We start from the raw sequence: 57,397 nt of genomic DNA, 5'->3' as shown, positions 1-57,397 counted from the left end.
CGTCGTGGTCGTGCTGCATCCGAAGAGCGGCCACAACGCCGTCTACGAGGAGACGGCCGCGCTGCTCGACTGGGGCTTCGCACAAGGGAGTTCGGCGCGGCCGGTGGGCACGCTGGTGGAGGCGTTGAGTGAGGGCGGGACGAAGGCGACGTCCTCGGGGAAGGCCCCGGCGGCCGGGGCGCAGGGTGAGCCGGCGGGCGGCGGCGCGGGCGGCTGGGGGGTGCTCGGCGGGGCCGCGGGAGTGGTCGCCCTGGTCATGGGCGGCGCGTACGCGCTCCGCAGACGTCGCACACGTGAAGCAGCTGAAGTGCCTGAGGCGCCGGCCCCGGAGAGTGCTCGGGACTGATGGTGCGGCAGCCGTCCCGCGACGCCGGTGCTTTCCTCGCGGTCCCTTGCGAGGTCCACCCCCACCCGTGTCGCGGGACGGCTGCCCTTCCCCCCTCGGTATGGCCTGTGGCCGTTCGCCGACCGTTCCTTGCGGAACTGTCGTGCCTCAAGTGTGAAGTTCTCGTGTAGAAGAGTTGAGCATAAGTCCGCTACCGGCGGCAATGGTGCGGACGACGAAACTCCGCTTGTGCAGGTTGAGAACCCGCTGGCGTCAGCCGCGCCCCACGTACGGCATCGTCGTCGCCGGCACCGTCGCGAACTGGATGTTCGCCTCCAGCGGCAGCCCCGCCATGTGCCGCACCGTGCACGCCACATCGGCGACGTCCATCACCGCCCCGAGCCCAGCTGGGATCGGGGCGGCGGCGGTCCCGGTCTCACCCCGTGAGTTTCTCCGGGTCCATGACCTCGCCCGGCGGCGGGGGCGTGACGGTCACAGGCGCGTTGAACGCCGAGAAATCGATTGTGCCGGGCTCCTCGCCGCCTTCGTGCGTCATCCTCAGCGCGTAGGGCTCTCCCTTCGCGGCTACGAGGAGGGTCAGGGTCGCGGCGCCGTCCTTCCCTGTGAGCGTCACGGCGGGCGTGCCGTTGACCTCGGTGTCCGCCCCCCTGGTGAGCTGGCTGTCCTCCTCGTCCTTCTCGAACATCGTGGCGACGTCGCAGAAGGGGAACTTGTCGTCCGCCTTTGCGTCCTCCGCCGACATCTTGAACCAGCGCCCCTTGAGCATCTCGGTGATGGCGGCGGTCTCCTCGGGCGACGTGCCGTCCTCGCTTCCCATCTGCTGCCAGAACTTCTCGTCACCCTTCATGTAGCTGACGCCACTGACCTCACGGACGTCGGCGGACGCTCCCCCGGTGGTGAAGGTCCCCTGACAGTCGCCCGTGCTGGCAACCGAGAAATCGACAATCATACGCTCACCGTCGGTGGTTATGTCACCCTTGACCTTGAACGAATCCAGCTTCACCATCGCCACGCGGGCCTTTTCGGAGATCTGGGCCGGCGTCAGCCCCTCGAAGGGATCCGCCGGCTTCGTGGGTGACGGCGTGGCGGAGACGGCGTCGCCTGCCTCCTTGGCGGCAGGCTTCTTGTCATCTCCGCATGCGGTGAGCGTCACCACCGCCGTCACACACAGAGCTGCCGTAACCACCAGAGTGCGATTTCGCATCCTTATTTCCCCTCAACAAGTCCGTTCACCGATCCGACTCGGGGTCTGCACAAAGGGATGCGACGACCATCCCGTGACCTCGCTCACATCTGCCCCGTCTGGCTTCGCCTCGACGGGGCCGCGTGAACATCTGAAGTCGCCCTGTGAAAACTGGGGTTGACGCCGCGCGTCCAAGACGGCCGGCGTTCACAACGCTTGGCGCACGGCCGTCATGGTGCTCGGTCACGCCCGCTGGAGTGGTGTGTCGACGGCCGTGTGGTGATCTCGGTTGGGTGCGGATCTTTTGAGGGTGTCCGGCACGAGTGTGACCTGCGGGTTCGTAATCCAGCATGGCTGCGCCGTGTCAGTTGCGCCCGGCCGTACGGCGCCGACGCGGACCAACGGGTGCCGTGAAGGAGACACACGGGCAGGTCGGCAGCGATGGGCTCCGCGGCGGCGGTGGAGTCGATTTAGAAGGCGCGCTACCGACTTCGTGCCGGTGTGGAAGGCACCATTTTCCGAGGAGTAGGGCGGTGTGGCCTGCGCAGATCCCGTTACCGCGGCCTTGCCAAGGCCAGTCTCCAGCACCAGCTCACCGGAGCAGCGATCAACCTCGCGCGCATCGACGCCCACCTCACAGGCGCACCGCTCGCCCGCACCCGGACCAGCCACTTCGCAGCACTCCGCCCCGCCGATCCAGTGATCGACGGGGCGAAGTCGGCCCCGGATTGACCAACAGCGTCCCCTCGAAGGAGGCGGCCGGGGCCCGGGCGTGCGAGATTGCTCAGCCGAAGGCCTTGACCGTGTTCCAGTTGGTCGACAGGACGACCCTGACGGCGGCGTTGGTGTTGGTGCGGGAGGGGTTGTAGATACGGGTGGCGCCGTCGGAGGCGAAGCGGGCCCAGATGTCGGGGATGCCGTCCTTGCTGACGTCGGGGATGCCGATGGCGGTGGGCACGGCGGCCTCGGTCCAGGAGGTGCCGTAGGGCTCGTCCTTGCCGGTGAGGGAGGCGGCGGCCGTCTTCAGTGATTCCAGGTCGACGCTGCCGGCGACGGCGCCCGGCTTGCCCTGCCGGTCGTACATGTTGCCGTTGTCGAGGTTGCGCCACAGCAGGTCGGGGGTGCTGTCGCCGTTGATGTCGGTGACGTTGACGATGTCCCGGCGGGCCCAGGCGTCGACGTTCATGAGGGTGGCGGTGTGGACGCTGGCGCCGGTGTAGCCGGAGAGCGTCCACAGCTGGGGGCCGGCCCGCATGACGAGGTCGGGGAGCTTGTCGCCGGTGATGTCGCCGACGGCCTTGAGCTGGGTCCAGGTGGAGGGCGCGGGCGCGTTCGAGGGCAGGCGGATCTCCATGCGCTGGGTGACGTCGAAGCTGCCGTAGCCGTCGCCGGGGTAGAGCCAGAAGCGGCCGTCGGGGCTGACGGCGAACAGGTCGGTGGAGCCGTCGCCGGGATAGGTGTCCTGGTAGTGGGCGATCAGCGCGGCCTTGCCGGTGGCCGGGTCGTACCAGTGGCCCTGCGGGTCGGCCTGCTTGGCGGCGTCGTAGGAGGCGGCGAGGCAGTTGTAGAGGTCGCCGCTCTCCCCGCCGACGCAGGTGCGCAGGTCGCCTTCGGCGTTGATGATCAGCAGGTCGGGGGTGTTGTCGCCGCCGGTGTCCATGGGGCCGTCGGCCGTGTCGCGCGGAGGCACGTAGAAGGTGTAGTCGCTGCGTTTGCTGGGGTTGCCGAGGGAGTCGTAGGCGTAGACCTGCAGCGTGTTGGGGCCGGAGTGGGCCGGGCTGAACGCGGGCAGGGTGGCGGTGCCGGCGGTGGCGGTGAGGTCGACGGGGTTGTTGCCCTCGATGGACCAGCGGAACTTCGCGGCGCCCTCGGACGTGAAGGTGACCGCGCCGGTCTTGCCGAACTTGACCGTGGCCCAGGTCTGGGCGTCGGGGGTGGCCTCGGGGAAGGTGTCGCTGTCGACGGTGGGCGGCGGCGGGCCGGAGCCGTCGACCGTGACCGTGCACCGGTTGCCGCTGGTGGGGTAGTAGGCGGACACCGCGGTGGGTGAGTTGCTGTCCTCGGCGCGGACCTCCCAGTAGTAGACGGCCTTGTCGACCAGCGTGGCGGCGGCGATGGTCAGGGTGGCCTTGCCGCTGGTCAGGCTGGTGACGAGGGTGCCGGCCGGAGCCGTGGCATCGGACTTCCAGAACCGGAAGCGCAGGCCCTTGAGGTTGCCGTCGGGGTCCGTGGACTTCGCGGACAGGACGATGTTGGTCTTGCCGACGGTGGCGCCGGCGGCCGTGGTGTTGCAGGTCCCGCCGGGTGCGCTGGAGACGCTGGAGGGGGTGGCGGGCGGCCGGTTGTAGGCGACTTCGAGGGTGGCGCTGGTCGCCTGGAACTTGCGCCAGGTCTGCGTGTCGGACTCGCTGGTGGCCCGCATGCCGAGGGTGAGGCTCGACGAGCCGGCGTCGGCCGCCTTCTGGGCGGCGGTCTTGACGTTGAACGCCTCGTATTCGTTCGGGCAGGAGGACGAGGACCAGCCGTGCGCGAAGGACTTGCGCTGGATCTCGCTGGACCAGGCGGGCTGCTTGTTCCAGGTGGTGCCGGAGGAGATCGCTCCGGTCGACCAGAGCTGGAACTCGCGGGTGGTGCACGACCAGGAGTGGTTGTTGAGGACCTTGAAGGTCGCGGAGGTGATGGCGGCGCCCTTGAGGCTGGTGCTGTACGCCATCCGCCAGAAGGAGCGGGCGGTGCCGCCGGTGTCGTCCTCGTGGCCGACGCGCGCGTCGGAGGTGCCGGAGGAGAAGTTGGTGCCGTTCCAGAAGCTGGTGTTCGGGTACGGCTTGTACGCCACGGTCCACCCGGTCCAGGCGGTGGTGAGCGGCGGGTCGACGAACACCGGGTACGTCACGTCGGCGTCGGTGAACAGGCCGGTCTGCGCGGCGTGCAGGTCGAGGCGGGCGGCGCCGGTGCCGTCACCGGCCAGCCGCATCGGCATCGGGGCGCTGTGCGCGCCCGGCTCGATGCCGGACAGCCCCGAGAGCTTCAGCACGTCGGCGGACGTGGCGACGGAGGTGCGCGGTGCGCCCTTGCCCGCGTCCAGCTCGGGGTCGCGGCCGGCCGAGTCCCAGGCGAACGGGGTCGGGATGGAGCCGATCTCCTTGCCCGAGTGGTCCTGCACCAGGACGCGTCCGCTGCTCTTGTCATGGCGGAACACGGCCGTGGACGAGCGCAGCCCGTAGGCCACGGTGGCCAGCGCCTTGCTCTGCGCGGCCTCCTTGTTCTTCACGATCAGCAGCTGGGCGAAGCCGCCCTCCTCACGCGCGACCAGCAGCAGGTCGACGCCCGGCAGCACCTCCGGGTACAGGGCGCGCGAGCCGTCGAGCACCGGCTCCGGCAGTGTGCCGGGCCAGGTGTAGGCGACGGTGTGCCCGGCGATGTCGACCTCGGCCAGCACCGTCTCCTGCGCCTGCGGGCCGTCGGCCAGCGGCAGCCGGGCGAAGGAGCGGCCGGCCCGGTCGGCGGTCCCGCCGGGGGTGCCGCCGGCGAAGCGCACCGGCTGGGCCGGGTTGACCGGCTGGACGCCGAGGCCGCGGGCGGCGTTCTTCACCCGGCGCAGCCGGTTGTCGATCGGCGCCCACGTGCCGTTCGCGGTCTTGGCCCGCGTCGCGGTGGCGGTGATCCGCGTCCGCATCTGGCCGTCGGGCTGCGCCCAGGTCTGGGAGGTGGCGGTGGTGGCGGTGTCGACGAGGACCGGCTTGCGGGTGCGTCGGGCCTCGGTCTGGGCGGCCGCCTCGTCGCGCGGGCCGGTCGTGGCCTGCCGTGCGTCGGCGGCCTTGCCTGCTTGTGGCGGTGAGGGTTCGTCAGGCTGCCACCAGGGCAGCAGCGCGGCGGTCAGGGCGGCCAGGACGAGGCCGAGGGTGAGAGCCAGCCTGGTGCGCGTGCGCACGAAGGGGCTGAGAAAACGAGGCAGCACGGACACGGCGGCGGTCTACTCCCGTGTGGACCAGGCGGATGGGCATGGGCGCACACACGCTCACACGAACCGCACAGAACGTCCATGTATGAAGATTTTATGAATCTGTGACCATGGAATGGCACCTGCGTGACCAGCAGTTGACCGTGTGTCATCTGCGGCTTTTGATCACCCGAAGCGCGGACATAGATAAGCTTTTTCATCGCCTTGTCGACTTACTCGCGAGTATGACGATGTGACAGATATCGTCCCGTGGCCGGGATCACATCGGCCGCGAGCGCCCGCATTTATTGATCTTGAAACGCGCGGCGGTCATGACAGAGGGTTCGGTCTCCATCTGTTGTTTTTCGCTTTGGTGGGGTCGACGCGTATGCGTGCTCAAAGTCCACCGTCATGGCTGAGGCGGGCACGCCCGGCCATGACGGAGTCACGACGACGGCGTCGCCGGCAAAGCCGTGTGGCGACCGTCCTTCTGTTGTCCTCGGCCTTGTTGGTGACCAGCCTCGGCGCGGAGGCGTGGGCGATACCCGGCCCCGGCATGACGCGCGAGGAGGTGAAGCTCCCGGATCTGCCCGAGGACACCTCGCTGGCGGCGGACGAGGAGGCCGAGAAGCACCTCACCACCGCGCCCGAGGTCCCGGTGGACCCGTATGCGCCGGAGGCCGTGACGCCGTGGGCGGGGGACACGGGGATCGCCGCCCTGAAGCCGGACACCGCGCCGGGTACCACGGTTCCGGTCGACGACCTGCCGATCGCCCTGGGGGTGCCCGAGGGCGGCGACCCCGCCGCGATCGACGGTGAGTGGAAGGTCGACCTGGCCGCGCCGAGCGCCTCGCAGGACGCCAACGTCTCCGGCCTGATCATGAAGATCACGCCGCCGGCCGACGCCGATCCGGCCGCGCAGGTCGTGATCGACGTCGACACCACCGGCTTCGCCGACCTCTACGGCCCGCAGGCCGCCGAGCGCTTCGGCCTGGTCCTGCTCCCCGACTGCGTCATGGACGCACCCGACAGCGGTCTCTGCGCCGCCGACAGCGGCACGACGACCATGTCGGGCAAGACCGCCGAGCAGCCCGAGCGGCTCAGCAGCTCGGTCGAGGTCGTCCCCGCCAAGAAGGCGCCCACCAGGACCACCGCCGCGAAGAAGTCCGCCACCCGCAAGATCCTCACCGGCTCCGTCCCGGTCTCGGACCTGCTGGGCGACGGCGGCTCGACCGCGTCCGGCGCATCCGTGCGCACCGCATCCGCCGGCAGCGGTGACGTCCTGCCCGTCGTGGACGCCTCCGGCCCGAAGGTCGTCGGCGCGATGGACACCGGGGCCTCCGCCTCCGGTGACTTCACCGCCTCCCCGCTGCTGTCCTCCGGCGCGTGGTCGGCAGGCTCCTCGTCCGGCGCGTTCACGTACTCCTACGACGTGCAGGTGCCCGAGACCGCCGGCGGTCTGATGCCGAAGGTGTCCCTCGGCTACTCCTCGCAGTCCGTGGACGGCCGCACCTCCGCCACGAACAACCAGGCGTCCTGGATCGGCGACGGATGGGACTACAACCCGGGTTCCATCACCCGGACGTACGCCAACTGCCGTGAGGACTCCAAGAAGGAGGGCTCCAACAACAAGACGCACCGCACCGCGGACCTGTGCTGGGGCTCGGACAACGCCACCCTCTCGCTGGGCGGCATGACCACCGAACTGGTCTGGGACAAGGACCAGAACGGGGGCGACGGCGCCTGGCTCACCGCCAACGGCGACGGCTCGAAGATCGAGCGGGTCCAGGACGGCACGTCCGGCAACGGCGCCTACAAGAGCGAGTACTGGACCGTCACCACCCGCGACGGCACCAAGTACCACTTCGGCAAGTACAAGCTGCCGGGCTGGAGCGCCGGACAGCCGGTCACCAACTCGGTTCTCACGGTGCCGGTGTACGGCAACCACGACGGTGAGGACTGCTACCAGGCCGGCGACTGGAAGGGCTCCGCCTGCACCCAGGGCTGGCGCTGGAACCTCGACTACGTCGAGGACGTCCACGGCAACGCCATGTCGCTGTGGTGGAAGAAGGACCAGAACTACTACGCCCGCAACTTCGACTTCAAGAAGCCGGTCGTCTACGACCGCGACGGCTGGCTCGAGCGCATCGACTACGGCCAGCGCGCAGGCACCCTCTTCACCGCGGTCGCCCCGGGCAGCGTCAAGTTCAAGGTCGAGGAGCGCTGCCTCCCCGAGAGCACCACGCTGACCTGCGCGGACACCAACTTCGAGGACAAGGACCCGGGCAAGTACCGCATCTGGTACGACACCCCGGCCGACCTGAACTGCAAGGCCGTCACCGCCACCTACACCAGGAAGTGCTGGAACGCCGGCCCCTCGTTCTGGAGCCGTAAGCGGCTGACCGAGATCACCACCGAGGCGCAGCGGCTCACCTCCACCACGGCCCGCCAGCTGGTGGACAAGCACACCCTCACGCAGAACTTCCCGGTGCTGAAGACCGGCCCCAACACCGCCCTGTGGCTGGAGTCCGTCCAGCGCACCGGCTACGACGCAGCCGGCAAGAGCGCCGCCCTCAACGCGGTGCGCTTCGAGTCCAACGCCGAGGACATGCCCAACCGGGTGATGCGCCCGAACGACCCGCGCCCCGGGTTCTCCCGGCTGCGCATCGGCCGCGTCATCAACGAGTACGGCGGCGAGACCGTCGTCTCCTACAAGCCGACCGCCGGCGACTGCGCCACCGGCACGGGACTGCCGGGCAAGGCGGACAAAGCCGCGCTGAAGGCCAACACCCGGCTGTGCTACCCGACCTTCTGGTCCCCGGACCCCGAGGTCGAGGACATCGACTGGTTCCACAAGTACGTCGTGGACACCATCGAGGAACTCCCCAACGTCGACGGCGCGTTCGCGACCAAGACGGCCTACGAGTACAAGAACCCGGGCTGGAAGCTCGCCGACGGGGAGTTCACCAAGAAGTCCACGCGGACCTACTCGCAGTTCGCCGGGGCCGAGCAGACCACGGTGATCACGGGCGCGGACAACGCCGACATCGGCTCCAAGCGCTCCAAGTCGGTCACCCGCTTCTTCCGCGGCATGGGCGACACCGTGTCGGTGAAGGACATCACCGGCACCGAGATCGCCAAGGACCGGGAGGCGTTCGCCGGCCGTATCGCCGAGGAGCTCGACTACGACGAGGCCGGCGACGCCGACACCGACTGGGTCTCGCGCAGCGTCACCGTCCCGGCCGCCACCGAACTGGGACACCGCAACCGTGACGACGGCCTGGACCCGCTCTACGCCTGGCGGGTGACCGAGCCCACGGAGATCGCCTACACCAGGTCCTCGGGCACCAACAGCGACGACCCCCGCACCGAGCGGGTCGTCCGGACCAACACCGCCTACGAGTCGGCCTACGGTCTGCCCATCCAGGTGGAGTCGCTCGGCGACACCGGCAAGACCGGCGACGAGTCCTGCACCAAGTCGGAGTACATCCACCAGACCGCCAAGAACCTCATCGGTCTGTCCAAGCAGGTCCTGGTCTCCCCGACCACCTGCGCCGCCGCCGACTTCACCGACCTCAGCACGCTCACCGGCGGCGCCCGCACCGCCTACGACGGCGGCGCCTACGGGGCCGCGCTCGCTGGCGCCACCCAGGGCGAGGCCACCGAGTCCTGGTCGATCAACGGCGCCGGCACCGCCTGGCAGACCGGCGGTACCACGGAGTTCGACGACCTCGGCCGTGTGACCCGCATGACCGACATGGACTACAAGACCTCCGGCACCATCGCCTACAAGCCGGCGCTCGGACAGGTCTTCCAGGTCGTCGAGACCAACGCCCTCGGACACTCCGAGACGCGCGACGTCGAACCGGGCCGTGGCACGACCCTGAAGACGACCGACGCCAACAACCACGTCACCCAGGCCGAGTTCGACCCACTGGGCCGGCTGTCGAAGGCCTGGGCGGCGGACCGCACACCGTCGGACACGGCCGTCCCGGACTTCCGCGCCGTGTACACCATCCCGGCGTACACGGAGGGCGAGGACCGCAAGCCCTCGTACGTCACCACCTACACCCGCGGCTACAACAACCGCGTCGAGACCTCCGTCACCCTCTACGACGGCCTCGGCCGTGAGCGGCAGACGCAGGAGGAGGCGGACGGCGGCGGCTACCTGATCACCGACACGCTGTACAACAGCTCCGGCGAGATCTGGCAGACCAATAACGCCTACCCGACGGACGAGGCCAAGCCCGGCGAGCTGTTCAGCCCGGTCAGCGACACCGTCGTCCCGAACATCACGCGCTACACCTACGACGGTTCCGGCCGCGTGCTGGAGGAGATGCCGGTCCTCAAGGTCGAGGACCCGCTGACCCACGAGTCGAAGTCGGAGCCGGTCCCGGCGCGGGCCACCCGCTACGAGTACGGCCTGGACTGGTCCAAGGTCGACAACCCGCAGGGCACCTCCGACTACCGCGTCTACACCGACGCCCTCGGCCGCACCAAGCGGGTGGACACGTTCAACGCGGACGCGCCCGGCGGCCTCACGTCGATGAAGTACGACTACGACACCCGCGGCCAGCTGGTGAAGGCGACCAACTCCGCCGACACCGCGCACCCGTGGACATGGACGTACGACAAACGCGGCCGTCAGGAGACCGCCACCGACCCGGACACGGGCGTCACGAAGAACACGTACGACACGCGCGACCGCGTCCTCACCACCGAGAACGCTCGCGGCGTCGTCGTGTGGAACGGCTACGACCAGCTGTCGCGGCCGATCGAGCAGCGCCTGAAAGACGCCGACGGCAGCCTCCTGTCCACCCTCACCTACGACCAGGCCCCCGGCGGCAAGGGCATGCCCTACACCGCCACCCGCTACACCGACACCGAGGCCTACATCCAGAAGGTCGACGGCTACGACAAGGACTACCAGCCCACCTCGACCACGCTGACCCTGCCGCAGTCCCTCAAGGACACCTGGGGTCTGGAGACGTCGTACAAGTACTCCTACAAGTACAGCGACAACGGCGTGCTGGAGGAGTCGACCCTCCCGAAGATCGGCAAGCTCGCCGAGGAGAAGCTCGTCGTCCGCTACAACAAGGACGGCAAGCCGCTCTCGATCTCCGGCAAGGACTGGTACGGCTCGGAGACGGTCTACGACCCCTACGGGCAGGTGCTGCGCTCCACGCTCGGCGCTCAGCCCTACCGGGTGTGGACGCAGAACACGTTCGACGAGTCCAGCGGTGAGCTCAAGCAGCAGTCGGTCTTCCGAGAGAAGACCGGGGACACCTCACTGGTCGGCCAGAACCCGAACAACCCGTGGCTGGTCTCCAGCCGGTCGTACAGCTACGACCCGTCCGGCAACGTCACCTCCATCCAGGAGGGCTCCACCGGCATCGAGGAACGGCAGTGCTTCACCTATGACCCGCTGGGTCAGCTGAAGTCGGCCTGGACCTCCAAGGACCAGAGTGCCTGCACCGCGCCGAAGAACAGCGACGGCACACTCAACGTGGCCGTCGGCAAGGACAACTCCGGCTACTGGCAGGAGTACGAGTACGACCTGCTCGGCAACCGCAAGAAGCTGACCGAGAAGGACCTCACCGGCGACACGGCCAAGGACGCCACCACCAGCTACGCCTACGGCAAGGCCGACAACACCCAGCCGCACACGCTGACCAAGGTGTCCAAGACCTACACCACGCCGGCCGGCGCGCAGGTCAAGGCGGAGGCGGAGCGGCTGTACGAGCTCACCGGCGAGACCAAGACCGTCACCTCCGTCGAGAACGGCGACAAGCAGTCGCTGTCCTGGACCTACGACGGCAAGGTCGACCGGATCACCGGTCAGGGCACCGGCGGCAAGACCCCGTACGTGGGCCTCGCCGACAAGTGCCTGGACCTCAAGGGCGGCCTCGCGGTCGCCGCGACGGCGATCCAGCTGTATCCCTGCAACGCCTCCCCGGCGCAGAACTGGCGCTTCACCCCTACTCCGGGCACGACGCAGACCGACCCCAACCGGGGCACGCTCAACGTCTACGACAACTGGTGCGTGCAGCCGGCCGCCAACACGGTCGGGTCCGCGGTCCAGCTGCAGAAGTGCAACGGCTCGGCGGGCCAGGAGCTGAAGCGGACCACCTCCGGCCAGCTCATCCACCTGGCCTCCACGTTCTGCCTGGCGGTGCAGGGCGCCAACTCGGCGAACTCCACCCCGATCGTGCTCGCCGCCTGCGATGCCACGAAGGCCGAGCAGCAGTGGGCGCCGCAGAACGACACCCGTCACATCTACGGTCCGGACGGCTCGCGGCTGCTGACGATCAAGGGCAAGCAGGCCACGCTGTACCTGGGCGAGGCCGAGGTCACCGTCCAAAAGGGCGGCGTCCTGGTCAACACCCAGCGCACGTACGCCGCCCCCGGCGGCGCGGTCATGCGCTACGCCTACGGCACCGGCAACGAGACGCTGGTCGCGCTCACCGCCGACCATCAGGGCAGCACTTATGCCGAGGTCGCGCTAAGCGGTGACATGCCGGTGCGGATCCGCAAGCAGGACCCGTTCGGCAACCAGCGCAGCGCCGACAAGGCCGGCGCCAACATGCAGACGCACGCCGGGTTCCTCGGCGCCACCGAGGACGACGCCTCCGGCTACCAGCCGCTGGGCGCCCGCCTCTACGACCCGGTGGTCGGACGCTTCCTGTCCGCCGACCCGGTGGTGGACCTGAACGACGTCCTGCAGTCCAACGGCTACGCCTACGCGCACAACAACCCGGTGACGATGTCCGACCCGACGGGCCTGGCCATCTCGCTGACCGCCTCGGAGCGGGCGGCGGCGCTGAGCGGCGCAGGTCTGTCTCCGTCCCAGGTGGCGCAGGCGCAGGCGATGATGGGCAAGTCCATGACCTCGGTGATCCTGGCCGTGGCGTGGGAGACGCTGAAGGACTTCATCGGCATCAACGATGCGATGGCGTGTTTCGGCGGTGACATGTGGTCCTGCGTCGGCATCGCGGTCGACGCGATCCCGTGGACGAAGCTGGGCAAGATTCCCTCCGTCATCAAGGCCGTGAAGCGCACGATCAAGGCGATCGAGTCGTTCAAGGCGGCGAAGAAGGCGGCCCAGCTCGTCCTGAAGGCCGCGAAGGCGGCCGAGGCCGCGGCGCTGAGGGCGAAGAAGGCCGCGATCGAGCGGGCCAAGAAGCTGGCGGCGCAGCGAGCGAAGAAGAAGGCGGCCGAGGCCGCGAAACGAACAGCTGACAGGGCGGCGGCCGCCGCGAAGAAGACCGGCAACCGCGTCCAGAAGCAGGCCCAGGCCAAGGCGGCCCCGAAGGTGTCGTCGCATGGCGGCGGGGGCGGCAAGAGCGGCGGAGGCAAGCCCGGCGGCAAGGAGGGCGGCTCCTCCAAGAGCAACGGCGGAACCAGCGGCAGCGGCGGCTCGGGCAAGGCCGAGGGCGGTTCCGGCGGAGGCGAGAGCGGCGGGACGTGCAACAGCTTCGTCCCCGGCACGAAGGTGCTGATGGCCGACGGCACGACCAAGCCGATCGAGAAGGTGAAGACCGGCGACAAGGTCGTCGCGACCGACCCGAAGACCGGTGAGACCCGGATCGAGACGGTCACGGCCGAGATCAAGGGCCACGGCCGGAAGCACCTCGTCAAGGTCACGATCGACGTAGACGGCACGAAGGGCACCAAGACGGCCCAGGTCACCGCGACCGACGGCCACCCCTTCTGGGTCCCCGAGCTGCGTACCTGGATCAAGGCCACCGACCTGAAGGCCGGCGAGTGGCTGCAGACCAGCGCGGGCACGTACGTCCAGGTCGCAGCGCTCGAGCGGTGGACGAGCCCCCGGGCGACCGTCCACAACCTGACCGTCGGTGACACCCACACGTACTATGTGGTGGCGGGGGCCACGCCGGTACTCGTCCACAACTGCAATGAAGTCTTTTATCGGGCGATGAGCGAGAAAGAATTCAACCAGCTGGGAACCAACGGCGATATCACCGTCCGAGGTACCGAGAATTTCGTTACGCAGGACCGTGAGTATCTCGAAGGTCTGCGGTATCAGACCCACCGCAGGGGAGGCAGAAATGCCGAGAAGTATACAGTTCTGGTTCGCTACGAGATGTCCCCGGGTACCCGCGACGCATTGATCGCGGCCGGTAAAAGTCCGGATGAAATCGGTCAGGATGTAAATGCCGTGCACCTGAAGTCGGAGCGTGGCTTCGACACGTACGGCCTCAGACCCGGATCGGTCGGAGTGTTCAATTCGGGAATCGTCGGATTCGGAAGAGTGGAGGACTGGTGACGTTCCACGGAGAAGAAAGATCTCAGGCTGATCTGGTTGAAGCACTCGCCGACGGCACGGGGCGGGAAGCCAGGTCCATCGCGGCCGGGCATCCCGAGGTCACTCAGCTCATCGCATCCTGGATTCGGGAAGCCGCACACGCGGGAAACTGGACAAGGGTCGACAAGTTCGCCAACCTGGCCGCCCCCTTGCGGGCGCCGGGCCTGGGCGGGGCTCTTCAGGAGATCCTTGATTCGAATGCCGCGGGGTTCAACAAAGAGGATCTCGTGGAGATCCTCGGGGAGATCCGGGAAACGGACGCGGTCACTTGCCTGTTCAGGGTGGCGGAAGGTTCGGTGGACGAGGACGCTCCGGCGTACTGGCTGTGCCAGAAGGTCATCTCCTCTCTGGGGGAGATCGGCACGCCGGAGGCCCTTCAATGCCTTCGCCGGATGACGCCCCAGTCGTGGCCCGACGTTGTCCGATGGCATGCGGCTGTCGAACTCGGGGTCGAGGACGAGCTCGGGTTTGACGAAGATCAAATGCTGGGGTAGCCGGAGCCCCGGGCGCTGTTGCGATCCAAGAAATTCCCATAGCGTTAGCGAAAAGGAAGCCCCGCCAGATGCGTTCTGGCGGGGCTTCTGCGTGGGGTGACGGCAGTAGTTGAAGGCAACGTCAGCTGCGGGTGAGGTTGCCCACCGCCGGGCCTGCGGACGCACGTCAGTCCAGGCGGAAGTGGACCGAGCATCAGGCGAACGGCAGGGGGAACGGGCCGACCGCAACCTGGCTGCTGGCGCGTCGGGTACGCAGTCGCGGGAACGCGCCGGATGAGGGAAGTGCGATGGAGCTGTGGGACCAGAGAGTGGAGCCGTATGCGGAGCGGCTGGAGGAGGCGCGGGGCGCGGCACTGTGCGATCTTGCCCTGGATGTGGTCGAAGCCACCCTTCCGCTGTTTGATCCGCCCTTTGCAGTGTTTTTCCCTCCGGAGCACACCGCTCTGATCCAGTCCGCAGTCGATGTCCGCCGGAGCGCTCCGGCGGCCTGGTGGCGTGACGCGGGCTTTGCGGAGGGCTTTCTCTGGCAGTACGACGCACTGCCAGAGGTGCCCGTCAGGCCAGCGGTTGGTCCCTTCCTCACGGCGCTGGTCCGAGTTTTCGAGGCTCTTCCCGAGCCGTTGACTGCTGACGACACGCTGGAGATCCTCTCCTCCTGCTACGAGGCCGTTCTGATGTCACACCTCACTGGCCGGGTGACCCTTGAGGAGGAAGAGAACAGCGACCGATGCCGGGCCGCCGTCGCGCAGCAGATCCGTATCATCGAAGACCGGGTTCCACCGGTGTCAGCCGATTCCTGATCTTGCGAAGGGAAGCGGCGTGGCCGTGGGCTTGCTGTTCCTGCTCACAGGGTGCAGGGTGGCGCAACTGACGGCGCCGACGCTGCTGGCCAGCCTCGGTCCGGTCCGCATGATTGCTTAATGACGGTCGACTCCGGTCCCCGAAGAACGGACGGCGGCCGCCGACTTCGCCGCACCGGCAGACGCGCTGGACGTCCAAATGGCCAGGCTGTCGTGCGGCGGGGCCAGCACAGACTTGGCTGGCGGTCTGCCGGTCATGTGATGAATGCAGCAGAGAAAGCGAATACAGCACCTCATGAACAGATCCGGCATACGGCACCCCAGGGCCCTCGCGGCCATAATCTGGCTGGGCTCTGCAGTGGTTTGACGCTGAGGTTGAAAGGGTGAGGTGACAGGCTACGGAGGCTCCAGGCCGAGTCCGGTGTCGGCTATGAAGCCGTCGAGGACTTCGGGTCGGCGTTGGAAGCCGCGTAGTCGGTTCTTCACGAGTGGGGTGAGGTCGTCGATCGTGCGGGGTGCGGCCGGTCTTCCGCTCGCGTGAGCGGAGGCGGCGGTTCGGAGAGCTGGGGCGGCGCACAGCGCCGGACGTTCCGCAGCCTGGCATAGAGCCGTCCACGATGAGAGCGGGAACGGCACCGTCGGTCTCGCTCTCCGACCCGGCGAGGACTACTTCTTGAGGGACGTGGTGAAAGCGGTCCAACTGGCCTGAGTCACCTGGAAGGTTGGGCCGCCGTCTTCGGTCCGGTTCTTGGAGTCGCGGATGTGGATGGTGGTGGGGGAGGCGGCGACCTCCAGGCAGGCGCCGCCCTCGCTGCCGCTGTAGCTCGACTTGAACCAATGAAGTGCTTCGGCGCTCATTGTTCTCCTAGCAGGCGGTCTAGCAGGGCCATCGAGTCCTGAGTGGTCAGGGCCTGTGTCCGCAGCATCGCATATTTGCGCGCGAGGATGGACACCTCGTCCGCGTCGGAAACCCACTGGCTGCCGCGCTGGCCCTCGGCGTACGCGAGGTGCTGGTGGTCCGGGGTCTCCACGAGGATGAAGGGGCCGTCCAGTCCGGCACTGCACGGGCTTCGCATCGGCAGGAACTGCAGCGATACACACGGCAGTTCCGCGAGCTGCCTCAGCTGCCGGAGTTGCTCCAGCCGTCCCCCGATCTCCAGGTACAGCACCGGCTCCCACACCACGAAGCTCAACGTGGGCGGGTTCTTCCGGTGCAGGATCTCCTGACGGGCCAGCCGGAGTGCCGTGTACGTCTCGATCTCGTCCTCGTCGTACGCGGGAACCCGGTTGCGCAGCACGGCGCGGACGTACGGCTCGTTCTGGAGGAGGCCCGGCAGCACCGCGTTGTCGTACCAGGACAGTGCCAGTGCCTCCCTCTCATGCTCCATGTACAGCTCGGCCCACAGCGGGAACTGGTCGATGTCCGGGAGGTTGGCCACACCCGTCGCCAACATGCCCTTCGTGTCGAGGATTTCGTCCAGCAGGGTCGCGAGGTCGGGCTTCAGGGCCCGCCTGCCCTGCTCGATGGACGAGATGGTCTCCTCGTCCAGCCTGACGAGTTCGGCGAGGCCGCTTTGGGTGTGGCCCGCTTCCCGGCGGGCCGTGCCGAGCTGTTTGCCCAGCATCTTCATGGTGGAGAGGTTCTTCCTGCGCTGACTCATGGTGGTCCAGATCCCCCTGTGCGCTCGTACTTGACCCGGCTGAAACCCGTACAAAAATTCCGTACGGGTTCACTGGGTGATCGACAGTAGTCACGCTCCGCAACTCTCGCCCTGTGAACGAAACGATCCAACTCCCGCTCCTGCGTCAGAGGTTCTTCCGGCGCGATCGGCGGTCCGTGCCGGCCGCACGGTTGTTCGCGGGGGAGTCACTCGCGGCTTGGGGGCTCGCCGGGACCGCGCGGGCCGATGACGTATTGCTGTGTGTGAGCGAACTGGTGACCAACGCTCTGCTGCACGGAGTGCCGCCCGGCCGCCAGTTCCTGCTGTTCCTGCGCTACGACGGCAGTGTCCTGCACGTCGAGGTGCACGACAGCGGGCCCGGCGCGCCGCGTGTCGTCGAGAAGGGTGACGACGCGGACGTGGGCGGGCGCGGGCTGCTGCTGGTCGCGGCGCTGAGCGACAAGTGGGGGGTGCGGGAGCGCGAGTTGGGGAAGGCGGTGTGGTGCGAGTTCGCGGGACTGTAGAACGACACCCGTCACGCCCTCGCCGGCGCTGTTGGGCGAGTCCATGACCTCGGTGATTCTGGCCGTGGTGTGGGAGACGCTGAAGGACTTCATCGGCATCAACGAGGGAGGACCGTCATGAAGGACGATCCAGTGAACAGAATGGCTCAGGCCTGGGCCACATTCGATGAGTCCCTGCGCATGGGGAACGGGTTCGACGAAACCGCGTACGACGCTTTGACAACAGCGCTTCGCGTATGCGCGAACGAGTGGGCGCAGCTGGACTCGATCCCGCGGCTGGGAGCGAACGTTCTCGTCGACGTCTTCGCCGCGACGGAAGCGAACGCAGCCCTCTACGAGGATGAAGCTGCGGCTCGGGTGATGGAGGCCGCCTACGAGCTCCATGACCTGGTCGGGGAGTGCGTAGCGCTGCACTGAGGAGACCGGTGCGTCGGCTCGGGAGGATCGATCTCCCGAGCCGACGCACGGGCGCTTGACCTCCCGTAACGTGTGCATGGTGACGGACCCTGGTGCTGCCGTACGGCCAGTCCAATCCGGAATGGGATCGCGCGTTCAGTGAGGCGCAGTCGGTGGCCAGGCGTCGCCCCAGTCTGCGTCTCGGGCCGCCTTGTACAGGTCGCCGTGGCGCTTTGTCACCGTCGTTCGGCTCAGCCGTTCCTCGGGCTCGCAGAGGTCGAGGAGGACCTGGCCCTTGCGGATCTGGGGGCGGCGGATCACCCGGGAGGGAGCCGGGGAGACGGGGAAGCGGGCTGCGGCGACGTAGCTGAACTTCTCGTCCTCGTAGGGCAGGGAGCCGCCCTTGACCTGCCGGTGGAGGGAGGAGCGGCTGACCCGGGCCGAGAAGTGGCACCAGTCCGTGCCGGGCACGATCGGGCAGCCCGCGCTGTGCGGACAGGGCGCGGCGATGCGGAAGCCGGCGGCGATCAGCCGGTCCCGGGCCTCGATCACGCGGGCGTAGCCGTCCGGGGTGCCCGGTTCGACGATCACCACGGCCTGCGCGGCCGACGCGGCGGCGTCCACCAGGGCGGCCCGGTCGGCGGCGGACAGCTCGTTCAGGACGTAGGAGACCGTCACGAGGTCGGTGCTCTCCAGCTCCAGCGACGCGCCGATGCGGGCGCGTTGCCAGCGGGCTTCGCGCAGCTCCGGGTTCGCGGCGGCTACCTCGCGGCCCAGGGCCAGCGCCGGTTCCGCCCAGTCCAGCACCGTCACCGCACGCGTGCCGCCCCAGACGGCGTTCACCGCCCAGGTCGCCGCGCCGGTGCCGCCGCCGACGTCCACCTGGCTGCCCGGCGTCCACTCGGGCGCCGCGTCCGCGAACGCCTCCAGCGCGGAGCGCACCGCCTCGAACGTCGCCGGCATCCGGTACGCGGCGTAGGCGGCGACATCCGCGCGGTCGCGCAGGATCGGCGCGTCGGTCGGGGTGGCGCCCCGGTAGTTGGCGATGAGCCGATCGACGGCCTGGGCGGCCTGCCTGGGCGGGAGGCCGTCGAGGAGCTCCCCGAGAGCGGTACGCAGGGTCTCGGCGGCGGATACGGAGACATTCACCCTGGGATTTTCTCAGGTCCCGAGCGCGGAGCTCACCGCACCGCCATCGCCATCCGCGTCCCCGCCAGCGCCCGGGGTGAGCTGTCCGGCGGCCTGCGCACCGGGTGGACCGTGTTGGCGAGGAGCACGACGAACGTGTCCGTCGCCGGGTCCAGCACCAGCGAGGTCCCCGTGAAGCCCGTGTGGCCCGCCGCGCCCTCGCCCGCCAGCTCGCCCATGAACCACGGCTGGTCCACCGCGAAGCCCAGCCCCGGCGGCGCCAGCAGCAGTTCCACGAAGTCGGGGCCGAGGATGCGGGCGGGACCGTACGAACCGCCCGCCAGCAGGGTCCGGCAGAACACGGCCAGGTCCCGGCCGGTCGAGAACAGGCCCGCGTGACCGGCCACCCCGCCCAGCGCCCAGGCGTTCTCGTCGTGCACCACGCCCCGCAGCATCCCCCGGTCCGTCTTGGCCCACGGCCGCCGCTGATGCTCGGTGGCCGCAGCGCCGGGGCAGGGCCCGAAGTCGGTCGAGGTCATCCCCAGCGGCCGGGTGATCCCCTCGTGCACGAGGACGTCGAGCGTGCGCCCGGTCAGCCGCTCCAGCAGCTGCTGGAGCAGCAGCATGTTCAGGTCGGAGTACACATACGTGCCCGCCTCGCCGACCGGCGCCTCCGCGCGCAGCAGCCGCATCCGCTCCGTGTCGTCCGCGCAGTCGTACAACGGCAGCTCGGGACGGAGTCCGGAGGTGTGCGTGAGGAGCTGGCGGACGGTGATGTCGTGGGCGGCGGCCGCCCGGAAGTCGGGCAGATACGCGCCGACCCGCGCGTCGATGCCGAGGGTGCCGCGCTCGATCTGCTGCACGGCCGCGACGGACGTGAACAGCTTGGTGAGGGACGCCAGGTCGAAGGGGGTGTCGACGGTCATCGGGACCCGTCGCTCCGGCGGCAGCTCCACGCCTGCGTCGGCCACCGGGTCGTACGCCGAATACCGCACCGCCCAGCCCACCGCCTCGCGCACGGCGATCACGGCGCCGCGCCCGGCCACCACCACGGCGCCGGGCGCCCAGGGCCGGTCGCCCGCGGTGAGGTCCACGACGTCACGTACGAGGAGCCGCGTCTCCTCGGGGTCGAGACCGGCCCGCTCCGGTGTGTCGACGCGCAGTCTCGGTGCGCTCAGCTCTCCGCCCCTTCCGGCCCCGTATTCGTCCAGGGGCGGCACATCACCACGAAGCAGGCCATGGCCACCAGTACGGCCGTCAACTGGACGACGGCCATCGGGACGGCCGTGTGCTCGCCGGCGATCCCGACGAGCGGCGAGGCGATCGCGCCGATGAGGAACGAGGAGGTGCCGAGGAGCGCGGAGGCGGAGCCCGCCGAGTGCCGCACCCGCATCAGCGCGAGGGTCTGGGCGTTGGGCAGCGTGACGCCCATCGCGGACATCAGCACGAACAGCGCGGCGGCCACCGGGGCCAGCCCGACCGCGCCGAACACGCCCGTCGTCATCAGCAGCAGGGCCGTCGCGGCCAGCACGACCACCGTCAGCCCGACGGCCAGCACCCGGTCCAGCCGGACCCGCCCCACCAGCACCTTTCCGTTGATCTGGCCGACCACGACCAGCCCGATCGAGTTCACCCCGAACAGCAGACCGAACGTCTGCGGGGAGGCCCCGTAGATCTCCTGGACCACGAACGGCGAGGCGGAGATGTACGCGAACAGCGCGGCGAAGGTGAAGCCGCCCGTCAGCATGTAACCGGTGAAGCGCAGATCGGCCAGGAGTCGGCGCATCGAGCGCAGGGCCTCGCCGACCCCGCCCGAATGCCGCCGCGCGGCGGGCAGCGTCTCCGGGAGCCTGGTCCACACGACCCCGGCCAGCACCAGCCCCACCACGGTGAGCAGGACGAAGACGCCCCGCCAGTCCGTCGCCCGCAGGATCTGCGCGCCGATCAGCGGCGCCACGATCGGGGCGACCCCGGAGACCAGCATCAGGGTGGAGAAGAACCGGGCCATCGCCACGCCGTCGTACAGATCGCGCACGATCGCCCGGGCGATCACGATCGCGCCCGCGCCCGCGAGCCCCTGCAGCAGCCGGAACGCGACCAGCAGCTCGATGTTCGGCGCCAGCGCGCACAGCGCCGTCGCCACGATGTACACGGCGAGTCCGGCGAGCAGCGGCCGCCGCCGCCCCCACCGGTCGCTCATCGGGCCGACCACCAGCTGCCCCAGCGCCATCCCGGCCAGACAGGCGGTCAGCGTGAGCTGCACGGTCGCGGCGGGCGCGTGCAGCGAGCGGGTGACGTCCGGCAGCGCCGGCAGATACATGTCCATCGACAGCGGGGGAGTGGCGGTCAGGCCGCCGAGGACCAGCGTGACGAGGAGCCCGGCCCGGCGCGGGTCGCGCGCCGCCGCCGCCACGGCCGGCTCCGAGGACAGCCTGGGTTCGGGTTCGGCCCCACCCTTCGGCAACATGCCGCCCCTCCCTCTCCGACACATTCGCCACCTATGCTCTCAGCTCGAACACACTGCTGGGACGTACGCGAGGGCGGAGCGGGGTATGACGACGGAGACGGTGCGCTGGGGGATCCTGGCGACCGGCGGGATAGCCGGAGCCTTCACGGCCGACCTGATCGACCTGCCCGACGCGGAGGTCGTCGCGGTCGCCTCGCGCACCGACGCCTCCGCGAAGGCGTTCGCCGAACGGTTCGGCATCTCCCGGGCCTACGGCGACTGGGCCGCGCTCGCGGCCGACGACGACATCGACGTCGTCTACGTCGCCACCCCGCACGCCGCCCACCGCGAGGCCGCGGGCCTGTGCCTGGAGGCCGGACGCAACGTCCTGTGCGAGAAGGCGTTCACGCTGAACGCGCGCGAGGCCGAGGAACTCGTCGCGCTGGCCCGCGACCACGACCGCTTCCTGATGGAGGCCATGTGGATGTACTGCAGCCCGGTCGTCCGCCGCCTCAAGGCCCTCGTCGACGACGGCGCGATCGGCGAAGTCCGCACCGTGCAGGCCGACTTCGGCCTCGAAGGCCCCTTCCCGCCCTCGCACCGGCTGCGCGACCCCGCCCAGGGCGGCGGCGCCCTCCTCGACCTCGGCGTCTACCCGGTCTCCTTCGCCCACCTCCTGCTCGGCGAACCGTCCGGCATCGCCGCCCAGGCCGTCCTGTCCGCCGAGGGCGTCGACCTCCAGACGGCGCTGGCCCTGTCCTGGGACTCCGGCGCGCTGGCCGCGCTGCACTGCTCGGTCACCGGCGGCACGGGCACCACCGCCTCCGTCACCGGCTCGCGCGGCCGCATCGACATCCCGTCCGGCTTCTTCCACCCCGACCGCTTCGTCCTGCACCGGGCCGGCCGCGACCCCGAGGAGTTCACCGCCGACCCGGCCGACGGCCCCCGCACGACCTTCCGCCACGAGGCCCGCGAGGTCATGCGCGCGCTGCGGGCCGGCGAGACGGAGTCCCCGATGATCCCCCTCGACGGCAGCCTCGCGGTCATGCGGACGCTGGACGCCGTCCGGGAGCGGATCGGGGTCCGCTACCCGGGCGAGGACGCGTAACCGCTCCCACGGATCCCGTCGGCGAGACGTCCCGTCTCACCCCTCGGCGCCGTTGGTACCGTCGACCCATGGTCACCCAGTCCGGAAAGCCGGCCCCCGACACCTCCCGACGCAGCGAGCGCTCGCGGCGCGCCATCTACGACGCGGCGCTCGCCCTCGTCGCGGAGGCCGGCTACCCGAAGACCACCATCGAGGGCATCGCCGCCCGCGCCGGAGTGGGCAAGCAGACCATCTACCGCTGGTGGGGATCGAAGGCCGACGTCCTCCTGGAAGCCTTCCTCGACCTCAGCGAACAGGCCGCGCGGGACGCCGGCGCCTCGGACGAGGAGCCGTACGCCATCCCCGACACCGGCGACCTCGCCGCCGACATCAAGGCCGTGCTGCGGGCCACCGTCGACCAGCTGACGGACCCCAGATTCGAGGCGCCCTCCCGCGCCCTGGCCGCCGAGGGCGTCGTCAACGAGCAGGTCGGCCGCGAGTTCACGGCCAAGCTCATGGAACCGTCCATCCAGCTGTACGTGGACCGGCTGCGCGCCGCCCAGGAGGCCGGCCAGGTCCGCGCCGACCTCGACCCGCGCATCGCCCTCGAATTCTTCATCTCCCCGCTCGCCCAGCGCTGGCTCCAGTACACGGGCCCGATCACGTACGAGTACACGGACACCCTGGTCGACTACGCCCTGCACGGCCTGGCCCCCCGCTGACCGTCCTTGACGGCAGGGTCACATCAGCCACTCTGGCCCCACCCGTCCCACCCGTCCCACCTGCCCCGATTCACGGCTACGGCCCCCCGATGCGCAGGATGGTGGGACCATGAGGCATGCTGTCCGCACCACAGCGAGGCGAGGGGACAGATGAGCGCGGAGTTCGACGGCCGGACCGGCCTGTGGGGCAAACTCTCCGACTGGCTGCGCCCGAGCGGCCCGACGGAGGCCGCCGACGACAGCGGCCGTGAGGCCCTGCTGCTGGCCGCCGCGGAAGCGGGACTGCCGCTCTCACCCGCCGCCCACCCGGCCCCCGGCTACCGCTGCTCCTGCGACCGGGTCGGCTGTCCGACCCCGGCCCGGCACCCGGTGTCCTTCGCCTGGCAGACGCAGTCCACCACCGACCGCGCCCAGATCGAACGCTGGGCCCGGCACCAGCCGCAGGCCAACTTCATCACCGCCACCGGGATGACGCACGACGTCCTCGACGTGCCCCTGGAGGCCGGCCGGTCGGCACTCGAACGGCTGCTCGAAGCCGGCATCGAGGTCGGCCCGGTGGCCGAGAGCGACGACGGCCGCCTGCTGTTCTTCACCCTCACCCGCGGCACCCCCGAGGACGAGGACGAGTGGTGGCCCTGCGAGCTGGACTGCCACCCCGAGACCATGGACGAGCACCCCGGCCTGCGCTGGCACTGCCGGGGCTCCTACGTCCTGGTCCCCCCGGCCCGGCTCCCGGGGGACGACGGCCGGTCGGTCCGCTGGCTGCGGGGCCCCGAGCACGCCCTCCCGGACCCCCTGACCCTCCTGGAGACCCTGACGGACGCCTGCGCCCGGCACGGAGCCGAACAGGACCACGCCACCTCGGGATGGCAGCGCTTCTAACCGGGTCGGGGAAGTCGGCTACGGTTCGGCAGCGCCCTGAAGGGGCGCGGGGAACTGCGCGACCGGCCACGACGGCGCCGCAGCGGAACGACGGCAGATCGCGGCACTTCCAGCGGGGCGGTCAGCCGGACGGCGCACTACTCGCCCTTCGCCGCGGTCAGGCCCTCCAGGCGGCTCAGCAGCGACACCTTGCCGCCGGCCGACCCCTTCGCGGGCGCGACGGCGACCTCGTTCGCGACGAACTCCATGGTCAGCGACTGCTTCGTCTCACCGGTCGTCAACGCCTGCACGTTCTGGTTGGGCGTCGGCACCGCCGCCCCCGGCGCGGCCGTCTGCTTCATGTAGTGGTGCGTGGTGAAGAACACCACCGCACCCCCGTCGACCGTGCGCAACGCCAGCGGCGCGTACTCGCCGCCCGTCAGCTCCTCGTCGATGTACTGCGTGACGAGCCCCGGCTTGGTCGCGTTCTTCGCCCGCGTGGCGCGCATCTCGTCGGTGTACGCGCCGTTCGCGAACGCGCCCTGGCCGCTCTGCAGATACGTCGCGTAGCTCTTGCTCAAGTCCTTCGGCGCCAGCGCCAGTTCGGCGGTGTCCGCCGCAACCGCCTCGGCGTGGCCGTCCTCGTCCTTCTTGAACTCCGGCATCGAACCGGCCGCGACGAACGTCAGATACGTCGCCTGCCACGGCTCCGACAGCTTCTTCCGGGTGAAGACCAGCAGCCAGCGCGAGTCGCCGCCCTTGTTGCCCTTCGCGTCGGCGACGAACCAGCGCGGCCAGCCCGCCTTCTCGGCGATCGTGTACTTCACGTCCGACAGCACCAGCGGCGTGTGCTCCGGGTTGCCGCCCGGGTTGTTGACCCGCCCCGCCTTCAGCCGCGCCCCGTCGATGATCCCGAGGGCGCCGGCGGTGTACTCGGCGTCGAGAGAACCGTCGAACGCCGCGTCCGCCTTGTTGTATGCGGCCGTGAACTGTTCGACCGCCTGCACGGCCTCCCCCTGCGTGGCCCCCGGGAGCACCTCGAGCTCCCCGTGCACCACCACACAGCCGCTCGCGGTGAGCGAGACGGCCGTCAGCGAGGCCGCCATGAGTGCGTACCGGTCACGGCTGCGGAGCCTTCGACGCTGCGGAACCCCGGTCGTCAGGCTGCGTTCCCTGGTCATCAGGTGACTTCACCCTCCCCTTCCCGGAGGCGAACCCTACCGGGGCGAGGAACAGCGCGAGCGTCGGGACCAGGTACAGCAGCCACACCGTGACCTGGAGGACCGTCGGATCGGGCTGGAAGTTGAACACGCCCTTCAGCAGCGTGCCGTACCAGCTGTCCGGCGGGATCGTGTCGCTGATGTCGAACGCCTTGTCCGTCAACCCCGGTACCCAGTCGGCCTCCTGGAGATCGTGGAAGCCGTACGCCAGCACGCCCGCGGCCACCACGACGAGCATGCCGCCGGTCCAGGTGAAGAACCTGGCCAGGTTGATCCGCACCGCGCCCCGGTAGAACAGCCAGCCCAGCAGTACCGCCGTGGCCAGGCCCAGCGCCACTCCGATCAGCGGGCGCGGGGTGCCGTCGCCGGCCGCGTGCACCGACGCCCACACGAACAGGGCCGTCTCCAGGCCCTCCCGGCCGACCGCGAGGAACGCGGTGGCGACCAGCGCGCCGGTGCCCAGCGCCAGCGCCGCGTCCAACTTGCCGTGCAGTTCGCTCTTCAGGTGCCGGGCCGTGCGCCGCATCCAGAAGACCATCCAGGTCACCAGTACGACCGCGAGGATCGACAGCGACCCGCCGAGCGCCTCCTGCGCCTGGAACGTCAGTTCCTGGGAGCCGAATTCGAGGACGCAGCCGAAACCGAGGGCGAGCAGCACCGCGACGGCGATGCCGGTCCACACCGGCCTCAGCGCGTCCCGGCGGTCGGTCTTCACCAGATAGGCGATGAGGATGCAGACGACGAGTGAGGCCTCCAGGCCCTCCCGCAGTCCGATCAGGTAGTTGGAGAACACGGGCTACGCCTCCTTTCCGCTTCCGGAGAACAGCGTCCGGCCCCACCAGTCGTCCTTGTCGCGGACGCCCGGCGGGACGGCGAAGACGGCCGAACCCACGTGCTGGATGTACTCGTTGAGCGCATCGGTGGCGAGATTGCGCTGGACGCGCACGAACCCCTCGCGCACATCACGCTGGTAGGCGAGGAAGAACAGGCCCGCCTCCAGCCGGCCCAGGCCGTCGGTGCCGTCGGTGAAGGAGTAGCCGCGGCGCAGGAGCGTCGCCCCGTGGTTGGAGTCCGGGTGCGCGAGCCGTACGTGCGCGTCGGGCTTCATCGCCTTCAGGAACGGCTCGTCGCGCTCCTTGGCCTTGCCCACGGGAGCGCCCTCGCCCTTGTCCCGGCCGAAGATGTCCTCCTGCTCCTGAAGCGAGGTGCGGTCCCAGGTCTCGATGTGCATCCGGATGCGCCGGGCGACCAGATACGACCCGCCGGCCATCCACTCGGGCCCGTCCTTCTCGTCGACCCACACGAACTTCGTCAGCCGGTCGGTCTCGGTGCCCGCGATGTTGCGGGTGCCGTCCTTGAAGCCCATCAGGTTGCGCGGGGTCTGCGCCTCGGGCGTCGTCGACGAGGTCTTGCCGAAGCCGAGCTGCGACCAGCGCACGACGACCTTGCCCATGCCGATCCTGGCCAGGTTGCGGATCGCGTGCACGGCGACCTGGGGGTCGTCCGCGCACGCCTGGACGCACAGGTCGCCGCCCGAGCGGGCCGGGTCGAGGGCGTCCCCGGTGAACTGCGGCAGGTCCACCAGGGCCGCGGGCCGCTGCCCCGCGAGCCCGAAGCGGGCGAACAGCGACGGCCCGAAGCCGATCGTGAGCGTCAGCCGCGACGGCTTCAGCCCCAATGCCTCGCCGGTGTCGTCCGGCGGCGCCTCGGCGAGACCGCCGTACGCGCCGTCCCCGACCGTCTGGCCGGCCGTCATCCGCCGGGCCGCCTCGGTCCAGTCCTGCAACAGCCGGACGAACTCGGCGCGGTCCTCGGTCTGCACGTCGAACGCGGCGAAATGCAGCCGGTCCTGCACGGGCGTGGCGATGCCCGCCTGATGGGCGCCGTGGAAGTCGACCGCCGCGCCGGTGTCGGCGGCCGTCGGGTCGACGTCGTCGCCGGTACGGGTCATGGCGACCGCCCCGCCGGCCGCGGCGGCGCCGAGCGCGAGCCCGGCCCCGCCCCAGCCGAGCAGCGACCGCCGAGAGGGAGTCTGAGTCATGGCCGGTCCCTACTTCGCGACGGCGGCGGCGAGCTTGGACAGCGGCTCGGCGAGCGCGTTGACCGCGTCCGACAGCTTCTTGCGGTCGGCGGCGCCGACCTTGTCGTAGGAGGTGAACTCGTACGACGACGTGTTCGGGCGGTAGGTGTCCAGCAGCGCGTTCAGCGCGGCGAACTGCTTGTCCAGTTCGGTGACCAGAGCCGCGTCGTTCTCCTTCGCGACCGACTTGAGCAGCTCGTACGACTCCTGCGCGCCCTCGACGTTGGCCTTGAAGTCGACCAGGTCGGTGTGCGAGTAACGCTCCTCCTCACCGGTGACCTTGCCGGTGGCGACCTCGTCGAGGAGCTCCTTGGCGCCGTTGGCCATGGAGGTGGGGGTGATCTCGGCCTTGCCGACCCGCTTCTGCCAGTCCGTCAGGTCGGTGGTGAGCTGGTCGGCGAGGGTCTTGTCCTCGGCGGTGATCTTCTTGTCCTGCCAGAGGGACTTCTCCAGCCGGTGCCAGCCGGTCCACTTCTGGCCGGCCTCCAGGCCGTCGGCGCGGGTGTCGACCAGCGGGTCGATGTCGCCGAACGACTCCGCGACCGGCTCGGTGCGCTCCCAGCCGATGCGGGACGGGGCGTACGCCGCCTTCGCGGCCTCGATGTTCCCGGCCTTGATCGCGGCCACGAAGGTCGCGACCTTCGGCAGCGTCTCGTCGGCCTGCTCCTGCGCGTAACCGCGGTAGGCGGCCACGGCCTTGTCCAGGCGGGGGTCGCGCTGGGCGACGGAGCCGCCGGTGACCTTGAGGCTCTGGCGGATGCCGTCGCCCTTCATGCCCGGCTTGCAGGCGATCTCGTACTCGCCGGCCTTCACCTCGGCGGTGACCCGCTGCTCGGTGCCGGGGCCGATGTTCTCGCGCTCGCTGACGACCCGGTCGTCCGGGAAGAGGATGTAGACCTCGGTGACCTTGGAACCCTTGTTCTCGATGGCGAGTTCGACGTGCCCGGCGGAGATCTCCTTCTTGGAGGTCTCGCACTTGGCGTCCGTGGCGGTCACGCTGATGACCCGGTCGCCGTCCTTCGAGTCGCTCTTCGAGGTGCAGCCGGTGACGGCGGTCAGTGCGGTCAGTGCGGTCACGGCGGTGACGGCGGAGAGTCTGACGGCTCGCATGCGGGCTCCCAGCGGTGGCTGAAAAAACACGTGACAGGGCTCACACGGAGTGGTGAGGCTCGCCTAACTTATCCAAGGCTTACCTGTGTAATACAGGCCCGTGCCGTGATTCACCTCTCATAAATCGCGTAAGAGCACGAGCCGATCACGGTGGCTCAAAACGGACCCCAAGGAAGGGTCAAAGGAGATTCAAAGACTCCGCTTCGGGGTCACGTGGACGGCTCCGGTGCGGGGGTGCGCCAGCACCTCGACGGGCTGGTCGTAGACCTCCGACAGCAGCCCCTCGGTGAACACCTCGTCCGGCGGACCGTCCGCGGCGACCCGCCCGCCGCACAGGACCGCGACCCGGTGCGCGTAAGCGGCCGCCAGCCCCAGATCGTGCAGCACGACGACGACGGCACCCCCCGCGCCCGCCCGCTCCCGCGGAGCGGGGCGGGGACAGCCGGATCGCCGTCAGGGCGATCCGGCGTCGTCGTCCGGGATGCCGAGGGTGGCCATGGACGGTTGGTGTGACGGAAGTCGTGGGACCGGTAGACGGCCAGGGTGCGATCACTCGCACGGGTGATGCTCATCGATGGTGTGCGCGGGCGGGGAATGTGTGGTCTACGTTCACGGCATGGCACGGTTTCGGATGTACCCGACGGGCGAGCAGGAGCGGCGGATGCTGCTGCACTGCGCGCACGCGAGGTAAGTGTGGAACCTCGCCGTCGAGCAGCACGCGCACTGGAGGCCGGGCCGCGGGCCCGCGCCTTCCTTCGCCGAGCAGTGCCGTCAGCTCACCGAGGCCCGGCGCGGCAACGAGTGGCTGGCGGCGGGGAACGCCGACCTGCAGCAGCAGGCGCTGAGGGACTTCGCCACGGCCAGGAACGCCCGCTTCACGTCCGGGTTCGGTGAGCCGACCTGGCGCAAGAAGTTCACGCACGAGGGCTTCCGGGTCATCGGCACCGACCGTGTCCCCGAGTGCCACGCAGACGGCTCGGCGAAGCTGGACGCGAAGACCGGCAGGCAGGTCATGGGCCGCTCGGTGGTCGTGCGGAAGCTGAACCGGCGGTGGGCGCAGGTGAAGGTGCCCGGCTGCGGCTGGGTCCGCTTCCGCCTGAGCGCCGGGGGCAAGGGCGCGAAGCTCCCTGCGGCGAAGACGTTTCGGGTCACCGCGGTGTCACCGTCACCGCTGCCCTCTCCGACGGCCGGAAGCTGAACTGCCCGCAGCTCACCGTCCGGGAACGCGCCCGGATCCGCAAACACCAGCGGTGCGCCGCCCGCGCCTCCAAGGGCAGTGAGCAGAAGACCGCTGCCTACACGGCCGTCGCCCGGCTCAAGGCACGCGAGGCGAACCGGCGCAAGGACTGGTGCGAGAAGACCAGCACCCTGCTTGCCCGGTCGTACGACCTGATCCGCTTCGAGAAGCTGAACATCAGGAACATGACCCGCTCCGCGAAGGGCACCGTGGAGCAGCCCGGCAAGAACGTGACGCAGAAGACGGGACTGAACCGGGCCATCCTCGCCCAGGGCTGGGGCCTGCTCCGGCAGCGCACCGGACACAAAGCCCCCGGCCGGGTCGAGGACGTCCCCGCCCCCTACACATCTCTGCGGTGCAGCGCCTGCGGCTGGATCGACAAGAACTCGCGCAAGAGCCAAGCCGAGTTCGAGTGTTCCTCCTGCGGCTTCACCTGTAACGCGGACGCCAACGCGAGTATCAACGTCGCGGCAGGACAGGGCGGGTTCCCCCGTCCCCGGCGAACAGCCGGTGCCGCAGGAGTGACAACGGCCACCAGCCGTTCGAGCGCCCGTGAACCTCAACCCACTCGGGTTGGAATCCCCCTCTTTTAAGACTCCGTTGGAGTCTTTTGAGAGGGGGAGGATGTCAAAGCACCGACTCCGCGACCCGGTCCAGCTCGCCGCCCCCGAGCCCGATCCGGTGCTGCACGGAGGACAGCACGTCGCCGACCGGGATGGGATAGGCGCCGAGCGCACCGGCCACCGGCACCAGCACGAGGAGCGCCAGGACCAGCCCGGCGGTCAACAGCGGCCCGGTGCCGCGCTTCTTCGGGCCGGCCGGGGGAGCGGGGGCGGCGGGGCCGGCGGCGCCCCCGGTGTCGGCGGGCTTCTCCAGGACGGTCATGGCCGAAAGCTTAGGTTAGCCTTACCTTGACCGGCTATAGCCCTCCGGTCGACCGGTGCTTCAATTCCCCGGTGACTGATTACGACGTGCTCCGTGTCTTCTGTGCGCCGAACGGCGGCTACGGCAACGAACTTGGCGTGGTCCGCGAAGGCTCGGTGCTGCCGGACCGCGAGGACCGACAGGGCTTCGCGGCGAAACTCGGCTTCAGCGAGACGGTGTTCGTCGACGACCCCGAGCGCGGGATCATCGACATCTACACGCCCACCGTCCGCCTGCCCTTCGCGGGCTACCCGTGCGTGGGCGTCGCCTGGCTGCTCGACGTGCCCGAACTCGTCACCCCGGCCGGTGTCGTGGGCACCCGCCTGGACGGCGAGTTCACCTGGATAGAGGCGCGCGCGGAGTGGGCCCCGGCCCGCACGCTGCGCCAGTACGCCACCGCCGCCGAGGTCGACGACCTGCCCGTGCCGCCGCCGGGCGAGTGGATCTACGCCTGGGCCTGGGAGGAGGAGTCCGCGGGCCGGATACGCGCCCGCGGCTTCCCGGGCCGCGACGACGGCATCGACGAGGACGAGGCGACGGGCGCCGCCGCGCTGCTGCTCACCGAGCGGCTCGGCCGGGCCCTGAACATCACCCAGGGCGCGGGCTCCCAGATCCTGACGGCCCCGCAGCCGTACGGCTGGGTGGAGATCGGCGGACGGGTGTTCCTGGAGCGCTGAGCCCTCCGGGCGAGGGCGGGAGGGCCGTACGGGTGGTCTCGCGTGTGCGGGGGGAGGCGAGCGGGGACCACTGGGCGTGATCGCTCAGCTCCGCGAGAGGAACACCATGCGCATCCGATCCGTCCTGGCCGCAACCGTCCTGGGTATCGCCCTGACCGCCGCCGGCGCCGCGACCGCCGGCGCCGACGAGGGCCCCCGGCACCACTACGACAAGGACGACGCCGTGTGCAGCCCGTACGCCGGGTTCATCGACACGGTCTCCAGCGACATCTTCTGGGAAGGCGCGCGCTGCCACCGCTCCGGACACCACTGACGCGACAGACCGGCGGGGCCCCTTCCCTCTCCGGGAAAGGGGCCCCGCCCGTTTTCCTGCCGACGACGCCGCCGATGCCGACTGCGATGCCGCTCACGCCGAGATCCGGAACTCCTCGCCCAGTGCCTGGAAGACGGCCGTGTTCAGCGAGAAGGCGCGCTTGCACTCGCTCACGATCCGCTGCTTCTCCAGGTCGTCCGCGCGCACGCCGTCCAGCAGCTCCCGGTAGCCCCGCTTGAAGGCCGCCGGGTTGCCGATCTCCTCGAAGACGTAGAAGCGGACGCCGTCGCCCTTGCGCTCGAAGCCCCAGGTGCGCTCCGCCTTGTCGCGGATGATCTGCCCGCCGGAGAGGTCGCCCAGGTAGCGCGTGTAGTGGTGGGCGATGTACCCGGCCGGCCACTGCTCGGCGCACTCCCGCACCCGGGCCGCGTACGCCTCGGTCGCCGGCAGGGCCGTCAGCTCCGCCCGCCAGTCGCCGCCCCGCAGATGCGCGAGGTCCCGCTCCAGTGCGGCGAGCCGGAACAGCGCGGGCTGGATGAACGGCCCGGCCACCGGGTCCGAGGCCAGCCGCTCGGCGCCGGCCTCCAGTGCCTCGTACACGAACCAGAGTTGTTCGGTGTACCTGGCGTAGGCGTCGACCCCGAGCCTGCCGCCGAGGAGGTCGCTCATGAACGTCGAGGTCTCGGCCTCCACATGCTGCTCGTGGGAGGCGGTGCGGATGACGGTCGAGAAGGAGTCCATGGGGCATATCCTCTAAGGTAAGGCTTGCCTAAGTCAATGCTTTTGCCGACACCTCGTCGGCAAAAGCGTACAAGAAAAGACCCGCCCCGGTGCAGGGGCGGGTCCGGACGCCGGCTCAGGCCGTCACGGCAGGGTGAGGATCTCCGCCCCGGTGTCCGTCACGACCAGCGTGTGCTCGAACTGGGCGGTCCGCCGGCGGTCCTTGGTCACCACGGTCCAGCCGTCGTCCCACATGTCGTAGTCGTGGGTGCCGAGCGTCAGCATCGGCTCGATCGTGAAGGTCATCCCGGGCTGGATGACGGTCGTCGCGTGCGGGCTGTCGTAGTGCGGGATGATCAGCCCGGAGTGGAACGACGAGTTGATCCCGTGCCCGGTGAAGTCGCGCACCACCCCGTACCCGAACCGCTTCGCGTACGACTCGATGACCCGCCCGATGATGTTGATCTGCCGGCCGGGCCGGACCGCCTTGATCGCCCGCTCCAGCGACTCCCGGGTCCGCTCCACCAGCAGCCGCGACTCCTCGTCGACGTCCCCGACCAGGTACGTGGCGTTGTTGTCGCCGTGCACCCCGCCGATGTACGCCGTCACGTCCAGGTTGACGATGTCGCCGTCGCGCAGGACCGTCGAGTCCGGGATGCCGTGGCAGATGACCTCGTTGACGCTGGTGCACAGGGACTTGGGGAAGCCGCGGTAGCCGAGCGTCGACGGGTAGGCGCCGTGGTCGCACATGTACTCGTGCGCGACCCGGTCCAGCTCGTCGGTGGTGACCCCCGGGGAGATCAGCTTGGCGGCCTCCGCCATCGCCTGCGCGGCGATCCGGCCGGCCCGGCGCATCGCCTCGATCGTCTCGGGCGTCTGCACCTCCGGGCCGGTGTAGGGGGTCGGCGCGGGCTTGCCGACGTACTCCGGGCGACGGATGTTTCCGGGCACGGAACGGATGGGGGACAGCTCCCCTGGGACGAGCAGCGACTGGCCAGACATGCCCGTGAGTCTAACGAGCGGCCATGGGGGAACATGTCGATGGCGAGAGGAGCCGTCATGCCCCTGTTCAAGAAGCGGACCGTCGGCAAACCGGGCGAGTGGTACTACTGCCTGGAGCACAAGAAGGTCGAGGAGGGGCCCGAGTGCCCGGGCAAGGACCGCTTCGGCCCGTACCCGACCCGCGCCGAGGCCGAGCACGCGATGGAGACCGCCCGCGAGCGCAACCTCCAGTGGGAGAACGACCCCAAGTGGCACGACGCCCCGGCGGCCGACACGACGAACGCCGACACCACGAACGACGACTGATCACACGTCCAGGACGGGCGCGGCGGGCGGGGTGGACGCGGCGGACGCGGACGCGGCCGCGCGTTGCGCGCGCCGCCGCGCCGCGTGCTCGTTCGTCCGGGCGTCGTACGTCATCAGCCCCGGCAGACAGAGCGCCAGCAGCCCCACCGCGCCCACGCACAGCAACCCGCCCGACCAGACGGACGTCCGCACCCCCAGCCAGGCCGCGAAGCCGCCGCTGCGCAGCTGGCCGACCGTCGGGCCCACGGAGTAGGACAGCAACTCGATCCCGGCGAGCCGCCCGCGCAGCTCGTCCGGGATCGTCTGGTTCCACATCACCCCGCGGAACACGCCGCTGACCATGTCGAACCCGCCCGCGAACATCAGACAGAGCAGCACCAGCCACACGTTCCCGGCGAGCCCGGCGGCCCCGATCGCCGCGCCCCACAGCGCGGCCGACAGCACCACCATCCGGCCGTGCCGGTGCACCCGCGAGGTCCAGCCGCTGGTGAGACTCACGAGCAGCGCCCCCGCGGGGAGCGCCGCATACATCAGCCCCAGCGACCACTCGGCGTTCAGCTCGTCCGCCAGGAACGGCAGGACGGCGAGCGGCATGGCCAGGAACATCGCGGCCAGGTCGACGGCGTACGTGCCCAGGAGCTCCTTGCGGCTCCACGCGTACCGGGCGCCCTCGGCGATGGCCTTGAGGGAGGGCTTCGCCGCCTCGTGCGCGGCGGGGGAGGCGGCGATGCGCACGACGAGCGCGACCGACACGACGAAGGTGAGGACGTCGGCGGCATAGGCCCAGCCCAGGCCCGCGTAGGCGACGACGACGCCGGCCAGGGCCGGCCCCGCGACCCCGCCCACGGTCCACCGCAGCGAGTTCAGCGAGGCCGCCGCCGCCATGTGCTCGTGGGCCACGATCCGCGGCCACAGCGAGTCGAGCGCGGGCCGCTGGACGGAGACCAGGGCCGCGGAGAGCGCGGCGACGACGTACAGCGGCCAGAGGGCGGGGCCCGGCAGCAGCGCGTTGACCAGCAGCACCGCGCTGAGCAGACCCTGTCCGGCCTCCGTCCACACGATGAGCCTGCGCTTGTCCCAGGCGTCCGCGAGGGCCCCGCCGTACAGCCCGAACAGCACGAGCGGGATCAGCTCCACGGCCCCGATCGCGCCCACCGCCGCGGCCGACCCGGTCAGCTCCTTCACCTGCACGGGCACGGCCACGAAGGTCAGAAAGCTGCCGAAGTTGGACACGGTCCCCGAGACCCACAGCCGCCGGAAGTCCCGGGACGCCCGCCAGGGCGCGAGATCGGGCAGCAGAGCCCGCAGACCGGAGGGAGCGGGAGACCCGGAGGGAGCGGGAGGCGCGGATGCGGGGACATCGTTGTCGTCGGTCACGAGGGGCCATGCTCGGCGAGCCCGATGCCCACGGCAACTGTTTTTCGGGACGGTCACCAAGACGGTCACCACGGGGGCGGGGGCGGGGCCGTCAGCCGTTCGGCCAGGTGGGAGAGGCGGTCGGTGAAGCGGCGGCGGCCGCGTGGCGGCGGGAGCGTCTCGCCGGCGGCCGCGCTCACCAGGTGCTGCACGGTGTCGAGGTCGAGCTCGGAGCCGTCCGGCACGGGGAGCGTCTCGTGCGCCAGGGACGTCAGGTCCGGGTCCGCCTCGCCGGGGCCGAGGGCCAGGATCGTGACGCCGGCGCGGCGGGCGTCCGACACGCGTTCGAGGAGCGGCGCGTCCCCGGACGGCGACGCCACCAGCAGCGTCTCGCCCCGGCGGGCCGCCTCGATCCGGCCCAGGCCGACCGCGAGATGCGCCGGGTCGGAAGGGCGCGCGGCATGCCGCACCAGCGTCGGCGCAAGCTCCGGTGTGCCCGACCACGCGGCCTCGTCCACCAGATGCGCCGCGAGATGCCAGGGCTCGTGGCGGGCGGTGCCCACCAGCAGCAGCCCGCCCCCGTGCGAGACGACCGACCCCCGCAGCACCCCGGCGAACCTCCGGGTGGCCCCCAGCCACTCGGTCCCTGCGAGCACTTCACGCAGCAGCGCGACCCGTACGGCGTCCATGCGGCCGGATACTGCACCAGCCCGCCGCCGCGGTCCCGGGGTTCGCCGGTCGTTCACCCGACATGACGAAGGGCCGCTCCGCACGCCCGCGTAAAGTCGGCCCATGACCTCTACCGACAGTGCACACAACGCCTCCGGGAGCGCTCCGGCGAAGGCCCCCGCCAAGGACCCGTGGGACCTCCCGGACGTCTCCGGACTGGTCGTCGGGGTGCTCGGCGGCACCGGCCCGCAGGGCAAGGGCCTCGCCTACCGGCTCGCCAAGGCCGGCCAGAAGGTGATCATCGGCTCGCGTGCCGCGGACCGCGCCCAGGCCGCCGCCGACGAGCTCGGCCACGGCGTCGAGGGCGCCGACAACGCGGAGACCGCGCGGCGCAGCGACCTCGTGATCGTCGCCGTGCCGTGGGAGGGCCACGGCAAGACGCTGGAGTCCCTGCGCGAGGAGCTGGCCGGCAAGCTGGTCGTCGACTGCGTCAACCCGCTCGGCTTCGACAAGCAGGGCGCGTACGCGCTGAAGCCGGACGAGGGCAGCGCCGCCGAGCAGGCCGCCGCCCTGCTCCCGGACTCCCGGGTGGCCGCCGCCTTCCACCACCTCTCGGCGGTCCTCCTCCAGGACCCGGCGATCGACGAGATCGACACCGATGTGATGGTGCTGGGCGAGGCGCGGGCCGACGTCGAGATCGTGCAGGCGCTGGCCGGCCGGATCCCCGGCATGCGCGGCGTGTTCGCCGGGCGGCTGCGCAACGCGCACCAGGTGGAGTCGCTGGTCGCCAACCTGATCTCGGTCAACCGCCGCTACAAGGCCCACGCGGGCCTGCGCGTCACCGACGTATGAGCGCATGGGGGACACTGGACGGAGCCGGCCCAGCAGTGTCCCCCGATCCCTCGACAGGAGAACCTCCCCGATGCCCCGCCTCGCCCTCTACACCCTCGTCGTCTGCGTGCTCGCCACGGCCGCGGCGGTCGTCTCCTTCGTCCAGGGCAGCTTCCTGGGGATCGTCTGGGTGCTCCTCGCGGGCCTGTCGTCCAACATGACCTGGTACTACCTGCGGCGGGACAAGCTCCGCAAGGCCGCCACGGCCGCGGACGCCGGCGCCGAGGTCACGGGCTGACCTCGCAGAACTCGTTCGTGCCCTCCCAGAAGCGGTACAGCGACTGTCCGCAGTACGTCTCCACGTCGTGGATCCCGAGGCCGCGCAGCACCGCGTCGACCGCGTCGAAGAACACGGCGTTCACCGACGGCACCCACAGCAGCGCGAACACGAACAGCAGCCCGAACGGCGCGAACGGCTCCACCTGCCGCTTGACGTTGTACGACAGCCAGGGCTCGATGACCCCGTAGCCGTCGAGGCCCGGCACCGGCAGGAAGTTCAGGATCGCCGCCGAGACCTGGAGCAGGGCGAGGAACGCGAGCGCGAACCGGAAGTCGGCCGGCACGCCGTCCAGCGCGCCCAGCCAGAACGGCGCCGTGCACACCACCGCGAACAGCACGTTCGTCAGCGGACCGGCCGCCGAGATCAGACTGTGCCGCCACCGCCCCCGGATCCGGTCGCGCTCGATGAAGACGGCGCCGCCCGGCAGCCCGATCCCGCCCATGATCACGAACAGCACCGGCAGGATGATGCTCAGCAGGGCGTGCGTGTACTTGAGCGGGTTGAGCGTCAGATACCCCTTCGCCCCGATCGAGATGTCACCGCTGTGCAGGGCGGTACGCGCGTGTGCGTACTCGTGCAGACAGAGGGAGACGATCCAGGCCGCCGTCACGAACAGGAACACCGCAACGCCCGGCTGCTCGGCGAACCCCGTCCACGTCGCCCAGCCGGTGACCGCCGTCACCGCCAGGATCCCGAGGAAGACGGGACTGATGCTCCGCTCGCCGCGGCTGGTCGCGGTGGTCATGGGGCCCCCTGAGTTCGTACGCACGTGTGGAACTGCCCGACCGTACCCGCCCCGGGCGCACAGGGAAAACGTCCGGCCCACGTCCATCGGTTCCGTCCGCGGCCACGGATCCCCGCAGGCCGCTCGCGCCACCCCGCGGAAACCCCGTGACCGCTTCCGATCCGACCGGAGACAATGGACCCCGTGCGCTATCGCATTCTCGGCACCACCCAGGCGATCCGTCCGGACGGCAGCCCCGTCGCCGTCGGCGGGGCGCGGCTGCGCGCCCTGCTCACCGTGCTCGCGCTGCGCGCCGGGCGGAGCGTCCCCGCGGGGCTGCTGACCGAGGAGGTGTGGGCCGGGGATCCGCCCGCCGACGCGCCGGGCGCGCTCCAGGCGCTGGTCGGGCGGCTGCGCCGGGCCCTCGGGGCGGGCGCGATCGAATCCGCCGAGGGCGGCTACCGGCTGGCCGCCACCCCCGAGGACGTCGATCTGCACCGCTTCGAGCGGCTGACCGGCGACGGCGTCCGCGCCCTCGCCGACGACGACCCCGCCAAGGCCGCCGCCCTCCTGGACGACGCCCTCGCCCTGTGGCACGGTCCGGCCCTCGCCGACCTGCCCGACCGCACCGCCGAGTCGGCCCGCTGGGAGGCCCGCCGGCTCGACGCGCTGCGCGCCCGGCACACCGCCGCGATCGCCCTCGGCCAGGCCGAACAGGCGCTGCCCGAACTCACCGCCCTGTGCGACGCCCATCCCCTGGACGAGCCCCTCCAGGCACTGCGGCTGCGCGCCCTGCGCGACGCGGGCCGCACCGCGCAGGCGCTGGTCGCCTACGACGCCGTACGCCGGCTGCTGGCCGACCGCCTCGGCACCGACCCCGGCCACGAACTGCGCACCCTGCACGCGGAGTTGCTCACCCCGGACGAAGCCCCGACCCCTCCGACGCAGCCGCTTTCCGCACCTCAGCCATCGCCGTCCCCGCCCCGCGGCAACCTCCGGGCCCGCCTCACCTCCTTCGTCGGCCGGGAGGACGACATCGAGGCCATCCGCGGCGACCTCGCGAGCGCACGGCTCGTCACCCTGCTCGGGCCCGGCGGGGCGGGCAAGACCCGGCTGTCCCAGGAGGCCGCCGAGACCGTCCGGGACACCGCCCGGGACGGCGTCTGGCTGGCCGAACTCGCGCCCGTCGCCGACCCGGACGCCGTCCCGCAGGCCGTCCTCACCGCCGTCGGAGCCCGCGAGACCGTGCTGTTCGGCGCCGGCGCCGAGGAGATGCGGGCGGTCGCCGACCGCCACGACGACCCCGTGGAACGCCTGGTCGAGCACTGCGCCCGGCGGCGCATGCTGATCATCCTCGACAACTGCGAGCACGTCGTCGAGGCCGCCGCCCGGCTCGTCGAGGAGCTGCTGGCGCGCTGCCCCCAGGTCACGGTGCTGGCCACCAGCCGCGAGCCGCTCGGCGTGCCCGGGGAGCTGCTGCGCCCGCTGGATCCGCTGCCGGAGCCGGTCGCGCTGCGGCTGCTCGCCGACCGGGGCGCGGCCGCCCGCCCCGGCTTCCGGATCGAGGACGACCCCGAGGCCTGCGCCGAGATCTGCAGCCGCCTGGACGGTCTGCCCCTCGCCATCGAGCTGGCCGCCGCCCGGCTGCGGATGCTGACGCCCCGCCAGATCGCCGACCGGCTCGACGACCGCTTCCGCCTCCTCACCAACGGCAGCCGCACGGTCCTGCCCCGCCAGCAGACCCTGCGGGCCGTCGTCGACTGGTCCTGGGACCTGCTCGACGAGGACGAACGCGACGTCCTGACCCACCTCTCGGTCTTTGCCCGAGGCTGCGACCTCACCGCCGCCGAGACCGTCTGCGACCCCCCAGAGCATGCCGGCATCGCCGAGGGCGGTGGGCGTGGTGTCGAGGGGCGTGGGCGGGTGTCGGGGCGTAGTGTTCTTGACTCGCTCGCCTCGCTCGTAGACAAGTCGCTTGTCGTTGCCGCGCCGGCGCCCGGTGGGGACATGCGGTATCGGTTGCTGGAGACCGTCGCCGAGTACGCGGGTGAGCGGCTCGACGAGTCGGGTCGGCGGGGCGCCGCGGAGCAGGCGCATCTCGTGTACTACCGCGAGTTCGCCCGTACCACCGAGCCGCTGCTGCGCGGCCCCGGTCAGCGTGCCGCCATCGACCGCTTCCAACTGGAGTACGAGAACCTGCGCACCGCGCTGCGCCGGGCCGTCGCCGCGCGCGACGAGCAGGAGGCGCTCAGCCTGACCCTGTCCCTGGTCTGGTACTGGCAGATGCGCGACCTGCGCATCGAGGCCGGATCCTGGTGCCAGGAGGTCATGGCCCTGGGCCCCGACCCCTTCGCCGAGCCCCTGCGCCGGGCCGCCCCGGTGTGGCAGCCTCCCACGGCCGCCCCGCCGCCGTTCACCGGCGAGGCCCTCCTGGAGGCCCGTCGAGGTGTCCACCTGGCCCATCTCGCCTGTATGGAAACCGAGTTGGACGCCTGGCAGACGCCGGCCGCGCAGACCAAGATGTGCCTGATCGCCGAGACGTACGAGCCCGGTCTCCCGCAGACCTGCCGGGTGCCCGGACTGTTCTGGTTCTTCGCCGTGATGATGACCGGCGACCTGGAACGCATCCGCGCCATCGTCGACGCCAACGTCGACACCTGCCGCCGGACGCCCGGCCATGAGTGGGAGCTGGCCTCCTGTCTGCAGATGCGCGCCAACATCCTCGCCAACCGCGCCGACTGGGCGCAGAACGCCTTCCGGGACGCGGACGAGTGCCTGGAGATCTTCCGGCGCCTCGGCGACGCCTGGGGCACCGCCGAGGCACTCTCCGCCCGCGCCGAGGCCCACGAGCGGCTGGGCGCCTACCGCATGGCCGCCGACGACTACACCGCGGCCATGGAGCACGCCGAACGGCTCGGCGCCCGCGCCCAGGTGGCGGTCCTCGCGGCCCGGCTGGGCAGCGTGCTGCTGGAGGTCGGCGAGGAGGAGCAGGCCGAGCGCCTGCTGCGCGACGTGATCGAAGGGCCGGATCACATCGGAACCGAGGCCGTCCCCGCCGCCCGGCTCTTCCTGGCCAGTTGGCTGGGCATCAGCGGACGCCGGGCCGAGGCCCGCGAGCAACTCCGGGTGCTGCGCGCGGACTTCACCCACGGGCGGTTCGTCCTCTTCGACGCGTTCATCCTGGGCGCGGAGGCCTGTCTGGACACGATCGACGACCGCGACACGGAGGCGCTGCCCCGTATCCGCGTCGCCCTGGCACGCGCCACCGACCCGCTGCCCATCGCCGTCGCCCCGCACCTGCGGTCCTTCTACCTCTTCATCGCCGCGACCGCCCTCGGCGGAGTGGACGGCGGCAGCCGGGCCGCCGACGGCGCCCGCTGCCTGGGAGCCGCCGACCGGCTGCGGCCGCCGCGCCATGTGCCCCCGCGCATGGAGCGCGAGGTACGCGACCTGGCCGTGGCCAGGCTTCGCGCCGCGCTCGCCGAGCGGGACTTCGAGACGGCATACGCCGAGGGCGGCGGCCTCTCCTACGAGGAGGCCACCGCCCTGGTGTAGAGCGCCGCCCGAGCGGGGTCGGCGCGGGGGTCAGCTCTTGGTGCGGAATTTGTGGATCGCGATCGGCGCCATCACCGCGGTGATCGCCACCGACCAGCCCAGCGTCACCCACAGATCGTGTGCGACCGGGCCGCCCACCATCAGACCGCGCGCCGCGTCCGCGAGCGTGGACAGCGGGTTGTAGTCGGTGAAGGCCTGCAGCCAGCCCGGCATCGAGTTCGTCGGCGCGAAGATCGACGAGCCGAACTGGAGCGGGAACAGCACCAGGAAGCCCATCGCCTGCACGGACTGCGCGTTCTTCAGCACCACGCCCAGGGTGAGGAACACCCACATGATCGACGAGGCGAACACGGTGGCCAGTCCGACCGCCGCGAACAGACCGCCCCAGTGGTCGATCTCGAAGCCGACCAGCACCGAGACGATCATCAGCACGGTCGTCGCGAACAGCATCCGCACGATCTCGACCGAGATCTTCGCGAACAGCACCGAGCCGCGCCCGATCGGCAGGGACCGGAAGCGGTCCATGACCCCGGAGTTGAAGTCCTGGCTGAAGCCGGTGCCGACGCCCTGGGACAGCGACATGCTCATCATCGCGATCATGCCCGGGATCACGTACTGCACATACCCGTCCTGCCCGCCGCCCAGGGCCTGCCCGATCGAGCCGCCGAAGACGTACACGAACAGCAGGGTGAAGACGATCGGCATCAGCAGCGCGTCGAACATCGACTCGGGGTCCTGCCGGATCCACAGCAGGTTGCGGCGGATCAGCGCACCGGTGTGCCGCAGGTGGCTGCGGAACGGGATCCGCGCGTCGGTGACCGTACGGGTGTCGATCGTGGCGGTGTCCATCGTGGCCGCGCTCATACGGCGACCTCCTCGCGGGCGTCGGTGGGCAGGGCGTCCTCGGCCGCAGCGGCGCGGTGGCCGGTGAGGGAGAGGAACACCTCGTCCAGGCTGGGCAGTTCGGTGGTGAGGGAGGTGAGCGTGATGCCGCGCGCGCTGACCGCGCCGATCACGGCGGTGAGCTGCTCGTCGCTGAGCACCGGCACCAGCACCGAGCCGCGCTCGGCGTCCACGACGGTGGCGGCGAGCCCGGTGATGCCGAGTTCGTCGAGCCAGCCCGCCAGCGGCCGCAGCTGCAGCGGGTCGGCCGGGCGTATCCGCAGCGCCCGGCCGCCGACCCGGGACTTCAGCTCGTCGATGCCGCCGTTCGCGATGACCTTGCCCCGGTCGACGACGGTCAGCTCATCGGCGAGCTGCTCGGCCTCCTCCATGTACTGGGTGGTCAGCAGCACGGTGACGCCCTCCCCGACCATCGTCTTGACCTCGCCCCACACCTCGTTGCGGGTACGCGGGTCCAGGCCGGTGGTCGGCTCGTCGAGGAACAGCACGCGCGGCCGCCCGATCAGCGACGCGGCGAGGTCGAGCCGGCGGCGCATACCGCCGGAGTAGGTGCTCGCGGGCCGCTTTGCGGCCTCGGTCAGCGAGAACCGCTCCAGCAGCTCGTCGGCCCGCGCCCGCGCCTCCTTGCGGGGCAGGTCGAGCAGCCGTCCGATCATGTACAGGTTCTCCCACCCGGGGAGCTTCTCGTCGACCGAGGCGTACTGCCCGGTCAGCCCGATCACCCGCCGCAACTGCCGGGGCTGCCGGACGACGTCCAGGCCGACGACGGTCGCGTGCCCGCTGTCGGGAGCCAGCAGGGTGGACAGGATCCGCACGAGGGTGGTCTTCCCGGCGCCGTTGGGCCCGAGCACCCCCATCACGGTCCCCTCGCGCACATCCAGGTCGACGCCGTCCAGTGCCTTGGTCTCGCCGTAGTGCTTGACCAACCCCCGAACGGTCACAGCGCTTCCCGCGCCACTGGTGTTGATGTCGATTCGCGTCATGGGAAGAACGCTGACACCCGCCGCCGACAAACGACCGACATCCCGCCGACAGGGGTATGTCGGCAGCCCCTCGGAACGCGACCGCCCGCCGATGGGGGGAACATCGGCGGGCGGCTGGTGGTGCGGAGATGGCTCAGTGGGACGGCTCAGCGGCGCGGCTCAGCGCGACGGCTCAGTGAACGCTGTGCTGGTCCTGCGGGAACGCCCCGCCGACGACGTCCTCCGCGAACGCCTTGGCCGCGTCGCCCATGATCTCGCGCAGGTTCGCGTACTGCTTGACGAACTTCGGCACCCGCCCGCCCGTCAGCCCGAGCATGTCGGTCCACACCAGCACCTGCGCGTCGCACTCCACGCCGGCTCCGATTCCCACCGTCGGGATGTGCAGCACGCGCGTGACCTCGGCCGCCAGCTCCGCCGGCACCAGTTCGAGGACGACGGCGAACGCGCCGGCGTCCTGCACGGCCTTCGCGTCCCGCAGCAGCTGCTGGGCGGCCTCCTCGCCCCGGCCCTGGACGCGGTAGCCCATCGAGTTCACCGACTGCGGGGTGAGGCCGATGTGCGCCATGACCGGGATGCCGGACTCGACGAGGAGCTCGATCTGCCGGTGCGAGCGCTCGCCGCCCTCCAGCTTCACGGCCCCGACCCCGGCCTCCTTGACCAGCCGGGTGGCGCTGCGCAGCGCCTGAACAGGCCCTTCCTGGTACGACCCGAAGGGCAGATCGCCGACGATCAGGGCACGGCTGGTGCCCCGGACGACGGCCGCTGAGAGCATCGTCATCTCGTCGAGGGTGACGGGCACGGTGCTCTCGTACCCCAGATGGCAGTTGCCCGCCGAGTCGCCGACGAGCATCACGGGGATCCCGGACTCGTCGAAGACGGACGCGGTCATCGCGTCGTACGCGGTGAGCATCGGCCACTTCTCGCCGCGCTCCTTGGCGAGCGCGACGTCGCGGACGGTGATACGGCGTGTGCCCTTGCCCCCGTACAGCGCATTGCTGCCGTCGGAGGACTTCACAGGGGCAGCCGGAAGCTGCGTCATTGCAACGGCTCCTTGTTGTCATCTCGAGGCGCCCTCACGGCGTCCCCGGACCACTCCCCATGGTGGCACTTCGTGCCAGGGAGGGCCAGAGCGCCCCCCTGTGGGGAAAACCTCGTGACCGGATCAGGGCGGACCGCTGGGGAGACCGCTGTGGACCGCACGGGTAAAAGCTCAGTAAGAGATTCAGATACGAGACGGTCTCGTATCGAAAAGGCTCTACCCTCGACTGCATGACTACTCCTGCCGTCCCCGCCCGCTCCCGGGTGCCGGAAGCCGTCTACCGGCGCCGCTGGGCGATACTCGGCGTGCTGATGCTGAGCCTGCTGATCGTGGTCCTGGACAACTCGATCCTGAACGTCGCGATCAAGACCATCTCCACCCCGGCCCCGGTCGGCCTCGGCGCGACGCAGAGCGAGCTGGAGTGGGCCATCAACTCCTACACGCTCGTCTTCGCGGGACTGCTGTTCACCGCGGGACTGCTCGGCGACCGCCTCGGCCGCAAGAAGGTCCTGCTCGGTGGGCTCGCCGTGTTCGGCATCGGCTCCGCGCTGGCCGCCGAGTCCGGCTCGCCCGCGCAGCTCATCGTCTTCCGCGGGCTGATGGCCGTCGGCGCCGCGTTCGTCATGCCGGCCACGCTCGCCGTCCTGATGAACGTCTTCGAGCGCGAGGAGCAGCCCAAGGCGATCGGCATCTGGGCCGGCGGCGTGGGTCTGGCCATCGCCATAGGGCCGATCACCGGCGGTCTCCTGCTGGACCACTTCTGGTGGGGCTCGGTCTTCCTGGTCAACGTGCCGATCGTGATCATCGCGTTCGCGCTGATGCTGTGGCTGGTCCCGGACTCCCGCGACCCCAATCCCGGACGGATCGACCCGATCGGCGTGGTCCTGTCGGTCGTCGGCCTCGTCCTGCTCGTCTACGGCATCATCAAGGGCGGCGAGCTGGCCGACTTCACCGACCCGACGGTGGTGGCGGCCATAGGGTCCGGCCTGGTCGTCCTCGTCGCGTTCGTGGTGTTCGAGAAGCGCAGCGACCATCCGTCGATAGACGTCACGTACTTCAAGAACAAGGTGTTCTCGGCCGCCATGGCCGTCATCACCCTGGTGTTCTTCGCGCTGATGGGCGTGACGTTCTTCGCCGTCTTCTACACCCAGAGCGTGCGCGGCTACTCGCCGCTGCAGTCCGGTCTGCTGCTGCTTCCGCTGGCCGCCGCCCAGCTGATCTTCGCGCCGCGCGCCCGGCTGGTCGTCGACCGCTTCGGGGTACGGGCCACGACCACCGGGGCGATGCTCGTCCTGACCGCGACCCTGGTCGCGTTCGCCGTGCTGGACGCGGACACCCCGATCTGGCTCATGGAGGTCGTCTTCTTCTGCATGGGCGCCGGCATGGCCCATGTCATGACGCCCACCAGCGTGGTCATCATGCAGTCCCTGCCCCGCGAGAAGGCCGGCTCCGCCTCCGCGCTCAGCAACACCTTCCGCCAGCTCGGCGGCGCGCTCGGCATCGCCGTCCTCGGCTCGGTGCTCTCCACGGCGTACCGCAACGGCATCGAGGGCAGCCTCGGCGGCCTGCCGGCCGGCCTGCGGGACACGGCCGGCGAGTCCATCGAGGCGACGCTCGGGGTCGCCGCGAAACTCGGCGACCCGGACCTCGTCGGACCCGCCAACGACGCGTTCCTGCACGCCATGCACGTCACCGCGCTGTGCGGGGCCGGGGTGTCGCTGGCCGGCGCGGTCGTGGTCGCCCTGTTCCTGCCGCGCAGACCCAAGACGCCCCAGAAGGGCGCTCCGGAGGAGGAGTTGGTGGCAACGGAGTCGTGACCGGCGTCCCGGCCCGCTGACCTAGGGTGGGGCAGTTCCCGGTACTACGGGTACGACGAAAGGATTGATGATCGTGAGCCTGGCCGGCAAGGGGATCGCCGTGGAGCCGCCCGTCCGGGGCCGGCCGCGCAGCGAGGCCGTGGAACGGGCCATCATCGAGGGCACGATGAAACTCCTGGAGGACGGCGTCCCGCTCGCCGAGATCTCCATCGAGCGCATCGCGCGCACCGCGGGCGTCGGCAAGGCCACCATCTACCGCCGCTGGAGCGGCAAGGAGGAGCTCTTCGTCGACGTCCTGCGCGCCGCCGAGCCCGAGGACCCCGAGCGGCTGCCGGGCACGTCCATGCGCGACGACCTCATCGTGCTGCTGGAATCGCTGCGGCAGCGGGGCCTGGCCAACCGGGACTCGGCGATCCTGCACAACGTCCACGCCCAGATGAAGAGCAGCCCGAAGATCTGGGCGGCGTACCACAACTCGGTCATAGCGCCCCGGCGCAGGATGGGCATCGAAGTCCTGCGCCGCGGCCAGCAGAACGGCGAACTCCGCGCCGACCTCGATGTGGAACTGGTGAACGACATAGTCGTCGGCCCCATGCTGGTCCGCGCCATCCTGCACCCCGACGCCGAACTCCCCGACGACCTCGCGGAGCGCATAGTCGACACGCTGCTCGCTGGGCTACGTCCCGTCAGTTGGCCCGTCGCGTAGCCCGAATGTGCTCGTTTCGTCACAGACCGGTCCGGGTGGCGCAGGGGTGCAACCCCTGAGCAGGACCCGTTCGTCCTCGTGCCCGTACGGTCGTCACAGGACGGCGAGAAGACAGCCGATCATCCCCTAGGGTCGTACTCGGGGGACGGACGGTGAGCACGGCACGGCAGGCAGTGAGGCGACGGTATGGCGCAGCAGGCGTACATGACGGAGACGGACGGCAACGGAGGTTCGGGACCCGAGCCTCGGGGAGTTCGGCTTCGGCGCCTGATCGGACGCCTCGTCGGCCGGCTGACCAGCGGATGGCGCGGTGATCCGCGCGTCTGGCGGCGTGGCCTGATCGTGGCCGGCCTCGCGCTGGCGCTCTCCCTGGTGATGACGGCGCACTCGCGCATCCCCAACCGGTACGGCAACCTCGGCAGTCTCTCGGAGACGTTCCTGCCCTGGATCGGCGTCCTCGTCCCGCTGCTGCTGGTGCTCGCGCTGGTGCGCAAGTCGGCGACCGCGCTGATCGCCGTCGTCCTGACGGCCGGGGTCTGGCTGAACCTCTTCGGCGGGCTGATCGGCGACAAGACCGGCAGTGGCGGCGATCTCACCGTCGCCACCCACAACGTCAACGCCGACAACCCCGACCCCGAGGGCACCGCCCGTGACGTGGCGGCGTCCGGCGTGGACGTCGTCGCCCTGGAGGAGCTGACCCTCTCGGCGGTGCCGGTGTACGAGACGGCGCTCGCGGCGACGTACAAGTACCACTCGGTGCAGGGCACCGTCGGGCTGTGGAGCAAGTACCCGCTGAGCGCGGTGGCGCCCGTCGACATCAAGCTGGGCTGGGTGCGCGCGATGCGTGCGACCGTGGCGACCCCGCAGGGCCAGGTCGCCGTGTACGTCGCCCATCTCCCCTCGGTGCGGGTGAAGCTGCAGGCCGGGTTCACCGCCCGGGAGCGCGACACGAGCGCGGACGCGCTGGGCGAGGCGATCTTCGACGAGCCGCTGACCCGGGTGGTCCTGCTCGGCGACCTCAACGGCACCATGAACGACCGCGCGCTGAAGGCCGTGACCTCCCAGATGCGCTCCACGCAGGGCGCGGCCGGCAGCGGCTTCGGCTTCAGCTGGCCCGCCTCGTTCCCGATGGCGCGGATCGACCAGATCATGGTGAAGGGCGTGGAGCCGGTCACCTCGTGGACCCTGCCGCGCACGACCAGCGACCATCTGCCGGTGGCCGCGACCGTGAAGGTCACCACGGAGGACACCACAGAGGTCACCACGCCTTAATCGGCGGTTCACCGCGTGGGAACGCCGGGGAATAACGCCCGGGAGAGACTTTGTTCCGTTCTTGAACATACGAAACGTATGATGAACGCGAGTCCCCTCCCCCTCCTCCCCGGAAAGGCACGTCCCCCATGCCCCTGGCCCTGCTCGCCCTGGCCGTGGGTGCCTTCGGCATCGGCACCACCGAATTCGTGATGATGGGCCTGCTGCCCGACGTCGCGGACGACCTGCACGTCTCGATCCCGACGGCGGGACACCTGGTCTCGGCCTACGCGCTGGGCGTCGTCATCGGCGCACCGCTGCTGGCCGCCGTCACGGCACGGATGCCGCGCCGAACCGTACTGATGCTGCTGATGGCCCTGTTCATCGTCGGCAACGCCCTCTCCGCCTTCGCCCCCGGCTACGACTCGCTCCTGGCCGCCCGCTTCCTCAGCGGCCTCCCGCACGGCGCGTTCTTCGGCGTCGGCGCGGTGGTGGCCACCAGCATGGTCGCGCCGGAGCGCAAGGCCCGCTCGGTGTCGCTGATGTTCCTCGGCCTGACCGTCGCCAACATCGCGGGCGTCCCGGCGGCCACCCTGATGGGCCAGCACCTGGGCTGGCGGGCCACCTTCCTCGGCGTCAGCGCGATCGGCCTCGCCGCGATCGCCTCGCTCGCGCTGCTCATCCCGCGCACCCTGCCCGGGGCGACGCCCGCCACCGGCCTGCGCGGCGAACTCGCGGCGCTGCGCTCGCTCCCGGTCTGGCTGGCCCTGGGGACGACGGTCGCGGGCTTCGGCGCACTCTTCGCGGCGTACAGCTACATCACCTCGATGCTGACGGACGCGGCGGGCTACGCCGACTCCAGCGTGACGCTGCTGCTGGCGCTGTTCGGCGTGGGAGCCACGATCGGCAACCTGCTGGGCGGCCGCCTCGCCGACCACGCGATGCGCCGCACCCTGTTCGGCGGCCTGACGTCCCTGGCGCTGGTCCTGGCGCTCTTCCCGCTCCTGATGCGCACTCAGTGGAGCGGCGCCCTGGCGGTCGTCCTCCTCGGCGTCGCGGCCTTCGTCGCGGGCACCCCGCTCAACCTGATGGTCATGGAGAAGGCGTCCACGGCTCCCTCCCTGGCCTCCTCCGCCAACCAGGCCGCCTTCAACCTCGCGAACGCCGGCGGCGCCTGGATCGGCGGCCTCGCCCTCGCGGCCGGCTTCGGCGTGACGTCCCCGGCGACCGCGGGAGCGGGCCTGGCGGCGCTGGGCCTGGCGGTGGCGGGCGTCGCGTACGGCGTCGACCGCAGGCGTGCTCCGGACGACTTCGGCCACGAACGGATCGTGGCCACGCATGTGCCGCGGGCGGCGGCGGACACCGCGACGGCGGCCGCGCGTCACTGAGGTGGTCGGGGTCAGCCGGCGACGGGCGCGTCGACGATGTCCCCGTTCTCATCGAGCGTGTGGGTCGTCCAGTACAGGTCCCACTTGTCGTCGACCTGCTTCGGCACCTTGCCCTCCGGGTACCGCGCGGTTCCCGCGGGCGGCTCCTCACCGTTCGTGACGCACGAGCTGCCGGTGCTGCCCACCGCCAGGACGGGATACTCGCCGTTCGAGCAGATGTTCTCCTCGTACGCGAGGGAACAGCCGGTGAGCGCCGCGACCGCGGCGACGCTCATGACGGCGGCAGCGGCAGCGAGCCGGATCCGGCCGGGCCGGGAGGCGGAGGTGGGGCGGTAGGTCCTGCGGTGGGCGGCCACGATGGTCTCCTGGTAGGTCGCTCGATGTCGCTCGACGTCGCTTGACGTGCCCCTACTCTCGCCGCGGACGACCGCGGATCCCTGAGTACGCGTACTCAGCCGCGCTTGCCCGCATGCTCAACTCCCCGTGCCCCGAGCGGGCACGCGGCTATGTCGGCAGCCGCCATGAGGGGCCGTCGGGGGTTCCGGTCCAGACACGTTGCGTGCCGTCGACGTCCACGGTCATCCCGAAGTCGGACTGCGGGGGTGATCCCGCCGCATCCCACGCGCTGCTCCGTCCAGGCCTGTGCGCCGGTGGCGACGTCCACGAGGATCACCCCGTCGCTCGTGGTCATGAGCTCGGCGGAGGGCGCGGCGAGTTGGGCGACGAACTGTCCCGTCCAGACGTCCAGGAGGCCCGGGTCCAAGCGAGTGGGACGGGTCTGGCCCGCACGCTTGAAGTAGGTGGGGCGGGGCGGCCGTTCGTGAGGTCGGGCGAGCATTTGACTTGCACCTCTGGCTGAAGCCCGAGGATTCTGGCCTTCTCGATCGTTGCTGTGCCGCTACGCGGCACGGGGTTCGGTCGGGAATCCGTGGCTTCCTGTTTCCTCGCGCTGTGCCAGAACGAGTTCTGGTCTTACCGGCGCTCCGCAGGCCGACACCGCCAGTCCGGCGGCCGTCTTGACATTGATCGCGGCGTTGATGTCCCGGTCGTGGACAGTGCCGCAGGCGGCGCAGGTCCATTCCCTCACGTCGAGGGGTTTGGGCCCGTCTTTGACGCCGCAGGTGGAGCAGACCTGACTGGTCGGCTCGAACCGGCCGATTTTGATGAGAGTCCGTCCGTACCGTTGTGCTTTGTACTCCAGCATGTTCACGAATGAGGCCCAGCCAGCGTCGTGGACGGACTTGGCCAGCCGGGTGCGTGCCAGTCCCGTCACCGACAGGTCCTCCACGGCGATCCCTTGGTTCTCGGAGATCAGCTTTGTGGAGAGCTGGTGGTGGAACTCATGGCGGGCGTCGGTGACCTTGGCGTGGGCGCGAGCGACCTTGAGCCGGGCCTTTTCGCGATTCTTCGAGCCTTTCTGTTTGCGGGACAGTTCCCGTTGGGCCTTCTTCAGCTTCTTCTCCGCGCGGCGCAGAAACCGCGGGGAGTCGATCTTCATGCCGTCGGACAGGACCGCGAAGTGTGTGAGGCCGAGGTCGATGCCGATGGTGCGGACGGTGGCGGGCATCCGGTCGGCATCCGCATGTGGGTCGGTGTCGATGACGAAGGAGGCGAAGTACCGCCCGGCGGAGTCCTTGATGACGGTGACCGAGGTGGGGGCGGCGGGCAGGATGCGGGACCACTTCACCTTCACCGCACCGATCTTCGGCAGGATCAGCCGTCCGCTTTCGGTGATCGTCCAGCGGGCGTTCGCGGTGAACCGGATCGACTGACGGGTTTCCTTGCGGGACTTGAACCGCGGCGCACCCGTCCCGGGCCCCTTGCGGGCGCCCTTGAGGGAGGCGAAGAAGTTGCTGTAGGCGGTCTCGGCGTCGCGCAGGGACTGCTGGAGAACGACCGCGGAGACCTCGCCCAGCCAGGACCGTTCGGCTGTCCGCTTGGCCTGGGTGATCAGGCGTGTGGACAGCTGACCGGCCGTCGGGAACGGCTGTCCGGCCTGACGGGCGTCTTCACGGGCGCGGACCGCGTCGTTGAACACGACACGGGCGCACCCGAACGCCCTGGCCAGCGCGGCCCGCTGGGCGGTGTCCGGGTACAGGCGAAAGGCGTACCGGAGCTGCATGACGATCACACTAGGCACGTCGAACCCACGTCGTCACCGGGAACATGCGAGCGATCCGTCACCGGCACGGCCATATGATTCGCTTCACCCCGGCTTCCGGGGTGTTGGAGTCGATCGGTCCGATGATGCGGTGGGGGAGGGTATGCCCGTCGCGCCGTGGCCTGCGGAGCCACCACGCCACGACGGGATGCAGGTGCGGCCCCTGACCCGGAACGGCCGCCGTGGGAGTGCGTCAGTACGGTGTCCGCGCCAGCACCAGGGCGAGGACCGGGGCGGTCACGGCCATCACGTACACGAGGAGGGCGGTGGTCGTCCTCATGAGGGGTTTTCCGGCGGTGGCTGCCGATGGCACGAGCAACGACAGCGGCGGACGAGCACTACGTGTGCGGAGTGGGGCAGTAGCACGTCCTTGAGCTGGCGGCACCGGGCGTGCACGTCCTCGTAGCCGGGCGTGCGGGCCAGCGTGCACTCGACGGACAGGCTCGCGGTGTCGGTGACCGTCGTCACGGGCTACCGCCGCCGATCTTCTCGTGGTGGTCGCACAGGGCGTCGAGGACACGTGCCAAGCGCCGGGCGTGGCCGATGTCCCCACCGAGACGCGGGCTCGGCCCGGCGCGGAGCTTTCCGCGGGCCTCTCCCACGCAGGCGAGCGCGCAGTAGCGCGGGACGCTCGTCATGTCCAGCCTTCCGGCGGCCTGTTCGACCTCGGGGATCAGTAACTCCAGGTGCCCGCGCAGGGTCTGCGTCAGCGTGCCGACCTCGTCGGCGGGCAGGGACAGCGCCTCCGGGGCGGCATCCGGGTTCAGCACGATCTCCACGGTTTCGCGCATCACCACGATGTCCACAGCCGTGTCTTCCACGGGCGGGGCGGTACCGTTCTTCACGTCGACGCTCCCTCTCAGGTTTGAGCGTGGGCCATGCCCCGGGGCCGTTCGCGCGGTCGCCGGGGTCGAGCTTTGTAGCTCACCCACACTCGCGAGTCGGGCGGGGCGTTACCACCGCGTGCGAGGGACGTTGAGTACAGAGTTGGAATACGCTCATGAAGCGTCCCTAACGTCCCAGGGGGTACCCGTGAACGAGGCTCTGCGTCGCGCGATGGCTCAAGCACGGTTGAACGACCGGCAGTTGGCAGAGCGGTGCGGAGTCGACGCCAAGACGGTCGGCCGGTGGATCACGCAGGCAGGGCGAGTCCCGCGAGCACGCCACCGATGGGCCGTCTGCGACGCACTCGGAGAGGACGAAACGGTGTTGTGGCCAACAGCAGCGAAGAAGGCGATCAAGGTCGGCCCGGATCGCGAGATCGTCTCCGCGTATCCGTACCGGTCTTCCTGCCCAGCCGCACTGTGGCGATCGTTGATCATGAACGCGGAGCGGGAGCTGACCTTTGCGGGCTACACCAACTACTTCTTGTGGCTCGAACACGCCCGCTTCGGCAGCATGTTGCGTCGCAAGGCCGCGCAGGGGTGCCGCGTGCGGTTCCTGATCGGTGATCCCGACAGTGACCTGACCCGGTCGCGGGAGAAGGACGAAGGAGTTGCCCTCACACTGTCCACCCGCATCCGAGTGACGATCGCTGAACTGGAGAAGATCAAGACCGAGACCGGCATCGAGGCACGGTACAGCGCTGGACACGCCCACCTTTCGGCGTTCCGCTTCGACGACGACATGATCGTGACACCGCTCCTGACGCACAGTGTGGGCCACGACGCGCCGACGTTGCATCTTCACCGCCACCAGGACGACGGCATGTTCGACCGCTTCGCCGGGCACATCGAGGAACTATGGAACCGGGGCACCCCGGTATGGGAGAGGCAGGCCCGTGAGCAGGCGTGACTACGAGGACGACCCGAACGCCCCGAAGGCGAACAGCCTCGTCCCGGCGGCCTCCGCCGTGGTGGTCGACGACTCGGGACGCATCCTGCTCCAGCGCCGCAGTGACAACGGCATGTGGGCTCTGCCGGGCGGTGCCATGCACATCGGCGAGTCCCTTCCTGACTGCGCCACCAGGGAAACCCTCGAAGAAACCGGGATCGAGATCGAGGTCACCGGCATCGTCGGCACCTACACCGACCCCCGCCACGTCTTCGCCTACGACGACGGCGAGGTGCGCCAGGAGTTCTCCATCTGCTTCCTGGCCCGCCCTGTGGCAGGCGAGTTGATGGTGTCGGACGAGTCCACGGACGTCCGCTGGTTCGACCCTGCCGACGTCGACGCACTCCCCATGGTCCCGAGCATCCGCAAGCGAGTGAACGACTGGCGAAACGACACCATGCCGGCCCTTCGCTGACCCTGCCTCGGAGTTCGATGCCCTCTCGGTCAGCGGGCTGCGACGGTGACCAGCTGAGAAAGGCTGTCGATCCGCCAGTCCGCCGCGGCCACGACCTTCGGGTCGTCTGCCCACACGTACCCTACGGCCGACGCGACGATGACGTGCTCACTGCGACGCAGCCTCGGACCCAGAGGGGTGCGGGGCTGCGTCGGTGGGCGGCTTCGTCGTGTGGGGGCGGTCGGCCACGAACCAGCCGCAACCGCGCGCCCTGCGGCGGGGACCGGGGCGGAGCCCCGGGGAGAGGTGCCTCTCGGCCCACCGAGGTGGGTGGGCCGGGAGGGTGGGTCAGATCGACTCGCGCCAGGCGTTGGTGATCGGGAGGCGGCGGTCCTTGCCGAAGCCCTTTGCGGAGATCTTCGTGCCCGGCGGGTACTGGCGGCGCTTGTACTCGGCCGTGTCGACCATGCGCAGGGTCTTGACGACCAGCTCACGGTCGTAGCCCGCCGCGACGATCGCGTCCGCGCCCTGGTCGCGGTCGACGTACAGCTCCAGGATGGCGTCCAGGACGGGGTAGTCCGGGAGGGAGTCCGTGTCGACCTGGCCGGGGCGCAGTTCCGCGCTCGGCGGCTTGGTGATCGAGTTCTCCGGGATCGGCGGGGTCTGGCCGCGGTCGGCCGCGGCGCGGTTGCGCCACTCCGCCAGCCGGAAGATCCACGTCTTGTAGACGTCCTTGATGGGGCCGTACGCCCCTACCGAGTCGCCGTAGAGCGTGGAGTAGCCGACCGCCAGTTCCGACTTGTTGCCGGGGGCCAGGACGATGTGGCCCTCCTGGTTGGAGACCGCCATCAGCAAGGTGCCGCGCAGGCGGGACTGGAGGTTCTCCTCCGCCAGACCGGTCAGGCCGAGTGAGCCCATGTACGCGTCGAACATCGGCTCGATCGGCACCGTGCGGAAGTTCAGGCCGGTGCGCCGCGCCAGCTCCGCCGCGTCGCCCTTGGAGTGGTCCGAGGAGTACTTCGACGGCATCGACACGCCGTACACGTTCTGCGCGCCGATCGCGTCGCACGCGAGCGCCGCGACGAGCGCCGAGTCGATACCGCCGGACAGACCGATCAGGACCGACGTGAAGCCGTTCTTCGCGACATAGGCCCGCAGGCCCACGACCAGCGCCGAGTAGACCTCCTCGGCGTCGTCCAGCCGCTCCGCGTACCCGCCGGCCAGCTCGGGCTCGTAGGCCGGCAGCGGCTCCTCGGACAGGACCACGCGGTCGATGCGCAGACCGTCGTCCACGACGCCGGTCGGCGCGTTCGCCGAGGCCGCGGGCAGGTCGAGGTCCAGGACCACGCTGCCTTCGGAGAACTGCGGCGCCCGGGCGATCACCTCGCCGTCCCTGTCGACGACGATCGAGTCGCCGTCGAACACCAGCTCGTCCTGGCCGCCGATCATCGCGAGGTAGGCGGTGGTGCAGCCGGCCTCCTGGGCCCGCTTGCGGACCAGCTCCAGCCGGGTGTCGTCCTTGTCGCGCTCGTAGGGGGAGGCGTTGATGGAGAGCAGCAGCCCGGCCTCGGCGGAGCGCGCCGCGGGCACCCGGCCGCCGTCCTGCCAGAGGTCCTCGCAGATCGCGAGGGCCACGTCGATCCCGTGCACGCGCAGCACCGGCATGGTGTCGCCGGGCACGAAGTAGCGGAACTCGTCGAAGACGCCGTAGTTCGGCAGGTGGTGCTTGGCGAAGGACAGGACCACCTCGCCGCCGTGCAGGACCGCCGCCGCGTTGCGTGGGGAACCGGCCGGGCGGCCGAACCTGGGCCGGCCGCTCTCGGACCGGTCGAGGTAGCCGACGATCACCGGCAGTTCGCCGAAGCCCTCCTCGGCGAGGCGCGCGGCGAGCGCGGTCAGCGCCGCGCGGGAGGCGTCGACGAAGGAGGAGCGCAGGGCGAGGTCCTCGACGGGATACCCGGTCAGCGCCATCTCCGGGAACGCCACGAGATGCGCTCCCTGCTCGGCGGAGTGCCGGGTCCAGCGGAGGATCGTTTCGGTGTTGCCGACGAGGTCGCCGACCGCTGAGTCGATCTGGTTCAGAGCGAGACGAAGTTGAGGCACGGGCCCAGTGTAATCGTCAGAGCGACGCGATGGGGGGGCGTGAGGTGTCGTCCACCTCACGCCCCCCATCGGCCGGAAAGCGTTTCGGGTGTTTCTCAGTGCTTGCGGTACGACTCGATGTAACCGTTTGCCGGTGTTCCCACGCCGGTGACGTCGTCGTAACCCTTTACCGCGGACAGCGAGCTGTCCTTGCCGAGGCTGCGGACGGAGGTCAGCAGACCGTCCGCCGCGTCGTACCCGTTGGTGAAGTCGACGCGGGCGACGGCGAGCCCGGAGCCCGTGGGGTGGTCCGTGACGTCGTGGTAGACCCGCGAGCCGTACTTCGAGTAGGCGGAGTAGATCGACGGGTTGGCGAAGCCGATCGCCCGGCCGCCGCGCGCCTCCTGGGCCAGCGCCTGCACGGCCGCGATGACCGGCGCGGCCAGCGAGGTGCCGCCGATGCGGTACTCGCTGTACTGCTGCGAGCCGTCCGGGAAGGTCTGGGTCTGGCCGACCTTGAAGCCGGTGTTCGGGTCCGCGATCGCCGAGATGTCCGGGACGACGCGGTTGCCGGCCGCGCTGTTGGTCGTGGCCAGCGCGTTCGGGACGACGCCCTTCTGGTAGTACGGCTCCGCGACCGTCCTGCTGGTGCCGCCGCCCGCGCCGGAGGTGAACGCGCCCGGGAAGTCCGTCCAGCTCCTGCCGTCGGCCGACAGGGACGCCTTCTCGGTGCCCCAGCCGGTCTCCCACAGATACGTGTCGCCCTTGCCGACCGCCAGCGAGGTGCCGCCGACCGCCGTCACCCACGCCGAGTTGGCCGGCGTGTCGACCTGCTTCGTGCCGGTGTTCGCGACCTCGTCGCCGTTGTCGCCGGAGGAGAAGTAGAAACCGATTCCCTCGACCGCGCCGAACTGGAAGACCTGGTCGTAGGCGGCCGCGAGGTCCGGCGTCTGGTTGGCCTCGATGTCGCCCCAGGAGTTGGAGACGATATCGGCCAGGTGGTGGTCGACGACCTTGCTCAGCGAGTCGAGAAGATCGTCGTCGTAGCAGGACGCCGCGCCCAGGTAGGTGACGTTCGCGTCCGGCGCGACCGCGTGCACGGCCTCGACGTCGAGGGTCTCCTCGCCGTACCAGCCGGCTGCCCCGCACTCCTCGGTCCTGGTGTAGTCCGAGGGCAGCACCTGGGTCAGCTGGCCCGTCTTCCAGCGTGCGTCGCCGTGCGCCTTCGCGTAGGCGGCCGCGTCGAAGGCGATCGTCGGTGAGGCGTACGCGTCGGTGATGGCGATGCGCACCCCCTTGCCGGTGTACTTCCCGGCCCCGTACGCGGCCCGCAGCTGCTTGCCGGTGTAGCCCTGGACCGCGTACGGGATCTTCTTGCCGTACGCGGACGGCAGGGTGCTCGCCGTGGTGGAGCCGTAGTACGAGGAGAACGGTCCCGCGTTCTTGAACACCGCGTCCGGCGGCGGGAGTTGGTCCTTGGACGCGGCCTTGTGCGGCGCGTTGTCCAGGCCGGTGACGGTCAGCACCGCGCCGTCGAGACTCGCGGGGGCCGAGGCCGTCTGCGCGGGCGCGCGGTAAGTCTTCGCACCCTTGGCGTAGTTGTGCAGCTGTGTGCCGAACGCCTTCTCGGCCGCGGCCACGTCACCGCTGACGGAGACATAGTGCGCGGTCGTGCCGGTCACCTTCAGACCGGCCGCCGTCAGCCATGACCTGACGGCCGCGACCTGGGCGGCGGTCGCGCCGAAGCGGGCCTGCGCCTGCGCGGCGGAGAGGTACCTGCCGTAGGCGGCGGAGCTCGGGTCGGAGACCGACTTCGCGTACTGCGCGAGGCCGGCGGCGTCCCGCCCTGCGAGGTAGACCCG

Annotated in this window: 47 protein-coding genes and 5 pseudogenes (2 of these 52 cut by a window edge); 24 read left to right on the top strand and 28 right to left on the bottom strand. The window is 70.3% G+C overall.

Going from position 1 to position 57,397, the window contains the following annotated elements:
• Positions 1-346: the end of a D-alanyl-D-alanine carboxypeptidase family protein gene (locus ACWCPF_RS17595; protein WP_451045911.1), read on the top strand. Its footprint begins 854 nt before the window's first position; 346 of the gene's 1,200 nt are visible here — the last part of the coding sequence; its start codon lies off the left edge, out of view; it ends in the stop codon at positions 344-346.
• A gap of 252 nt (positions 347-598) precedes the next feature.
• Here ACWCPF_RS17595 and ACWCPF_RS17590 read toward each other — a convergent pair.
• Positions 599-721: pseudogene (locus ACWCPF_RS17590) on the bottom strand (3-oxoacyl-ACP reductase); the annotation flags it as partial.
• Between the two features lie 40 nt (positions 722-761).
• Positions 762-1,511, bottom strand: coding sequence for a hypothetical protein (locus tag ACWCPF_RS17585; RefSeq protein WP_451045910.1), 750 nt, complete (start codon positions 1,509-1,511; stop codon positions 762-764).
• A gap of 492 nt (positions 1,512-2,003) precedes the next feature.
• Here ACWCPF_RS17585 and ACWCPF_RS17580 point away from each other — a divergent pair.
• A pseudogene (locus ACWCPF_RS17580) lies at positions 2,004-2,261 on the top strand (transposase); the annotation flags it as partial.
• A 52-nt stretch (positions 2,262-2,313) separates the two neighbouring features.
• Here ACWCPF_RS17580 and ACWCPF_RS17575 read toward each other — a convergent pair.
• On the bottom strand, positions 2,314-5,493 hold the full coding sequence (locus tag ACWCPF_RS17575) for a DNRLRE domain-containing protein (protein WP_451045909.1): 3,180 nt from the start codon (positions 5,491-5,493) through the stop codon (positions 2,314-2,316).
• Positions 5,494-6,025: 532 nt separating this feature from the next.
• Between ACWCPF_RS17575 and ACWCPF_RS17570 the strand changes: the two genes are divergently transcribed.
• From ACWCPF_RS17570 to ACWCPF_RS17560, 3 genes are all read left to right on the top strand, one after another.
• The gene (locus ACWCPF_RS17570; protein WP_451045980.1) at positions 6,026-13,756 is read left to right on the top strand and encodes a ricin-type beta-trefoil lectin domain protein; all 7,731 of its coding nucleotides are present in this window, start codon (positions 6,026-6,028) and stop codon (positions 13,754-13,756) included.
• Positions 13,753-14,289, top strand: coding sequence for a HEAT repeat domain-containing protein (locus tag ACWCPF_RS17565; RefSeq protein ID WP_451045908.1), 537 nt, complete (start codon positions 13,753-13,755; stop codon positions 14,287-14,289). The genes ACWCPF_RS17570 and ACWCPF_RS17565 overlap by 4 nt, the downstream gene beginning before the upstream one ends.
• A gap of 287 nt (positions 14,290-14,576) precedes the next feature.
• Positions 14,577-15,089, top strand: a complete 513-nt coding sequence (locus ACWCPF_RS17560; RefSeq protein WP_451045907.1) for a hypothetical protein — start codon at positions 14,577-14,579, stop codon at positions 15,087-15,089.
• Between the two features lie 666 nt (positions 15,090-15,755).
• Here ACWCPF_RS17560 and ACWCPF_RS17555 read toward each other — a convergent pair.
• Both ACWCPF_RS17555 and ACWCPF_RS17550 read right to left on the bottom strand, forming a co-directional pair.
• Entirely contained in the window at positions 15,756-15,947 is a 192-nt protein-coding gene (locus ACWCPF_RS17555; protein WP_451045906.1) for a DUF397 domain-containing protein, read from the bottom strand.
• On the bottom strand, positions 15,944-16,750 hold the full coding sequence (locus tag ACWCPF_RS17550) for a helix-turn-helix domain-containing protein (RefSeq protein ID WP_451045905.1): 807 nt from the start codon (positions 16,748-16,750) through the stop codon (positions 15,944-15,946). The genes ACWCPF_RS17555 and ACWCPF_RS17550 overlap by 4 nt, the downstream gene beginning before the upstream one ends.
• 113 nt (positions 16,751-16,863) lie before the next feature.
• On the opposite strand from ACWCPF_RS17550, the gene ACWCPF_RS17545 reads away from it, so the two are divergent.
• Together ACWCPF_RS17545 and ACWCPF_RS17540 are read left to right on the top strand one after the other, a co-directional pair.
• Complete coding sequence (locus ACWCPF_RS17545) at positions 16,864-17,274, top strand: ATP-binding protein (protein WP_451045904.1); 411 nt, start codon at positions 16,864-16,866, stop codon at positions 17,272-17,274.
• 117 nt (positions 17,275-17,391) lie between these two features.
• Entirely contained in the window at positions 17,392-17,691 is a 300-nt protein-coding gene (locus ACWCPF_RS17540) for a hypothetical protein (protein WP_451045903.1), read from the top strand.
• Between the two features lie 135 nt (positions 17,692-17,826).
• Here ACWCPF_RS17540 and ACWCPF_RS17535 read toward each other — a convergent pair whose 3' ends face one another.
• From ACWCPF_RS17535 to ACWCPF_RS17525, 3 genes are read right to left on the bottom strand one after another with little or no spacing between them, the layout of a single operon-like run.
• Positions 17,827-18,819, bottom strand: a complete 993-nt coding sequence (locus tag ACWCPF_RS17535; RefSeq protein ID WP_451045902.1) for a small ribosomal subunit Rsm22 family protein — start codon at positions 18,817-18,819, stop codon at positions 17,827-17,829.
• A 32-nt stretch (positions 18,820-18,851) separates the two neighbouring features.
• On the bottom strand, positions 18,852-20,018 hold the full coding sequence (locus ACWCPF_RS17530; RefSeq protein WP_451045901.1) for a serine hydrolase domain-containing protein: 1,167 nt from the start codon (positions 20,016-20,018) through the stop codon (positions 18,852-18,854).
• Positions 19,973-21,265 carry a multidrug effflux MFS transporter gene (locus tag ACWCPF_RS17525; RefSeq protein WP_451045900.1) on the bottom strand — a complete coding sequence of 431 codons (1,293 nt, stop codon included), beginning with the start codon at positions 21,263-21,265 and terminating at the stop codon, positions 19,973-19,975. Before ACWCPF_RS17525 ends, ACWCPF_RS17530 begins: the two co-directional genes overlap by 46 nt.
• A gap of 85 nt (positions 21,266-21,350) precedes the next feature.
• Here ACWCPF_RS17525 and ACWCPF_RS17520 point away from each other — a divergent pair, with 85 nt between their 5' ends.
• The 3 genes from ACWCPF_RS17520 (at position 21,351) to ACWCPF_RS17510 (ending at position 23,935) form a co-directional block, all read left to right on the top strand.
• Positions 21,351-22,352 (top strand): Gfo/Idh/MocA family protein, encoded by a 1,002-nt coding sequence (locus ACWCPF_RS17520; protein ID WP_451045899.1) that lies wholly within the window; start codon positions 21,351-21,353, stop codon positions 22,350-22,352.
• Between the two features lie 68 nt (positions 22,353-22,420).
• On the top strand, positions 22,421-23,053 hold the full coding sequence (locus ACWCPF_RS17515; RefSeq protein ID WP_451045898.1) for a TetR/AcrR family transcriptional regulator: 633 nt from the start codon (positions 22,421-22,423) through the stop codon (positions 23,051-23,053).
• A 150-nt stretch (positions 23,054-23,203) separates the two neighbouring features.
• Positions 23,204-23,935, top strand: a complete 732-nt coding sequence (locus ACWCPF_RS17510) for a bifunctional DNA primase/polymerase (RefSeq protein ID WP_451045897.1) — start codon at positions 23,204-23,206, stop codon at positions 23,933-23,935.
• Positions 23,936-24,072: 137 nt separating this feature from the next.
• Here the strand turns inward: ACWCPF_RS17510 and ACWCPF_RS17505 are convergent, their stop codons facing one another.
• The 5 genes and pseudogenes from ACWCPF_RS17505 to ACWCPF_RS17485 form a co-directional block, all read right to left on the bottom strand.
• Entirely contained in the window at positions 24,073-25,095 is a 1,023-nt protein-coding gene (locus ACWCPF_RS17505) for a hypothetical protein (RefSeq protein ID WP_451045896.1), read from the bottom strand.
• Positions 25,034-25,927, bottom strand: coding sequence for an iron uptake transporter permease EfeU (efeU, locus tag ACWCPF_RS17500; protein WP_451045895.1), 894 nt, complete (start codon positions 25,925-25,927; stop codon positions 25,034-25,036). Before efeU ends, ACWCPF_RS17505 begins: the two co-directional genes overlap by 62 nt.
• 3 nt (positions 25,928-25,930) lie before the next feature.
• Complete coding sequence (gene efeB, locus ACWCPF_RS17495; RefSeq protein WP_451045894.1) at positions 25,931-27,175, bottom strand: iron uptake transporter deferrochelatase/peroxidase subunit; 1,245 nt, start codon at positions 27,173-27,175, stop codon at positions 25,931-25,933.
• A 9-nt stretch (positions 27,176-27,184) separates the two neighbouring features.
• Complete coding sequence (gene efeO, locus ACWCPF_RS17490; RefSeq protein ID WP_451045893.1) at positions 27,185-28,324, bottom strand: iron uptake system protein EfeO; 1,140 nt, start codon at positions 28,322-28,324, stop codon at positions 27,185-27,187.
• 189 nt (positions 28,325-28,513) lie between these two features.
• A pseudogene (locus ACWCPF_RS17485) lies at positions 28,514-28,747 on the bottom strand (hemin ABC transporter ATP-binding protein); the annotation flags it as partial.
• 268 nt (positions 28,748-29,015) lie between these two features.
• Here ACWCPF_RS17485 and ACWCPF_RS17480 point away from each other — a divergent pair.
• Positions 29,016-29,522, top strand: coding sequence for a hypothetical protein (locus ACWCPF_RS17480; protein WP_451045892.1), 507 nt, complete (start codon positions 29,016-29,018; stop codon positions 29,520-29,522).
• Positions 29,405-30,154, top strand: a complete 750-nt coding sequence (locus ACWCPF_RS17475) for an RNA-guided endonuclease InsQ/TnpB family protein (RefSeq protein WP_451045979.1) — start codon at positions 29,405-29,407, stop codon at positions 30,152-30,154. Before ACWCPF_RS17480 ends, ACWCPF_RS17475 begins: the two co-directional genes overlap by 118 nt.
• A gap of 37 nt (positions 30,155-30,191) precedes the next feature.
• Here ACWCPF_RS17475 and ACWCPF_RS17470 read toward each other — a convergent pair.
• Positions 30,192-30,446, bottom strand: a pseudogene (locus ACWCPF_RS17470) (iron ABC transporter permease); the annotation flags it as partial.
• Between the two features lie 71 nt (positions 30,447-30,517).
• Between ACWCPF_RS17470 and ACWCPF_RS17465 the strand changes: the two are divergent.
• Positions 30,518-31,162, top strand: coding sequence for a PhzF family phenazine biosynthesis protein (locus ACWCPF_RS17465; protein ID WP_451045891.1), 645 nt, complete (start codon positions 30,518-30,520; stop codon positions 31,160-31,162).
• A gap of 106 nt (positions 31,163-31,268) precedes the next feature.
• Complete coding sequence (locus tag ACWCPF_RS17460) at positions 31,269-31,475, top strand: hypothetical protein (RefSeq protein ID WP_451045890.1); 207 nt, start codon at positions 31,269-31,271, stop codon at positions 31,473-31,475.
• Between the two features lie 93 nt (positions 31,476-31,568).
• Here ACWCPF_RS17460 and ACWCPF_RS17455 read toward each other — a convergent pair whose 3' ends face one another.
• On the bottom strand, positions 31,569-32,216 hold the full coding sequence (locus ACWCPF_RS17455) for a biliverdin-producing heme oxygenase (RefSeq protein WP_451045889.1): 648 nt from the start codon (positions 32,214-32,216) through the stop codon (positions 31,569-31,571).
• A 123-nt stretch (positions 32,217-32,339) separates the two neighbouring features.
• Entirely contained in the window at positions 32,340-33,197 is an 858-nt protein-coding gene (map, locus tag ACWCPF_RS17450; RefSeq protein WP_451045888.1) for a type I methionyl aminopeptidase, read from the bottom strand.
• 57 nt (positions 33,198-33,254) lie between these two features.
• Between map and ACWCPF_RS17445 the strand changes: the two genes are divergently transcribed.
• Positions 33,255-33,503, top strand: coding sequence for a hypothetical protein (locus ACWCPF_RS17445; RefSeq protein WP_451045887.1), 249 nt, complete (start codon positions 33,255-33,257; stop codon positions 33,501-33,503).
• Here ACWCPF_RS17445 and ACWCPF_RS17440 read toward each other — a convergent pair whose 3' ends face one another.
• Together ACWCPF_RS17440 and ACWCPF_RS17435 are read right to left on the bottom strand one after the other, a co-directional pair.
• Positions 33,504-34,880 (bottom strand): MFS transporter, encoded by a 1,377-nt coding sequence (locus tag ACWCPF_RS17440; protein WP_451045886.1) that lies wholly within the window; start codon positions 34,878-34,880, stop codon positions 33,504-33,506. It lies immediately after the preceding gene.
• A 65-nt stretch (positions 34,881-34,945) separates the two neighbouring features.
• Entirely contained in the window at positions 34,946-35,548 is a 603-nt protein-coding gene (locus ACWCPF_RS17435; protein ID WP_451045885.1) for a hypothetical protein, read from the bottom strand.
• Positions 35,549-35,651: 103 nt separating this feature from the next.
• On the opposite strand from ACWCPF_RS17435, the gene npdG reads away from it, so the two are divergent.
• Entirely contained in the window at positions 35,652-36,380 is a 729-nt protein-coding gene (gene npdG / locus ACWCPF_RS17430; protein ID WP_451045884.1) for an NADPH-dependent F420 reductase, read from the top strand.
• 4 nt (positions 36,381-36,384) lie between these two features.
• Positions 36,385-36,657 carry a hypothetical protein gene (locus tag ACWCPF_RS17425; RefSeq protein WP_451045883.1) on the top strand — a complete coding sequence of 91 codons (273 nt, stop codon included), beginning with the start codon at positions 36,385-36,387 and terminating at the stop codon, positions 36,655-36,657.
• Here the strand turns inward: ACWCPF_RS17425 and ACWCPF_RS17420 are convergent.
• Positions 36,647-37,444 carry a site-2 protease family protein gene (locus ACWCPF_RS17420; RefSeq protein ID WP_451045882.1) on the bottom strand — a complete coding sequence of 266 codons (798 nt, stop codon included), beginning with the start codon at positions 37,442-37,444 and terminating at the stop codon, positions 36,647-36,649. The genes ACWCPF_RS17425 and ACWCPF_RS17420 overlap by 11 nt on opposite strands.
• 174 nt (positions 37,445-37,618) lie before the next feature.
• Here ACWCPF_RS17420 and ACWCPF_RS17415 point away from each other — a divergent pair, with 174 nt between their 5' ends.
• A complete protein-coding gene (locus ACWCPF_RS17415; protein ID WP_451045881.1) occupies positions 37,619-40,978 on the top strand; it encodes a BTAD domain-containing putative transcriptional regulator in 3,360 nt (1,119 codons plus the stop codon).
• A gap of 30 nt (positions 40,979-41,008) precedes the next feature.
• Here the strand turns inward: ACWCPF_RS17415 and ACWCPF_RS17410 are convergent, their stop codons facing one another.
• From ACWCPF_RS17410 to panB, 3 genes are all read right to left on the bottom strand, one after another.
• Positions 41,009-41,842, bottom strand: coding sequence for an ABC transporter permease (locus tag ACWCPF_RS17410; protein ID WP_451045880.1), 834 nt, complete (start codon positions 41,840-41,842; stop codon positions 41,009-41,011).
• The gene (locus tag ACWCPF_RS17405) at positions 41,839-42,864 is read right to left on the bottom strand and encodes an ATP-binding cassette domain-containing protein (protein ID WP_451045879.1); all 1,026 of its coding nucleotides are present in this window, start codon (positions 42,862-42,864) and stop codon (positions 41,839-41,841) included. Before ACWCPF_RS17405 ends, ACWCPF_RS17410 begins: the two co-directional genes overlap by 4 nt.
• Before the next feature lie 172 nt (positions 42,865-43,036).
• Positions 43,037-43,903: a 3-methyl-2-oxobutanoate hydroxymethyltransferase gene (gene panB, locus ACWCPF_RS17400; protein WP_451045878.1), complete on the bottom strand. Its 867-nt coding sequence runs from the start codon at positions 43,901-43,903 to the stop codon at positions 43,037-43,039.
• A 230-nt stretch (positions 43,904-44,133) separates the two neighbouring features.
• Between panB and ACWCPF_RS17395 the strand changes: the two genes are divergently transcribed.
• The 4 genes from ACWCPF_RS17395 to ACWCPF_RS17380 all read left to right on the top strand — a co-directional run bounded on the left by ACWCPF_RS17395 (position 44,134) and on the right by ACWCPF_RS17380 (position 49,065).
• Positions 44,134-45,720, top strand: a complete 1,587-nt coding sequence (locus ACWCPF_RS17395; RefSeq protein WP_451045877.1) for an MFS transporter — start codon at positions 44,134-44,136, stop codon at positions 45,718-45,720.
• Positions 45,721-45,787: 67 nt separating this feature from the next.
• Complete coding sequence (locus tag ACWCPF_RS17390; protein WP_451045876.1) at positions 45,788-46,426, top strand: TetR/AcrR family transcriptional regulator; 639 nt, start codon at positions 45,788-45,790, stop codon at positions 46,424-46,426.
• 186 nt (positions 46,427-46,612) lie between these two features.
• Positions 46,613-47,698: an endonuclease/exonuclease/phosphatase family protein gene (locus tag ACWCPF_RS17385; protein WP_451045875.1), complete on the top strand. Its 1,086-nt coding sequence runs from the start codon at positions 46,613-46,615 to the stop codon at positions 47,696-47,698.
• Positions 47,699-47,826: 128 nt separating this feature from the next.
• Positions 47,827-49,065 (top strand): MFS transporter, encoded by a 1,239-nt coding sequence (locus ACWCPF_RS17380; RefSeq protein WP_451045874.1) that lies wholly within the window; start codon positions 47,827-47,829, stop codon positions 49,063-49,065.
• An 11-nt stretch (positions 49,066-49,076) separates the two neighbouring features.
• Here ACWCPF_RS17380 and ACWCPF_RS17375 read toward each other — a convergent pair whose 3' ends face one another.
• The 4 genes and pseudogenes from ACWCPF_RS17375 to ACWCPF_RS17360 all read right to left on the bottom strand — a co-directional run bounded on the left by ACWCPF_RS17375 (position 49,077) and on the right by ACWCPF_RS17360 (position 52,071).
• Positions 49,077-49,421, bottom strand: coding sequence for an SCO0607 family lipoprotein (locus ACWCPF_RS17375; RefSeq protein WP_451045873.1), 345 nt, complete (start codon positions 49,419-49,421; stop codon positions 49,077-49,079).
• Between the two features lie 148 nt (positions 49,422-49,569).
• Positions 49,570-49,903: pseudogene (locus ACWCPF_RS17370) on the bottom strand (ATP-grasp peptide maturase system methyltransferase); the annotation flags it as partial.
• A gap of 60 nt (positions 49,904-49,963) precedes the next feature.
• Positions 49,964-51,187 (bottom strand): RNA-guided endonuclease InsQ/TnpB family protein, encoded by a 1,224-nt coding sequence (locus tag ACWCPF_RS17365; protein ID WP_451045872.1) that lies wholly within the window; start codon positions 51,185-51,187, stop codon positions 49,964-49,966.
• A 503-nt stretch (positions 51,188-51,690) separates the two neighbouring features.
• Positions 51,691-52,071, bottom strand: coding sequence for a DUF6415 family natural product biosynthesis protein (locus ACWCPF_RS17360; RefSeq protein ID WP_451045871.1), 381 nt, complete (start codon positions 52,069-52,071; stop codon positions 51,691-51,693).
• Between the two features lie 187 nt (positions 52,072-52,258).
• Here ACWCPF_RS17360 and ACWCPF_RS17355 point away from each other — a divergent pair, with 187 nt between their 5' ends.
• Together ACWCPF_RS17355 and ACWCPF_RS17350 are read left to right on the top strand one after the other, a co-directional pair.
• Positions 52,259-53,020: a DUF5919 domain-containing protein gene (locus ACWCPF_RS17355; RefSeq protein ID WP_451045870.1), complete on the top strand. Its 762-nt coding sequence runs from the start codon at positions 52,259-52,261 to the stop codon at positions 53,018-53,020.
• Positions 53,007-53,474: an NUDIX domain-containing protein gene (locus ACWCPF_RS17350; protein WP_451045869.1), complete on the top strand. Its 468-nt coding sequence runs from the start codon at positions 53,007-53,009 to the stop codon at positions 53,472-53,474. Before ACWCPF_RS17355 ends, ACWCPF_RS17350 begins: the two co-directional genes overlap by 14 nt.
• Positions 53,475-53,801: 327 nt before the next feature.
• On the opposite strand, the gene ACWCPF_RS17345 is transcribed toward ACWCPF_RS17350, so the two are convergent.
• The gene (locus tag ACWCPF_RS17345; RefSeq protein ID WP_451045868.1) at positions 53,802-55,556 is read right to left on the bottom strand and encodes an NAD+ synthase; all 1,755 of its coding nucleotides are present in this window, start codon (positions 55,554-55,556) and stop codon (positions 53,802-53,804) included.
• Positions 55,557-55,651: 95 nt separating this feature from the next.
• On the bottom strand, positions 55,652-57,397 hold the 3' portion of the coding sequence (locus ACWCPF_RS17340) for a S53 family peptidase (protein ID WP_451045867.1). Its footprint extends 204 nt past the window's final position; the window shows 1,746 of its 1,950 coding nt (coding positions 205-1,950); its start codon lies beyond the right edge, outside the window; it ends in the stop codon at positions 55,652-55,654.

The sequence above is a fragment of the Streptomyces sp. NPDC001858 genome, assembly GCF_053594615.1.
The sequence above is the reverse complement of the archived record's forward strand: the minus strand, read 5'-3'. Positions and strand labels throughout refer to the sequence as shown.

Coding starts and splice junctions, on each gene's coding strand:
- ACWCPF_RS17525 (WP_451045900.1), bottom strand. CDS start 21,265: ATGTTGCCGAAGGGTGGGGCCGAACCCGAACCCAGGCTGTCCTCGGAG.
- ACWCPF_RS17435 (WP_451045885.1), bottom strand. CDS start 35,548: ATGGACGCCGTACGGGTCGCGCTGCTGCGTGAAGTGCTCGCAGGGACC.
- ACWCPF_RS17395 (WP_451045877.1), top strand. CDS start 44,134: ATGACTACTCCTGCCGTCCCCGCCCGCTCCCGGGTGCCGGAAGCCGTC.
- ACWCPF_RS17555 (WP_451045906.1), bottom strand. CDS start 15,947: ATGAGCGCCGAAGCACTTCATTGGTTCAAGTCGAGCTACAGCGGCAGC.
- efeB (WP_451045894.1), bottom strand. CDS start 27,175: ATGACTCAGACTCCCTCTCGGCGGTCGCTGCTCGGCTGGGGCGGGGCC.
- ACWCPF_RS17460 (WP_451045890.1), top strand. CDS start 31,269: ATGCGCATCCGATCCGTCCTGGCCGCAACCGTCCTGGGTATCGCCCTG.
- ACWCPF_RS17550 (WP_451045905.1), bottom strand. CDS start 16,750: ATGAGTCAGCGCAGGAAGAACCTCTCCACCATGAAGATGCTGGGCAAA.
- npdG (WP_451045884.1), top strand. CDS start 35,652: ATGACCTCTACCGACAGTGCACACAACGCCTCCGGGAGCGCTCCGGCG.
- ACWCPF_RS17405 (WP_451045879.1), bottom strand. CDS start 42,864: ATGACGCGAATCGACATCAACACCAGTGGCGCGGGAAGCGCTGTGACC.
- ACWCPF_RS17560 (WP_451045907.1), top strand. CDS start 14,577: ATGGAGCTGTGGGACCAGAGAGTGGAGCCGTATGCGGAGCGGCTGGAG.
- ACWCPF_RS17515 (WP_451045898.1), top strand. CDS start 22,421: ATGGTCACCCAGTCCGGAAAGCCGGCCCCCGACACCTCCCGACGCAGC.
- panB (WP_451045878.1), bottom strand. CDS start 43,903: ATGACGCAGCTTCCGGCTGCCCCTGTGAAGTCCTCCGACGGCAGCAAT.
- ACWCPF_RS17510 (WP_451045897.1), top strand. CDS start 23,204: ATGAGCGCGGAGTTCGACGGCCGGACCGGCCTGTGGGGCAAACTCTCC.
- ACWCPF_RS17365 (WP_451045872.1), bottom strand. CDS start 51,187: ATGCAGCTCCGGTACGCCTTTCGCCTGTACCCGGACACCGCCCAGCGG.
- ACWCPF_RS17540 (WP_451045903.1), top strand. CDS start 17,392: ATGAAGGACGATCCAGTGAACAGAATGGCTCAGGCCTGGGCCACATTC.
- map (WP_451045888.1), bottom strand. CDS start 33,197: ATGTCTGGCCAGTCGCTGCTCGTCCCAGGGGAGCTGTCCCCCATCCGT.
- ACWCPF_RS17410 (WP_451045880.1), bottom strand. CDS start 41,842: ATGAGCGCGGCCACGATGGACACCGCCACGATCGACACCCGTACGGTC.
- ACWCPF_RS17420 (WP_451045882.1), bottom strand. CDS start 37,444: ATGACCACCGCGACCAGCCGCGGCGAGCGGAGCATCAGTCCCGTCTTC.
- ACWCPF_RS17520 (WP_451045899.1), top strand. CDS start 21,351: ATGACGACGGAGACGGTGCGCTGGGGGATCCTGGCGACCGGCGGGATA.
- ACWCPF_RS17425 (WP_451045883.1), top strand. CDS start 36,385: ATGGGGGACACTGGACGGAGCCGGCCCAGCAGTGTCCCCCGATCCCTC.
- ACWCPF_RS17390 (WP_451045876.1), top strand. CDS start 45,788: ATGATCGTGAGCCTGGCCGGCAAGGGGATCGCCGTGGAGCCGCCCGTC.
- ACWCPF_RS17445 (WP_451045887.1), top strand. CDS start 33,255: ATGCCCCTGTTCAAGAAGCGGACCGTCGGCAAACCGGGCGAGTGGTAC.
- ACWCPF_RS17380 (WP_451045874.1), top strand. CDS start 47,827: ATGCCCCTGGCCCTGCTCGCCCTGGCCGTGGGTGCCTTCGGCATCGGC.
- ACWCPF_RS17415 (WP_451045881.1), top strand. CDS start 37,619: ATGGACCCCGTGCGCTATCGCATTCTCGGCACCACCCAGGCGATCCGT.
- efeO (WP_451045893.1), bottom strand. CDS start 28,324: ATGCGAGCCGTCAGACTCTCCGCCGTCACCGCCGTGACCGCACTGACC.
- ACWCPF_RS17385 (WP_451045875.1), top strand. CDS start 46,613: ATGGCGCAGCAGGCGTACATGACGGAGACGGACGGCAACGGAGGTTCG.
- ACWCPF_RS17505 (WP_451045896.1), bottom strand. CDS start 25,095: ATGACCAGGGAACGCAGCCTGACGACCGGGGTTCCGCAGCGTCGAAGG.
- ACWCPF_RS17455 (WP_451045889.1), bottom strand. CDS start 32,216: ATGGACTCCTTCTCGACCGTCATCCGCACCGCCTCCCACGAGCAGCAT.
- ACWCPF_RS17570 (WP_451045980.1), top strand. CDS start 6,026: ATGACGCGCGAGGAGGTGAAGCTCCCGGATCTGCCCGAGGACACCTCG.